The sequence below is a fragment of the Rhizobium moroccans genome (assembly GCF_057559155.1).
In genome coordinates, this window is record NZ_JBHFJG010000036.1 from 5,673 (window position 1) to 63,343 (window position 57,671).

Genomic DNA, 57,671 nt, shown 5'->3' on the forward strand with positions numbered 1-57,671 from the left:
CCCCCCCCCCCACACCACGCCATGACGGGGTGGTTTCGTGGTCGGTTTGCGCCAGCCGACCTGTTGCAGAATGAATTCGATGAAGGGGTGCAACCGTGTCGTCGAACAGTCTGACTTTCCCCAGCGCCACGGCGCTGTCGCCGGCCATCGTTGCAATGAAGCCAGGAGCGCTTGCGCTCGATGTGCTCTCGGGCATACATCATGGAGTGCGTGCCCCGATCGACGCTGAAGCCTGCACGATCGGCTCTTCGCCGAACTGCGATCTCGTCCTGTCGGATCGGGATATCGCTCAAGAACACCTCCAATTGCGTTTCTACGGCCGCCAGGTGGCGATCAATGCCATCGGCGGCGCCGTCATCGTCGAGGGGCGTCCGGCGCTGCAGCGCGGCTTCGGCTGCCGGGTCAAGCTGCCGGTGACGCTGGTGATTGGCGACGCGAAGCTGCGGATCGCCCGTGATGCCTCCAGCGGTCCGGCGATCAAGCGGTGGCCCTATGCGGCTGTGGTGGTCGTCGCGCTTGCCATGATGCCGATCGTTGCGGTCCAAGCCGGAATTTCCGGTCTCCTCCCGCAAAAACCGGCCCTCCCGAGCGACCGACTGACGGTCGGCTCCGTCCCGGCCGCAACTGCGCCATCGGACGGCGAGATCGTCGGCACGCTTCAGCAGAAAATCGCGGAAGCCGGCCTTAGCAATCTGACGCTTTCGGCCGATGGCCGCCGCATCGACGTGTCGGGACAGGTCCCGCCGGACCGCATGGAGGCGTGGCGCGACGTCCAGCGCTGGTTCGACCGCTCCCATGGCGGGCGCTATGTGCTGACCAGCCTCGTCTCGGCCGCCGCAGTCACCGATGCGCCGAAATTCGTCTTCCAGGCGGTGTTCTTCGGCGACACCCCTTACGTCGTCGATGCCCGCGGCGAGCGCCGCTATCCCGGCGCGGCACTTCAAGACGGCTGGATGCTGAAGTCGATCGAAGATGGCCAGATCCTCGTCGTGCGCGGCGGGCAGGAGTTCAAGCTTACCCTATGACGTGCAGCAGACGTTCAGGAGGTTCGCAATGAACGACACGCTGCGACCTGTCACCATCGACCGGCAGCGCCTCGACCGGGCTCTGGCCGAAGCGGCAAAGCGCTCAGATCCGGTCAGCCGCGCACAGATCGAGGCGTTCGAGAGCGCGCTTCGCGTGCGCCGGCGTGGAAGCCTTGCGCACGGCGCCTCGCTACGCGGCGAGATCGACCACCTGACCATGCCGGAGATCACCGATTCCGGCATTTTCGGCAATGAACGCACGATGAGCCTGCTCGACCACGTCATCACTGCGGTCCTGCCCCGTCTCGATACCAACGAGGACGTCACATCCATCGCCAAGGCCATGCTGGAGGAAGAGATCGACCGCCGGCGTGACCTGCAGGCGCGGATGGACGAGGAAGGCGGTCTCGAATGACCAAGACAGATAAGATCGATGCCGACTCCGCCGAGCTCATGCACGCGCTCGGCTATATCTACATGCGCAGCGGCCAGAAGGGACGCGGCCTCGTCTTCCTGCTGATCGCCAACCGGATCGATCCAGACGATCCTGGTATTTTGCGCACGCTGGCGGCCGCCCTCATCGAAAACGGCGCCGGAGAGCGAGCGCTCGGGGCGCTGGAAAGGCTCGTGGAAATCGACAGCGATCCGTCGGCGCACCTCCTGCGGGCGCGCGCCTTCTGGGTGCTCGACGACAAGCCGCAGGCCTACCGCTCGTTTCGAGACTATCTGCAATTGCGGGGTCCGCAATGACCAGGGTTCTCGGCACGCTCAATGGTCTGGCGCGCGCAGCGTCCTACCGCTCCGACGTGATCGTCGCGAGCTTCATGATGCTCGCCGTCATCATGATGGTCATCCCGCTGCCGACGCTGCTGGTTGACGCGCTGATCGCCGTCAACATGGCCTTCAGCCTGCTGATCCTCGTGGTCGCCTTCTATATCGGCCGGCCGGGCGATTTCTCCTCGCTGCCGCCGATCATCCTCATCGCGACACTGTTCCGGCTGGCGCTGTCGATCACCACGACGCGCCTGATCCTCTTGCATGCGGATGCCGGCGATATCGTCGCGACCTTCGGACGTTTCGTTATCGGCGGTGAGGTCGTGGTCGGCCTCGTGGTCTTCCTCATCATCACCGCCGCGCAGTTCATCGTGATCACCAAGGGCGCCGAACGCGTCGCGGAAGTCGCGGCCCGCTTCACGCTCGATGCGATGCCCGGCAAGCAGATGTCGATCGACAACGATCTGCGCAACGGCGACATCGACCAGGCGGAGGCCCGCGGCCGCCGCTCCCGGCTCGAACGCGAAAGCCAGCTCTACGGCGCCATGGACGGCGCGATGAAGTTCGTGAAGGGCGACGCGATCACCGGCCTGATCATCGTCTTCGTCAACCTCATCGGCGGACTTCTGGTCGGAATGTTCAATCGCGGCATGAGCTTTGGCGACGCGTCGCATACCTATTCGCTTCTCACCGTCGGCGACGGCCTCATCGCCCAAATCCCCGCCCTGTTGATCTCGATCGCCGCCGGCACGGTCGTCACCCGCGTCGCCTCCGATACCGAAACCGATCTCGGCACCGAGATCTTTCGCCAGCTCGGATCGAGCGACAAGGCGCTGGCGCTAGCCGCCGTCATCCTTTTCGGCGCCGGCTTCGTGCCGGGCTTCCCAACGCTGATCTTCCTGGGTCTCGCGGCGCTCTTCGGCGCGCTTGCCTTCATGATCTATCGCCGCCGTCCCAAGCCCGCCGCGGCGCCGGCCACGAGGCCGGAGATCGAAACGATCGAGGCCGACCAAGGTCCGGTCATCGAGCACACGATCATCTCCAGCGGCTCGACTCGCCATCGCGTCGTCGCGCATGTCGGCGTCAACATCGCCGAAGCCGTCTGGCCGGAACGGTTCCGCATCGAGACGGATCTCGTGCGCGATGCGCTGAAGGCGGATCTCGGCCTGGAAATGCCGGCCGTGGAGATGCGTCCCGACCCTACCTTGGTGCCCGACCGCTTCCGCGTCGACCTCGAAGGCGTGCCGATCATCGAGGGCGAAATCCCGAAGGACAGCCTTCTTCTCAACGATGACCCGATGCATCTCGACCTTCTGCAGGTGCCGCGCCGCGATGGTCCAGCCCTCATCAGCGGTCAGCGCACGATCTGGATTGGTAAGGATCACGCCGATGCGCTGGCGGAGGCGGGAATAGGCTTCTACGACCCCGCCGCTACGCTTGCAAAATGCCTGTCGCAGTCGCTGCGCCGCTATGCGGCACATTTCATTGGCATCCAGGAGACGCGGGAACTACTAACCGGGATGGAGGGCGAGTATTCCGAACTCGTCAAGGAAGTCTCGCGTGTCGTGCCGCTGAACAAGCTTTCCGACATTCTGCGCCGCCTGGTGGAAGAGGACGTGCCGGTCGGCAATCTGCGCGCCATCCTCGAAGCCCTGGTCGAATGGGGCGGTCGGGAGGCCGATACGCTGTTGTTGACCGAACGCGTGCGCATCGCCCTTGCTCGCCAGATCTGCCATCGTCACGCGCAGCTCAACCGCGTTCTGGCGGCCTATGTGCTGTCGCGCGCGGCCGAAGAGGGCGTACGAAACGCTATCAAGGTCACCGGCGTTGGCAAGATGCTCGCATTGCCGGAAGAGGCCTCGCGGGCAATGCTTTCCCAGCTGCGACAGGAGCTCGATGACAACGACGAGCGGCAGGCGGCAGTCCTTCTCACCTCACTCGATATCCGCAGGGTGATGCGAAACTATCTCCTGCGCAACGACATCGAGATCCCCGTTCTGTCCTATCAGGAGATTGCACCCGAATATTCCGTGCAATCCCTGATGTCTGTCACAATAAATTCACAAACGCGAAATCGCGCAATTAGATCAACAACAACTGACGAAATAACGGGGAAGGACGCGCCCACTCTCGCAGTCACTTCATCTTGATGCACGCGTCCTTTTCGACAAAGCCATGGGATGAAGGACGAATCATTACTGAACTTCATCCGACCGTCGCGGTATGCATGGGGAGAATACTGACAGAATGATGAGATCGACCATCCTGGCGAAAGGGCCGACCCTCTTTCTGCTTCTCCTTGCCTTTAGCCTTCTTGCACCGCTTGCAAGGGCTCAGTCGTTCAGCGTCGATGCGAAATCCGGTCAGGCGATCATGCTTCCGCTGGGACAGGGGCGTATCCTGCGCTTCGACCAGCCGGTGGAATCGGTCTTCATGGCCGATGCAAAGGTTGCCGACGTGCGTGTCGTCTCACCCGGCGTGGTCTATGTTTTCGCGCTCAAGACCGGCCGCACGAACCTCATCGCGCTCAGTCCCGACGAGACGGCGCGCGGCACGATCGATTTCTGGGTCGTGCCGGATTCGCGGCCGGTGAAGGATGCGCAGCGCGCCGTGCAGCCGAACAGCACGATCGACGTCTCGCTGTTCGGCGAACAGCCCTTCGCCCGCGGCCATGCCACTACGATGCAGGAGGCGATGGACACGTCGAGCGCCATCGAGGCCTACGCCCCGGAAAATCAACCCGCCATCAACGACACCACCGTCTCCGGCGCCAATCAGGTCAATATCCGCGTCCGTTTCGCAGAGGTCTCGCGCAATCAGCTTCTGCGCTACGGCGTCACCTGGGATGCCTTCGTCAGCGCGGGCAATTTCTCATTCGGCTTCGTCTCCGGTGGCAATCTGGGGGCGGATGCGGCAAGGGGAGCCTCCAACGCGCTGAGCGCCGGCGCCGCCTGGAACGGCAACCGCGTCGACGCCCTGCTGGAAGCCCTGCAGGCCAACGGCATCCTGACGGTTCTCGCCGAACCGAACATTACCGCGGTCACCGGTGAGACGGCGAGTTTCCTGGCCGGCGGCGAGATTCCCGTGCCCGTGCCGGTGACCAACGAACAGATCGGCATCGAATACAAGCAATACGGCGTCTCTCTGCTCTTCACGCCGGCCCTTCTGCCGAACGGCCGCATCTCCATGCGCGTCCGCCCCGAGGTCAGCAGCCTGTCGGCAAGCGGCATGGTCAATATCGCCAATCTCCAGGTTCCCGGCCTGCAGGTGCGGCGCGCCGATACGACCGTCGAGGTCGGCAGCGGCCAAACCTTCGCCATCGCAGGCCTCTTCCAGCGCAATGCCTCGCAGGATATCGAAAAAGTGCCGATGCTGGGCGACGTGCCGATCCTCGGCGATCTCTTCAAGTCGAAACGTTTCCAGCGCAACGAGACGGAACTGGTGATCCTGATAACGCCCTATCTCGTCGAACCGGTCGAGGAGCGCAATCTCAAGACGCCGCTCGACAGCCCCGCCGGTGCTCTCTCCGGCCCGACCGCGGCCAAGCGCACCAAGACCAACAAAGGGTTCGGCTTCTATGTCGATTAAATCGTCCACGATCATCGCACCGCGCGCCCTTGCAGGCATTGCCATCAGCCTCGCCGCGCTTGCTCTCGCCGGGTGCCAGAACAGCGTTCAACGCGATCCCCTGCCCTATTCGCCGAACTATCACATGACCGCGGCCACCGGTACGGTCAGCAAAGGTTATGAAAAGCAGGCGGGCCGTCTCGTGCCCGACGCCTGCGTCACGCCGGATGTGGCCGAAGACCCGCTCTATCTGCCGCCTGGATGCGCCAACAACATGAACCTTCAGCTGATGGCGGAGCGCCAGAGCGATCTCGTGCGCGGCCGCAGGACCGGCCCCGCCATGGCCGCTCCGGTGGTACGGGCCGCACGCCACAGCATCGACGGCACCGCTCCTGATCGAGCGCCGGCAGAGCAGCAGAACGTCAGCACGACAGGTCTCGTGAATTGAGGTGCGGATGGACTCAGCTGGACGCAAGCAAGCCGATAGCACGGGCCCGGGCGGCAGGCCCCTTGATCCCGCGGACCTTTCTCGCTTCGGCAAGGAAGGCTCGCTTTTCAGCCTCCGGATAATCCGGAACGGCAACGGCGGCCGCGTCCTTGTCATGTTGACCGAGCGTCAGCACCAGCATCAGATTGCGGAAATGCCGGGCTTCGGCGCGTGGCGACTGCGTGACGGCGCGCAGCGGCGCGACGGCCGCTTCGTTGCGGCCCGACACAGCCTGGGCAAGCCCGAGATTGGACTGGGTGTCGAGATTGCCCGGATCGAGATTGCGCGCCTGCGTGAACGCCGTTTCCGCCCCCTGCCCGTCGCCGGTCAGGATAAGCGCGGTACCGAGGCGATTGTAAGCGGTCGAGGTCTTCACCAGCGGCGCGGCAACGGCCAGCGTGCGCGCGGCACTTTCGACCTGACTGGACTGAAGCTGCGCCGTGCCGAGCCCAAGAAGGGCCTGCCCGTCATTGGGCGAGGCATCGAGCGCGGTTCGGAAGGATTGCGCCGCCTGCTCGGGCTCGCCGGCGGCGATCTGCGCGTCTCCCAAGCGGGAATAGCCGCGGACCTTGTCACTGGAGGCCTTCGCCGCTCGCTCGTAGAGCGAGGCAGCCGTGCTGTGATCGCCGCGCTGTTCGATATCCTGCGCCAGCTTGATGAGGCGCGCTTCCTCGTCCTTCGGACCGCTCTCGGTCTTCTCGCTGGTGGTGGTACAGCCAGCCAGGACAAGTCCGAGCAGAACCAGGGCGTTCAAAGAGTGATGCCGCATTTCATCCCGTCAGTTAGGTCCGCCGTGGTTCTAGCCGCTCAAGTCCGGGCTGACAACACGCGACAGGCGTCTTTCCGAAGGATTGGACCGCAAGCCGCCTGCGAGATCTCCTCACGCAGGAGCCTCGGATGAGCGCGACAAGCGAGGAAAAAAGCCTTCCGGCGTCAGACAAGAAGATCCGCGACGCCAGAGAGAGAGGGCAGGTTTCCAAGAGCCAGGATCTGGTCGCCGGCACGGTCATGTTCGCCTCGATCGGCTATCTCGCTTACGCCCTGGTGGGCGTGCAGGCGAAGATCGAGGAACTCGTGGGCCTCGTCGCCCGTCGGGTTCACGTCGATGCCTTCGCCGAACTGTGGCCAACCGTGCTCGCTCTTGCCGGCTCCATCCTGACGAACCTGGCCGTACCCCTGCTGGCGGTCACGATCGCCGCCATCGTTCTCACCAATCTCGTCGTCATGAGAGGGTTCGTCTTCTCGACGGAGCCGATCACGCCGAATTTCGAACATATCAATCCGGTCTCGGGCGCCAAGCGCATCTTCTCCATGCGCAGCGTCGTGGAATTCTTCAAGGCGCTCTTCAAGGTCGCGGTGCTGGCGACCGCCTTCGTCGTCATCTTCCGCATGGGACTGCAGGCGCTCATCCTGTCGCCCACCTGCGGTGCGCCCTGTCTCGCCAAAGTCTTCAAGGCATTGCTCCAGCCCTTGATCATCACCGCGGTCATCGCCTTCTTCGTCGTCGGAGTGATCGACGTGCTCGTACAGGATTGGCTGTTCAAGCGCGATATGAAGATGACAAAGAGCGAGCAGAAGCGGGAACGACGCGACGCCGAAGGCGATCCGGCGATCCTGCAACAGCGTCGCAAACAACGACGCGAAATGCAGGCATATGCCACCAAGACCGGACTGATGAACGCCTCGCTGCTCGTCGGCGCACCGGACGGCTGGACCGTCGGCATCCGTTATGTCCGCGGCGAGACGCCAGTACCGATGATCGCCTGCCGCGCCAGCCCCACCCAGTCGCGCACGATGATAACCGAGGCGCTGCTGACGGATATTCCGGTGATCCGCGATACCGGCCTCGCCGATGCGATCGCCCGTTCGGCGCGCACCGGAGAGCCAGTGCCGGAGAAAATGTTCCAGCGGGTAGCCGACCTGTTGGTCGCGGCCAAGCTGATATGACCGCAAGAATGCTGGACAGGATGAAGACGATGCCCCGACAGTTTGCCCTATGGCTCCTCCCCTTCACAGCGCTCCTCACCTTTGCAAGCGCTCCGGCCCAAGCCCAGTCATCGAGGGCACGTCCTGCCTTTGACGAGGGCTATATCGACTTTCTGTTTTCGCCGACGCACCCCGGCGTCACCCCTTCGGGGCCGGCCAATCGGGCCGCAGGCGCCGATCGCAGCACGCGGCAACGCGTCGCCTATCAGACGAATGAAAGCGCCGGCACGATCCTGGTCGATACCGCCGCGCGCCGTCTCTATCTCATCGAGCCGGGCGGCTTTGCGCAAAGCTACCAAGTCGGCGTCGGCAAGGAGGGCTATGGCTGGTACGGCAGCGAGCGCATCAGCGCCAAACGCCAATGGCCGGACTGGCGCCCTCCCGCCGACATGCTTGCGCGCCGGCCGGACCTGCCCCGCCACATGGCGGGAGGTCCCGACAATCCGCTTGGTGCACGGGCTCTCTATCTCGGCGAAACCCTTTACCGCATCCATGGCTCCAACGAGCCCGAGACGGTTGGCACCGCGGCATCATCGGGCTGCTTTCGCATGACCAATACCGACGTGATCGATCTCTATGATCGCGTCGGCCTCGGCGCCAAGGTCCGCGTATTTTAGGGACAGCATAAAAAATTCATAAAACTGTAACCCGAGCGCCGGCCCGTTTGCCTATAGTTCCCGCCGTCCAAAGCAGTGTCGACGACTTTTCCTTCAAACAGATCGAGAGAGCGCCATGGCCTACAGGATCGACGTGAATGCCCGGTATCGTTTCGATGAAAGCAATGATACCGCAACGCCAATCCCGCCGGCCCAGGGTGAAGCATTCCGGCGAGACATCGATCTGATAACACGGGAACGGGAAGGCGGCGGTCAGAATGGCCGGAACGACCAACCCGAGCTTGGCGACCGCGTCTTTGTCGTCGAAGCAGGCGACACGCTCGAAAACATCGCGCGGGAAAACTTCGTCGATCCGGCCGAAGCGCTTGCGATCAATGCCGACGAAGCCAACCATAACGGCGATCTCCTTCATCCCGGCGATATCATCATCCTGCCGGCGCCTGAGCCGGAAATCGTCGCCGATACGCCGTCCGATCCCACGGGAGAGCCGGCGGGCGAAGATGAGTTCATCGACTCGCTCTTCGATCGCGGCAATCAGATCGAATATAGCGAACCAGCCGATGGGATTGACGCCACAGCGGAAACGGAGGCGATGAAACAGGACGTCGCCGAATATCTGGCCGCCCTGCCTTCCGAAGCCCGACAGGCCGCGGCGTTGCGCCTGTCGCAGGCCGATTGGGTCGATGCGGGCCCGGCCGGCATGGCCGTTGCCCAGGCGGTGGAAGACGCAGGACTGGAGAGCGATCCGGTCGAAGCCTTCGCATCCGAACTCTATGATCGCGGCAATGCTCTGGAATATGCCGACCCCTCCGCCGCCGTCGATCACAGCCGCGAAACCACCGCGCTTGCTGGCGATATCGAAACCTTCCTTCAGACGCTGCCGGAAAACGAACGCGCCGACGCGCTTCAGAACCTCTATGACCGCGACTGGAGGGATGCCGGGCCGGCCGAGCTTGCGATCGAGCAAGCGGCCACGTCCTCGGGCATCGAACTGAAGAAGACCGGGCACAACGGTCCGGCGGTGGAAGCTCAGACCCGTTCGATCGTCGATCATGCCAAGGCGTCGAGCAGCGATGAGCAAGCGCAGTTCCACGCCTTCGCCGAAAGCTACGGGAATGCCAGCCCCGAGGTGCAGCAGGCGCTGCTTGACACAGGCTATGCCAGCGACTTCATCGGTTCGATGGCCGATTATGCGACCGAACCGCTCGGCGATTTCGATCCCGCCCAGGACCTGCAGGCCAAGCCCTATGAAAGCTTCCTGCGTCTTGACGGCATGACCGAGGGGGTAGCGCCCGAGCTGGCTGCGGAATTGGTCTCGGCGGCCATGCCTGAGATTGAGCGCGCCAACACCCTCTATCAGGAGCAAACCGGCTATCCCATGCTCGGTGTCGGCGGCGTGGAAGCCATGCTGAAGATAGCCGACCGGATAGAGGGCACGCCGCTCGGCGACAGCGTCATCGAACGCTGGGCCGAGATCGGCTTTTATGCGCAGAACGAACTGACGCGCTCCATCGGCGCGGGCGGCAGCCTTCAATATCCGCTGGAACTGTCCGAGAGAAACGGGTCGGACACGACCCTTCTGACCCAGGATATCCTCCCCGGCGTCCAGCAGACCCAGTACGGCGCCAACAGCGCGGTGGATGAATATTCCGCCCATATGGAGGAACTGCGCTGGCTGATCGACAACCACGGCGACACGATGACGCCGGAGCAGCTCAACCAGGCCATCGAGGACTACAAGGCCGAGAAGGGCACTGCGTGGGTCGAGACCGAGGAGCGGCTCGAAGCAGAGGTCGCCAAGCACGGAGAAACGCTGCTCGATCAGCTCACCCAGCTCGGAAACTTCCCGGACCAGCCGGCCGAGCAGAAGGCGCTGATCAACGAGCAGGTCGAAAACATCCTCAACGACGATCGCTCCTATCTGGCGATCCAGACGGCGCTGCGCACGAATCCGGAGCTTCTCGATAGCCCGCAGATGCTGAACTTCCTCGGCAGCCAGGGACGCCTCACCGATCGCGGCCGCAAGCTGGCCGAGGAGGTGTTCACCCAATACGTGCAGCGTGACATCCTGCCGAAATTCACCGATTTCAAACCCGGCGATGCCGCAAGCATGCAGGAAGTCCGCGACAGCCTGGCACAGTTCCGCGATAGCAAGTTCGCCAAGCTCCTCGGCGTGACCGAAGGGGACATGAACAAGGCGATCACCGCGATCGAAGCCTCGCTGCCGACCGCAACCGATACGCCGGAGATGATCCAGAGGAAAATGGAGACGCTGAACAGCGATCTCAACGCACTCGATGGCAATAGGCAAAGCGGAATCCGGACATTCTCGACCTCGACGGTTCCCGGCCAGTTGCTGCGGATGATCGGTGCGGCCGGAAGTGCCGCCAGCCTCTACAATTCCGCTCGTATGGCCGGCACGGAGCCCAACGTCGAAAACATCCTGAAGGCGACTTTTGACGCCGCAGGTCTCTGGCAGCGCTCCGTGGAGATCCGCAGCGGCCTCAACATGATCAATCCGGATTCCTTCGCGGTCCGGCATTTCGACGGCAGCCTGCGCGGCGGCACCAAACTCCTTGGAGCGATCGGCGCCGTCTTCGACGGCGTGAACTCAGTCCAGGCTTTCGCGCAAGGCGATCCGCTGATGGGAGGCATCCATGCCGCAACCGCGGCAGGCGGCGTGACCGCCGCCTTCGGGGCCGGAACGATCGCCGGACCGATCGGCCTCGGCGTGGTCATCCTCGGCGTCGGCGCTTCCATGATCGTTTCCGAGGTTCGCGAAAGCAATAAATACGATAACGAAACCTCGGCGCGTTTCCTCGATCATTCCGATCTCGACACCGATGTCGCCAAAGCACTGGTCGACCAGAGCGGCGACGGCCACAGCCCAGTCCCGCTTCTCGTCGAATATGCCAAGGACAAGGGCTTCGATCTCGACAATCCGGCCCACCAGTCAGCGTTCGCCGACTGGCTGAACAACATGTCCCCGGAACAGTTGGCGACGCTGCGCGATAACCTGCATCATACGATCGACGAGTTCGGCGGCGACGCCACCAAGCTGGAAGCGACCGCTGAGGATGACTACGAATACACGAGCGACATGCTCTATAATCAGGAAGTCGTGACGCCGTACAAGACTATTTTCGGCGAACGGTTCTATGTCGAGGACGGCGATGCCTCGCCGAGTTCCGTAACCCAGATCGATATCGCACTCACCACGCTCGGCATTCCGGAACTGGCGCTGCCCACGGCTTGAATGGGTTTGCCGGTGGCAAAATCCCAGTCCCTACGGCGCTCCTCTTTTGTAATCCGGAAGGTTCCGGGCCTTGACGCCGGCCACCACCTCACTCGCGATCTGCTTCAGGTCTTCGCGGGAGGCGCCGTCGCGTGCCTGGACTGAAAGGCCCTGCAGAATGGTGACGAGGTAGCGTGACAGGGATGCGGCGTGATTCCGATCCAGCCAGGGCTCGAGCTTCAGGGCGATGGTGTCACGCATCATACTTCGGCGCTCCGCCAATTCCCGGGCCAGGGCGGCATGGGCCTCGCCGCACTGGATCATGCCACTCGAAATCATGCAGCCACGTTCTTCGTCGGGATCGGTGACGGCATCGATTGCGCGATCGAGGAGGGTTTCGACCGCTTCGTAAAGATTGGCGGTCTCGCCAAGATTGCTCAGCGCCCTCGGCAGGCCGGAATATCGATCGAGCGCCTCGCGGTAGAGGCCTGCCTTACTGCCGAACGCCGCATAGAGACTCGGCGGCGCGATCCCGATCGCAGCCGTCAGATCGTTCAGTGAGACGCCCTCATATCCATGCCGCCAGAACAGGCGCATGGCGATATCGATCGCATGATCCCTGTCAAAGGTGCGCGGCCCGCCTCGACGTTTCTTCACGAGCTTATCCATAGCGGTCACTAAAGACAACTTGACACCATCAGGCAAGCATTTAGTTTGTAGTGATCACTAAATATAAGGATGAAGGACGTGAACAAACTGATCCTGACGGTGCCGCGGAACGAGCAACATACGGGGCCAGACGCCGGCGGTCCGAGGCGAGGCAGATTCGTCTCGATGATGCGCGCGCTATGGCTGGCCGTTCTGATGATGATGGTGGTGTCCTCGGCCGCGATGGCGGCGCAGAAGGACTATACCGTGAAGTCGCCGGATGGTGTCGATATCGCGGTTCAAGAAGGAGGTAATCCTGCCGGACCACCCATCGTCTTCATCCATGGATTGCTCGGGAGCCATCTCAACTGGGAGAGCCAGTTGAACAGCCCCGATCTTTCGCGTTATCGGCTGATCACCTTTGATCTTCGCGGCCATGGACTTTCTGGAAAGCCACAGGATGCCGAGGCCTATGGCGACGGACGCCGCTGGGCTGACGATCTGCGCGCCGTACTTGAGGCGACGAAGGCCAAACATCCGGTTCTTGTCGGCTGGTCACTGGGCGGAGCAGTCATTTCCAACTATATTGCAGCCTATGACGACGATGAGATCGGCGGCGTGATCTATGTGGGCGGCGTCATCGAACTGAAAGCTGAGCTTATAACGCCGCATCCCGAAGTCTATGCGGGCCTTGCTTCGGACGACCTGAAGGTTCACCTCGATGCAATGCGCGACTTTCTGGCACTGTGCTTTGCGACGCAGCCTGATCAGGCGACGTTCGAGCGGCTGTTGTCCAATGCGGCGATGGCATCATGGATCATGACGCGGACGGTGCCTTCCATGACGGTCTTTGCGGCGGAAGGGCTGCCCAAGATCAAGGCTCCCGTGCTTATGGTCTATGGTGAAAAGGATGCGCTGGTCATGGCGCGCCCGAGCCTTGAGCGTGCGAGGGCACTCAACCCGGCAGTCCGCTCGCGAATCTATACCGATTCCGGACACGCACCATTCCTAGAGGAAACGCAGCGGTTCAACCGCGATCTGGCCGATTTTCGGGAATCGGTTCCGACGCGCTGAAGATGAGGGTGGGAGCGGGCTGGCGGATCGGCAACTCGCCGCCTGCTTCTGTCCTTTGTCCGTGCACCTGAGCCTCAAAGGCGCTGGCTCGTCCTGCAGACCGGATTTCCGGCCGGACTTGAATCAAGCCCGGCCGGAAGGGACACATTACGACAAGCCGTCGCTCGTCTCGGGCCAGGCGTCGTCTGGCACATCCCAAAGGTCGCCGTGCGGCACGCCGTCGATCTCGTATTTCGTCAGATAGTCGCCGAGGAGACTGCCGAAATTGTCCGCCCTGGTCTGTTGCTTGCCTTCCGCGATCAGCCCCGGAAGGAACATGGCAATCGCGCCGACACCTGCGGCCAGCATTCCAAGCCCCCCGGCCAACGGAGCCATGATCGCTCTGAGAGCATTCGAACCAAGAAGGCCTGCACCGCCTTCGACGGCTGAAGCCAAACCGGCCAGCGCCCCGAGAGACCCTGCGGTAATATTGATGCCGCCGGTCACGTCATCGCCCTTGCGGATGGCCTGAACGCCGTCGAAGATGCTGTAGGCTCCCGCCACGACGCCGGCCAAACCGCCGACACCCTTGGCGATATTTTCGACCTTGGCCCAGTTTTTCATCTTGTCATCGATAAAGGCGGACTTTTGCTCATCGGTCATCTTGCCGATCTTCTTGCCCAGATCGCTGCTGGGATGCTTCTCCGCCACGTTATTCAGATAGTCTTTGTAGGCTTTGACGCCGCCTTCGGTGAGCAGCGTTACCGTCATGACCGAACCCGTGGCGATATCGACCTTATTCTTCTCGGTCAGGTTTCCGCCGCTCTGCGCACCCTTGGCGATGGTGACGCCGGCCATGAAGATACCGCTGATGCCATGCAGAACGCCCTTGTCGGCCAGATGTTTGACGTCAGGGTTCAGCCATTCCGACTTGAGTTCGGCCAGCGACTTGGTGCCCTGCCGCAGAACGTCCCAGCTGCCCCTGATGCCGGCCATGATCTGGTCGGCTGTGGCGGTGCTGCCGTTCGGATTGGTCACGAGCTCCGGATTGGACTTGATGATCTCATCGACCATCGACCGGACCTTTTCCTCGTCCAGCTCATCGCCGCCATTGATGCCGAAGGCCGACTTCAGATCGTCGAAGGATCCGTCCTTCATGAGGTTGTCTTGGGCGATCCTGTTGAAGTTGTTGTTCAGTTCCTTGTCGAACTTGCCGGTAAAATCCGGATCCAAAGCCGCGTTGTAGAGGGCGACCTCGGCGCTGTAGGCGCTCACCGCCTCCTCGAAGGTGTTGTCCTTCATAAGTTCCTCGAGCCGTGTTCCGGAAACGAGAGACTTTTCGTAGAAATCCTTGAATTCCTGAGCGTGCTCGGAAGACCCGATCACGTCCCGAATTGCCGCGGGATCCTTGATGCCGAGCACCTCCTGGTAGAGGCTCGCGGACGTGAAGAATTCGGCGAGAGCGGCCTGCTGGTCCGTCTTGCCGTCCTTCGTATTCGTTTCCCAGAGCTTGTTGAGCGACTCACCAGACTTGATCTCGTCATCATAGGTCTTCTGCAGAGCGTCCTTCAGGCCCGGATTGTCTTCGAGCAGTTCGGACATCTGCTTGGCGCTATTCTCGTTGAGATATTTGACCACCTCCGGATCGCTCTCGAGAATGCTGATATGATTGTTGAGATCATTGAGGATTTCGTTCGGATCGGGATGCGTGCGTGCACGGTTGGAAATGGCGACCTTGCCGTAATCATCGCCCCACATGCCCGCCTCGGCGCCCTTGATGACCAATTGCTGGGCCGCCAGCAGTTCCTGTAGCGCGCCCGCCTTCTCTTCAGCGGAATACTTGTCCGGGTTTTCGAAGATATCCTTGTTCAGCTTACTGAGGTCAACATCGCCAACCGCATTCCCATTGGTCACCCCTGACAGGAACGTGATGGCGGACCCGGCATCCTTGGGCGCCTGCGACTTGATCCAGTTCGAGATGTCGTCCTTGCTGACATTGCCGTCCGGCTTGAATTTCAGCGGATCGGCGGCCGTCTCGAGCTTGTCGAACGCGCCTGGTTTCGACCAGAAATTCAGCGCCTCCTTGAAGTCGTCGCTGATCTGCGGGTTCTCATCCATGTATTTCTTCAGGTCGTCAGCCGTCAGCTTGCCGTCGGCACCGACCTTGCCTTTGATCGCGTCGTAGTTCTCACCGATGATGGCGGCGTATTTGGCCAAGGTCTTCGAGGTTTCGTCGGCATCCTTGTTGGTGCTGAGGAAGTCCTTGTAGCTGCCGATGTCTTCCGTCTTCTGCACATCGGGGAGCGATTCGAAGCCGTACTTGCCGAAGTCCTGCAGGCGACCCGCCTCGGTGCCGTGCCGTGCCTCGGCGCTGCTGGTGAAACCGTCGATGCTGGTATTGGAGACATTGTCTCCGGACTGCACCTTGCCCTCCGAGTCGTACATGGTAATGCGATCGAGAACCTGGATGGCGCGATAGGCGGCATCGGCGTCCTTCTCGAAATCGCCGACGCGCTCCTTGAGCATATCCTTGACGCCGCTCTGGTTGCCGAGGTTCTTCAGCAACGGATTGTCGTCTATGATGTCCTGCGCCGAGCGCTTGTCGTCCTCCGGCAGTTCCCACTTGATGCCGGCCTTTTCCGCGGCCTCGCGAGCCTCCTTGTCGTTGCCGACCGTGTCCGGGTTCTCCATCTTGCCCTTGAGATGCGAAAAGCCGTACTTGCCGAAGTCCTGCAGGCGGCCGGCTTCGGTGTTGGGCTTCGCCTCGCCGCTATTGGTGAACCCGTCGACGCTGCCATTGCCGACATCGCCGCCGACGATCTCCTTGCCGTCACCGTCAAACCTCTCGATGTGCTCCAGAACCTGTACCGCCCGGTAGGCGGCATCGGCATCGTTCTCGAAATCGCCGACCCGCTCCCTCAGCATGTCCTTGACATCGCTCTGGTTGCCGAGATTCTTGAGCAGATTGCTGCCGTTGATGATGTCCTCAGCGGAGCGGTCGTCACCCTCCGGACGCTCCCACTGAATGCCGAGTTCCTCGGCCTGCTTGCGCGCCTCCGGGTCCTCGACCGCGGAGGTGATGTCGTTGAGCTCGCCCTTGAGATTGGAAAAGCCGTATTTGCCGAAATCCTGCAGGCGGCCGGCCTCGGTATCATGCCGGGCTTCGTCGCTGCTGGTGAAACCGTCGATGCGGTCATTGCCGATGTCGTTGCTTGCAAGGCGCTCGCCGTCACCGTCGAATGTCTCGATGTGCTCGAGAACCTGCGCGGCGCGATAGGCGGCATCGGCGTCGGTTTCGATATCGCCCCCGACCCTGAGCTCCAGCGATTCCTTCACCCCCGCCTGATTGCCGAGGTTCTTCAGCAGGGGATTGTCGTTGATGATCTCCTCGGCCGATCGATTGTCGCCTGCCGGCCGCTCCCAGCGTATGCCCGCGTCCTGTGCCTGCTTTTTGGCATCCTCCCATGCGCCCACATTATTCGGATCGACGGAATCCGGATCGACTGGGCTCGAAGGCTTGCTCATGACTTTGGACATAGGGGCACCTCTCCTGTCGTGTGACATTCGGTCAGTTTCGATTAAGGATTGCGCTCAGGTTAAACGCCCGTGTGTGTAGTGCATGTGACACGGCGTCATCTTATTGGAAGCGAAGACAGTGAAACGCCGTCCCCATGCTCGGAGCACGAATCCTGCGAGACTAGACAGGCTGACCGCTGGCGGCTAACAGGGATGCTCGGGATCGAGACCCCGGTCCGACCCGCAGACCTGTGCCGAGCTTGCCATCGCCCGCAGATATGGTGGGTGAAGCGCTCAGGGCGCGGAGCGGGTGGACAAAGGCCCACAGCAAACGGATCGTCCATGGCGAAACCCCAGCCTCGCGCAGCTCAAAAGGCAGGCGAAAATGCCCGCGACATAATCTTGGCCGCAGCGCGCGCCGAATTTGCCGAACAGGGCTTCAATGGAGCCCGCGTCGACCGCATCGCGGCACGCTCGGGGCTGAACAAGCAGCTCGTCTATTACTATTTCGGCAGCAAGGACGACCTGTATCGTATCGCACTCGAGGCCGCCTACTCCGAGATCCGCCGGCGTGAGCATGATCTCGATCTGCGATCCCTACCCCCGCAGGATGCCGTTGTCCGCCTGATCGACTTTTCCCTCAACTATCTGGCACAGCACCGCGAGTTCATTCGCATGCTGGCTGACGAGAACGCACTCGGCGGACGCCATGTCAGGGATTCCGAGGCTTTCCGCCGCACCAACTCGCCCTTGATCGAAATGATCGGCGCGACACTGCGTGAGGGTGAGGCGCAGGGCGTCTTCCGCAAGGGCGTCGATCCGCTGGATCTCTATGTCTCGATTGCCGGCATGACCTTTTTCTATTTCGCCAATGGATTGACCATGTCGGCGATCTTCGGACGCGACCTCTCAACCCCCGAGGCGCTTGCCGCCTATCGCAATCATATCGTCACGCTCACCCTCGCAGGGCTGCGCCCCTGAGAAATTCAACCAAATAGTTGAATACCTTCCTGCCTCGGCCTAACCTTGCGCGCAAACTGCCGAAGCGAGGTTGTCATGATCCCTGCCATCGTCACCGACGAATTGTCGGATTCGCCTGAAACAGCTTTCGAGCTGGGTCTCGAATGGGGGGTACGGCATTTCGAGCTGCGCGGCATGCATGACGCTCGCGTGCCGCGACTAATGCCAACGCAGCGCCGGCGCCTCTTACGAGCGATCGATGCCTTCAACGTGCATATCAGCGCCATTTCCCCCGGCCTCTTCAAGATCCCCTTTCCCCTTGAAGGGCCCAAGACCTCGAACCTTGCCTGGATGGACCAGGAATTCCACGACGCTTGGTCAAACGCCGAAGCACTCTTGAACGAACATGTCGAAAGGCTCCTGCCTGAATCGCTGGACTTTGCCGTGGCAGTCGGCGCACAGCATCTGATCGCCTTCAGCTTTCATCGTGGCGGCCAGCCCTCGGGACCGGCCCCTGCACAGGTGGTCGAGGTCCTCGCGCGCGCCGCTGAAATGGCGCGTTCGGCCGGCATGTCGCTCATCATCGAAAACGAGGAAGGCCACTGGGCCAATACCGGCGCGCACTCGGCCGCGCTTATCGCCGCCACGGGCGCTCCCCTGGGGCTCAACTGGGACCCGGCCAATGCCCTGATCGACGGCGACCTACCCTGGCCCGAAGGCTATGGCGCCTGCCGCCATCTGGTGCGCAACGTCCATTTCAAGGATGCTCGCGTCCATCGCGATGGCACATGGGAGTTGCTGGCCCGAGGAGATGTTGACTGGGCGGGGCAGATCCGCGCGCTAAAGGTCGATGACTATCGCGGCTGCGTGGCAATGGAACCGCATCTCTGGCCCTCAGTTACTTCGGTGAGATCCTCTTTGGCGCGCTTCAACGCATTGAAAAAAATGTAATTTTTCGCAAAAATCAAAACGCGCGCCCCGAATTCAACCAAATAGTTGAATTTTGATTGCAGTACGGCTACTGTCATCGCAAGGGAAAAGGAGGGGTCGATCTTGCGCCACACAGTTGCAAACGATGCAGGCTTTGCGGAAGCCAGTCTGCCGGTCCGCTTCGGCACGGTGGCCGATCTCGAAGAGTTCATGACCCGTCCGACGCCGGCGCTCGTGCGGGATTTGGCTTCGATCGACGGCGACATCATCATCCTTGGCGTGGCGGGCAAAATGGGTCCGACGCTGGCGCGCATGGCCAAGCGCGCCGCGCCGGAAAAGAGGGTGATCGGCGTGGCGCGCTTCAGCGAGGCCGGGCTGCAGGAACAGCTCGAATCCTGGGGGATCGAGACCGTCAAGGCCGATCTTTTGAACGAGGCCGAAGTGAACGCGCTGCCCCAGGCGCGCAACGTGATCTTCATGGCCGGGATGAAATTCGGAGCGTCCGGCAATCAGGCGCTGACCTGGGCAATGAACACCCATTGTCCGGCCCTGGTGGCAAATGCCTATCGCAATTCGCGCATCGTCGCCTTCTCCACCGGCAACGTCTATCCGCTGGTGGATGTGCTGCAGCAGGGCGCGCTGGAGACCACACCGGCAGAGCCACGTGGCGAATATGCCATGTCCTGCCTTGGTCGCGAGCGGATATTCGAACATTTCTCCCGCGTTCATGGCACGCCGGGGCGGCTTTTTAGGCTGAACTACGCGATCGATCTGCGCTACGGCGTGCTCTACGATCTCGCCAGCAGGATCAAGGCGGGAACGCAGATCGATCTGTCGCTCATGGGCCATGTCAATGTGATCTGGCAAGGCGACGCCAACGCGCAGGCCCTGCGCTGCCTTGCCCACTGCACCGATGTGACCACCCCCATCAATATCTCCGGGCCCGAGACGCTTTCGGTGCGTTGGCTGGCGCAGGAATTGGCCGCACGCCTTGAGGTCGAGCCGCGACTTGTCGGATCCGAGGCTACCACCGCCTGGCTCACCAATACCGCGCAGGCGAATGCATTGTTCGGCTATCCGATCGTACCCCTCGGTGCGATGCTCGACTGGACGGCCGACTGGGTGGCCCGCGGCGAAATCGCCTATAACAAGCCCACGAAATTCGAGGCCCGCAGCGGCGCGTTCTGAGCCGGCTGTCGTCATGAATGCGCCCACGTTCCTTCTGCCCCGACCGGAGTTCGGATCATGATCGGAAAAGCCCCTCCCGCCATTCAGCAAGCCGCAATCGATCTTCTGAGCGCAGGCACGGTAATTCCAGCACATCCGCTGGCGCTGACCGCAGAGCGGCAGCTTGACGAGCGCCGCCAGCGTGCACTGACGCGCTATTATATCGATGCAGGCGCCGGCGGTCTGGCGGTTGGCGTGCACACAACCCAATTCGCAATCCGCGAGGTCGGGCTCTACGACCGGGTGCTGTCGCTCGCGGCCGAAACTGCCGCTCAATGGACCGACCGCCAGCTTGCCATGGTCGCGGGCCTTGCCGGACCTACGGCACAGGCGGTGAATGAAGCAAAGTCCGCGGTTTCCATGGGCTATAATGCGGGGCTTCTCAGCCTTGCCGCACTCAAGGGCCAATCCGAGGACGCGCTCATCGCGCATTGCGAGGCGGTCGCCGAGCAAATCCCGCTGGTGGGCTTCTACCTGCAGCCAGCCGTGGGCGGCCTGCATCTGGATGCGGGTTTCTGGGCACGTTTCGCCGCCATCCCGAGTGTCGTCGCGATCAAAGTCGCACCGTTCAACCGCTACCGCACCATAGACGTGGTGCGCGGCATCGTGGCAGCCGGAGCGGAGGATCGCATCACTCTTTATACCGGTAACGACGACCATATCGTGCTCGATCTGGTCACCCCCTTCACCGTTATGCGCGACGGACGGCCGGTGACGCTGCGCTTCAGGGGCGGCCTTCTTGGCCACTGGTCGGTCTGGACGAGGAACGCGGTGAAGATTTTCGAGCGCTGCCGGTCCGAGGCTGCGAACGGCGCCGTTTCCGCCGAGCTTCTGGGCCTGGATGCCCGGGTGACGGATTGCAACAGCGCCTTCTTTGACGTGGCGAACGACTTCCACGGCTGCATCGCCGGCTGTCACGAGATCCTGCGCCGCCAAGGCCTGCTCGAAGGCATCTGGTGTCTCGACCCCGCGGAAGGCCTCTCGCCCGGTCAGGCCGAAGAACTCACCCGCGTGAGCCGCCTGCACGCCGATCTGGCCGACGACGATTTCGTGCGTGCAAATCTCTCCCGCTGGCTGGACTGATCCGATGGCGAACCTGCGCGACAAGCTCCTTAACCTGATGCCCGCCATCTTCCTTTTCGTGGCGATCCTCGCGCTGTGGCAGGCGGCCGTCAGTTGGGGTGGGCTCAAGCCCTATCTGCTTCCTAGCCCTAAATCGGTCACGCAGGCCATGTTCGATCCTTCGATCAATTGGTGGGTACATATCTGGGCGACCGGTCTTGCCATCCTGGGCGCGTTCGTGCTGGCGGCCGGAAGCGGCATTGTGCTGGGCACGATGATCGCCTGGTCGCCGGTGATCTCTCGCGCACTGATGCCGTTTCTCGTCTTCCTCAACACGTTGCCCAAGGTCGCCATCGCGCCGCTGTTCCTGATCTGGGTCGGCTACGGCATCTTTCCCAACATCCTAATGGGAGCGCTGATCGGCTTCTTCCCGGTCGTCATCAACACCGCGGTCGGCCTTTCCCAAATCGATCACGACATGGTGGATCTGGGCCGCGTTTTCAGTGCACCGAAGTGGAAGGTCTTCGCCAAGATCCGTATTCCGAATGCCTACCCCTATATCCTCTCGGCGCTCAAGGTCACCGCGACCTCGGCTGTCGTCGGCGCCATCGTGGGCGAGTTCGTGGCCTCTCAGACTGGCCTCGGCTACGTCATCGTCACCAGCCAGAGCAGCATGAACACCGCGTTGGCCTTTGCCTCACTCATCTACATCTCCATCATCGGCCTTCTGCTGTTTGCAGCGGTTGGCCTGATGTCGCGCTACCTCGCGCCCTGGGCGGAGGGAACCGAAGCCTGATCACGTCACCATCCAATAACAGTCAACTGGGAGACACAAGGGATGAAGACAGCATTGATGACTACGGCAGCCATGGTTGCGGCGCTTGCGGCAGCCCCGGCATCCGCGAACGAGAAATTCACCTTCGCGCTGAACTGGTTCCCCGTTGGCGACCACGCCGCCTATTGGGTCGCCAAGGAAAAGGGCTATTTCGCCGAAAAGGGCCTCGACGTCGTTCTCGAAAACTCCAAGGGTTCGGGCGACTCGATCGCCAAGGTCGACACCGGTCGGGCAGATGCCGGGTTGGCCGACGCGGCGGTCGTCATCGGTTCACGGGCGCGGGGCACGACGGTCAAGGTCGTGGGGATTATCTTCGACCGCACGCCGATGAACTTCTTCTCCAAGACGTCGGCGCCGATAACCGAGCCTTCGCAGCTTTCCGGCAAGACCGTCGGCGCCCCTCCCGGCGACAGCCAGCGCTTGATGTGGCCGGCGTTCGCCCGCGCCAACAAGCTCGATCCGAATATCATTACTTGGGTCAATATCGAGCCCTCGGCCAAATACGCCGCTCTCGCCGAAGGCCGCGCCGATGCCGTTTCGGACTACACCACCGGCCGGCCGCTCGCGGAAAAGGCCGTGGGCAAAGGCAATGCCGTTTCGCTGAACTGGGCTGATTACGGCTTTCAGCTTTACGCCATGTCGATCATGACCAGCGAAGCCACCATCAAAGAACGGCCGGAGGTCCTGCGCAATTTTCTCGCGGCCGCCTACAAGGGCTGGCAGGATGCAATGAAGGATCCCGACGGGGCGATGGAGATCTACAAGAAGGCCGTCCCCGAAATCGATGTCGCCGCCCTGCGCGAGAACATGGGCCTCGGGTTCGAGCTGATGAGAACGCAGACCTTCAAGGATCACGGCATCGGCGCCATCGACAAGGGCAAGATGTGCGCATCGGTCGATCTGGTGAACACCTATATGGAGCTTCCGACCAAGGTGGAATGCGCTGACGTCTACGACGCCACCTTCCTGAGCAAGATCGAGCTTCCGCTCGACGTGAAATGATCCTCTGACGACAGGCGGAACGCGTGGAAAACCTTTCCATCCATCTCGATCGGGTCTCGATGATCTATGGCACCGCCTCGGGTCCGGTCGAGGCGCTGCGCGACATCAATCTTTCGGTCCGGCAGGGAGAGTTCATCTCCCTCGTCGGGCCGTCGGGCTGCGGAAAATCCACCCTTCTGCGGGTTGTGGCGGGCTTGCGTGAACGCAGCGGAGGTACCGTCACCGTCGATGGGCAAAGGGTGATCCGCCCCATCTCCAATGTAGGGATGGTGTTTCAGGCGGCGGTTCTGTTGAAATGGCGCACGATCCTCGACAATGTGTTGCTTCCGGCGGAACTTGCCGGTCTCAACCCCCGCAAATACCGTGATCGTGCGATGGATCTTCTCGAGCTCACCGGTCTTAAGGATTTCGCGAACAAGCTCCCACGCGAGCTTTCAGGCGGCATGCAGCAGCGTGCGGCGATCTGCCGGGGCCTGCTGCTCGATCCCGAGCTTCTCCTGATGGACGAACCTTTCGGCGCGCTCGATGCGATGACCCGTGACGAGATGAACCTCGAGCTCCTGCGGATCTGGGGAGAATCCTCCGACACCCGCAAGACCGTCCTTTTCGTGACCCACTCGATCCCAGAAGCCGTGTTCCTTTCCGACCGCGTGGTGATCATGTCACCGCGTCCGGGGCGCATCGACACGATCCTTGATATCGATCTGCCACGCCCCCGTACGGTCGAAAGCCGCGCCACAACCGCATTCGGGACACTGTCGCTGAACATTTATGACATTCTAACCGGTCGCCAGGGTAGCGATACGAGGTTCGTGCCCGCATGACAGCGCCGCGGCTGAAGGTCGTCGACGTTGCCTGTTTCGAGCGTCCCTACCGGCTGCGGATTCCCTTTCGCTTCGGCGTCAAGACCACGACAAGCGGTCGTCAGGCCATTGTACGGATCCGCATCCGGCTGGATGACGGGCGCGAGGCGACCGGCTGGTCGGCCGAGGCTTTGAGCGCCAAGTGGTTCGACAAGAACCTTGCGCTTACCGACGATCAGAACCACCATCAGCTGCGCCGCTCCCTCGAGCTTGCGATAGAGGCCTATCGCGCATCAGGCCGGCAGACGGCATATGGACTGTTCGAAGAAAATTATGGGCCGCTGACCGCCGCCTGCGCGGAGCAAGCGCTCAATCCGCTGATCGCGAGCTTCGGCATGGCGATGATCGACTGCGCCGTACTCGACGCCCTGTGCCGAGCCGAGGCGGTCGGTTTCTGTCGCGCGATGTCGGCCAATCTTGCCGGCCTGCGGTCAGGCCCCCTGGTGCCCGAACTTTCCGGGTTCGACCTCGATGCTTTTCTCGCCTCGCTGCGGCCTGCCTCGACCATCGCGATCCGCCACACGGTGGGCCTTGTCGACCCGCTGATTGCGGCCGATCAGGACAGCCGTGTGAACGACGGCCTGCCCGAAACGCTCTCGGAGGTCATCGCCACCTATGGCTGCCGTTATTACAAGATCAAGATTGGCGGCGATCCGGAAGCTGATCTCGACCGCCTGTGCCGGATCGCAGCACTTCTGGATGCGAGCGACAGCGACTATCGCGTCACCCTCGATGGCAACGAGCAATTCGCCGACGGTGACGGTATCGCAGCCTTTTTGACCCGTCTCCGTGCGAACCCCATTCTCAGCCGCTTTGCCCAGACAATCCTGTGCCTTGAGCAGCCGATTCGCCGTGACCGCGCCCTGGAGGAGCCGGTTAGCAACCTTGCTGCCCACGTGCCGGTCATCATCGACGAATCCGACGGTGCACTCGACGCTTTCCCGCGCGCCCGGTCGCTCGGCTACACAGGCGTTTCATCGAAGGTCTGCAAGGGTCTTTACAAATCCATCCTGAACGCGGCGCGTGTTGAGGTGTGGAACAGCCAGGAGCTTCGACGCTATTTTCTTTCGGCCGAAGACCTGACCTGCGAGCCAGGCATTGCCCTGCAGCAGGACCTCACCCTGGTCAGCTGGCTGGGGCTTTCGCATGTCGAGAAAAACGCGCATCACTTCATCGACGGGTTCGGCGACCGTCCAAAGACCGAGACCGAGGCGTTCCTTGCCGCCCATCCCGACCTCTACTACCGGCAGGATGGACGCGTGCGCCTGCGTCTGACCCGGGGCGAAGTCCATATCGGCTCGCTTTCCGCTCCGGGCTTTGGAACAGCGCTGTCTCCCGATGTGACGGCACTCGAACCCATGCCCCGCGCCATCTGGCGTGAACCTTCGTCGCCACTACGTCGGCGAAAGCAGCGGTAGGACAATGGCAAACGCGATGACAACGCCGGCCATGATGAAGTCCGGTATGGTGCGATAATCCCCGTGAGCTGCGGCCGAGTCGATGGAGACACCCTGTCCTGCCGGACCTTCTTATTCTTCCTGGCCCATCTTCAACAAGGCCCACCCTTTGCGCGGCTCCCAGCGCCAATTGCCTTCGGCGAACTCAGTCAATGGAAGGAGGAACTGAGCAAGGTCAGCGATAACCACGGCCAATTCGAGAGGAGCGGCCGCCATACGTTCGCGACCGAGAAACGCCCGCCACTGCCGATCCCAAACTTCGGCATAGGCTTTGCTGAGACCTGTTGGCCTCTCTTTCGGAAGATTCGTCCGTCGCCTCGTGAAAGTCTGCTGCACCGCATCTGTGAGCGCCGACCGCTCAAGCTCGAAAGTTTCCGCGATCAGCCAGAGATCGTAGAAATCCTTCAAGCGACTATTCGCCATGCCGAGCGTCACCATAGCTTCGAATTTCTCCGCAACCACGGTCGCAACCGGATAAGCCCGCAGGTGCGGCGCAGGCGCGTCGAGTAACGATGGGTATTCTATGTCGACTGACCCAGGCGTGGTCGCATCACCGAAGCCTATGTCCACCTGAATGGGAATGCGGGCCCCTGCAATGGTGGCAGTCGTGCGCACGCGGACACCGCCATATTCGATTTCCTCGCGGATCGGCGCGGCTTCGAGGGCGTCCACGTCGAAAACGACGCCGTCATCGGCGACCGGCTGCGTGCAAATGGCATGGAAAGCCTCGGCGATGGCCTTTGGGTTGTTCTCGCCATAGCCCAGCAGATCGAGGTCCCGCGTCGGCCGAAACGGGTCGGCGACCCAACTGACGCACCTACGACCTTCGATATGGCCAACAAATACGGAAAAGTCTCCCCGAAAATTCGCTCAGCTTCCTTGCTTCTCCGGCCCTATGAAAAATTGCTAAAGCTAAATGGAAATCACCGTGATCGACGCTTTCGACGCCAAGCAGGACGATGCTCTTGGACACAGCGCGTTCGCCGAAAATGCAGACATTCTAAAGGCGCTGGGTAACACCTTCCTGGCCAAACCCGAACCCGGTCGTGGAGGATTGCTATCGGTCGGCGTCTTGAACAATCTCGCCGTTGCGAAGGTCGAGCAATGATAAAAAGCGAGCGCAGTGGAAGGATAGGCTGTTGTCCAAAAAAGCAGTCAGAAAAAAATCGGTGGTCGTCGATCGGAGAGATTAGCGCCTATGTCCAGTCGCATCGGCGTTCTATCGAGTGGGATCGCTGCCGGAACTGGGGCATATCTCGCTTTAGCTGGTCGATCTCGTAGCCGTGTGCTCGGGCTTCCTCGACAAGGGATCCAGGGTGGGCTGCTCGGCAATCAACAGGACTTGGATGGTGATCGATCTGTGATCGTACTAATAGTTTTTTCAAGAACCCGTGAGATATTTTGAGAATAGGGCAATGCCGCGCAGATATCCTGGAATGTCGATGAAGGCGTGCTTTGATACTGCTGGAGAGAGAAACCGGAAGAGCGATGATCAAAAAAGAGCATCCCACGCTTTTACTCAAAACGGATACGCGCGCGATCTCTCTAAAGAAAGCTCTTGAATTCTGGGAAGAATCAGCTGGTTCACTCTACGATTTCAACATTTTCCAGGCAAATGAATTTCACACCACACATTGTACATTTCGCTTCGGAGAAGTGTTGCTCACACACTGTGTCAGCGTGGCCCAAAAACTTAGTCGTTCCAACTATCGCATTGGCGCGGACGGTTACGATCACTTCGAAATACAGTTTTTTATCGATGGTCATTGGAGACGCCATGACGGCCGAGAAGAAGCTTACGCCGGCCCGGGAGACATGATCGTTCATGACGCGGCACAGGCCCATGCGGGATCAGCCAGCGATTTCTGCAATCTTACTCTCTTCGTCCCCCGCCCGCTCCTCGCGCGATTGTTGATCAACCCCGATGAGCACAATATGCGGGTCCTCCCGGCTCACGAGCCGATGGTGAGCTTGCTCCGCAACCACGTCGAGGGCCTTTTCCGGATACTGCCGCAATTGGACGAGAAACAGGCCGCGACGCTGGTAGCGCCAACGCTCGAACTTGTCGCCGCCACACTCAATGGTGTCCCGAGAGAAGATTCGATGCAAGGGATAGCCGGGGCGCAACTTGCAAGTATCCGCCGTTATATCGATGCTCATGCACTGGAACCGGATTTGTCTCCCTTTCGAATTGCAGCAGCCTTCACAATGTCATTGCGCAAGCTCGGCTATCTCTTTTCGAACGATGGCGGAGTTGCTTCCTATATCCAGGGGCGGCGCTTAGATATGGCGCGCCGGGCACTTCGCGATCCCGCACAAGCCCACAAATCCATTGGAGAAATCGGTCTCGAGCACGGTTTTACCTATCCTCACAATTTTACGCGCGCATTTCAGCGCCTTTACGGCATCACACCGCGCGAGACGCGGGCCGTAGCGCAAAGACATCGGATAGTCGGGACGAGCGAATCGCAAAACTGGTTCGACCGAGCTTCCCAATGGGGTCGTTGATGGCTGCTATCTGCGCTCGCAAGCCTCAACCTGAGTTTGCGTAGCTGGATTATTCTGAACGGTTCAATTTGCGCGCTGGGATAGATTTATCCGGTCGCTCTTATTCACACTTACCATCAGCTCCGAAGTGTTGATTGTCTGGGCGCATTGGCGCGCGCTGGAGGCTTTCACGCGCGCCATCACCACAGGACGTCTCTGCTCGGGACGTTAGATCGCTCGATGGCTGCCTGCGAGGCTGGCGGGTCATCAATTCAACGGCAACTTTCGCACGGAATCGGAGCCGACCACATGAGAACATGCCTTCTATCTGCACTTGTTTTGCTCACCGCATCTACGGCGATTGCGGCCGATCTCACTCCCGAAAATCCAGCACCGTCCGGTTCTGTCGATGCACCGACCTTTATGTGGTCGGGAGCATATCTCGGTATTCAGGGCGGCGGCGGTTGGGCAAATGGCGAATTCTCCGGTTTCGGCATCGCCGGATCCGAGGACGCCAATGGTGGGCTCTTTGGTGGTTTCGCCGGCTACAACTACCAATTCGACAACAGACTCGTCGTCGGCATTGAAGGCGATCTCGAATACAACTGGAATGAACAGCAAATCTTTGGCGCAGATTTTGGCACCGATTGGGCAGGCTCGGTACGCGGACGCGTTGGCTATGCGTTCGATCGCGCGCTCATCTACGCCACAGCCGGTTGGGCAGCGACGCGTGGTTATGTCGACGTGCCGGGATTGGGCAAAGAGGAAGCAACATTCAACGGCTACACGGTCGGCGCCGGTCTGGATTACGCCTTCAACAGCAACATATTCGGCCGCGTCGAATACAGGTACAGCGACTACGGGGATAAGGATCTTCAGGGCATCAACGTCGATGTTGACCAGCAGGCCGTCAAAATTGGTCTGGGCGTAAAGTTCTAGTGGCCACTGACGGAGAGAACGAAGTCAACCGAGGTGGAAAATCGCTCCCTCGGTGGCTTCCTCGTACCGTCAGGCTTTCCCGACTGAGATTTGTGTTCGTATGATCCCGACTGAGACCATTTTCTTTAGAAATTTGCGCCTCCATGCAACGCATAGGGATTCGTCACCGACGTGGAAGAACCTGAGACGCGGCTGGTCAGCATTTCTGCTGGTGGCGCTCGTGTTATTGTGCGGTTCGCCGGCGCAAGCTGCCCCTCCTGCTATCACGCAGCATCCCCAGGACCTGACGGTGGCAGCCGGGCAATTCGTCACGTTTTCCGTCACGACCAGTGCCAGCGATGCGACTTATGAATGGCAGGTCAGCACGAACGGCTTTGATTTCTCGACAATTTCGGGCGCCACCGAGAGTACATACACTTTTAAACCAGTTCGCGTGAGCGAATCCGGCACGCGATATCGCGCTGTGGTCAGCAAGGACGGTGAGAGCGTCTACTCAAGTCCGGCAACGTTGACCGTCACCAAGGCGGCTTCGACCGTCCTGGTGGACGAACTGCCGCAAGGCAGAGTCTACGGCCAGACGGTTGAAATCAAGGCGATCGTCATAGGAACGAGCGCGAAGCCGAATGGTGAAATTACCTTCATGGATGGAAACACAAGGATTGGCGACCCAGTCTCATTCGACACTACCAATGGGGCCAGCCTCACGATAACAACCAATGAGCTTGGCGCTGGCCAGCATATCATCACGGCTGTTTATTCAGGCGACGAAAGCCATGAACCTGGCGTCAGCAGTGGCGTCGTCATAGATATAGCCAAGGCGGATCAAAGCATCTATTTCGACACAATTCCGCCGAGCCAGGCAGGTGTCGGTCAGACCTATGCAGTGACCGCTCGCGCCCTGCGCGTAAGCCAGAGCGTGGTTGTCGAGGTCAAGACGGAAAGCGGTGACATATGCACTGTTTCCGACGGTGTCGTGACTTTTCTGAATGCTGGCAATTGCGTGCTGAGCGCCCAGAGTATAGGCGACGCCAACTTCAACGACTCGCAAAAGGCCACACAGACGATCCCGGTGATTGCGGCACCCGCCCGGGACCACACGGTTACCTGGTCATCCAACGGCCCGGGCCGGGTTACCAACGTGACCCTCAGTGACGATCCCCAGACGACGATCAGCAGCCCTGCGGAAGTTTCCGAAGAACGCATTATAGCGTTCTCCACAGTCTCACCGGATGCGGGCGCGACATATCGTGAGCCCAGCGGATGCGGTATTCACGCTGTCGGCACCGGGTGGCATACCAGCCCCATCACGGCGGACTGCTCGATCGTTTTCACTTTTGAGGAAATTTCCATCTCGCCGGCCACGTTGGTCAAGGCAACCGCTGGCGTCCCCTTTAGCCAGACGATTACAGCCACAGGCGGCTATCTGGATTTTTCCTACACCCTGACCGGTGGCAAGCTGCCAGCAGGTCTGGCACTGGCCGATACCGGCGAACTGTCGGGAACGCCGACGGAAACGGGGAGCTTCACCTTCACCGTACAGGCGGCGAATACCCGAGCCCACGTGAAGGAAACAACCTATACGCTGGCGGTCGAGGCAGCCACTCCACCACCGACAGTGGTATCCGTTTCCGTGCCAGCCAATGGCTATTACGGAACCGGAGACAGGTTGGATTTTACCGTCAGCTGGGACGGAAATGTCGACGTTAACACGGGGGGAGGAGCGCCTTATATTCCTTTGGCGATTGGCGCCACAACACGTCATGCCAGTCTGTCAGGCAATGGAAGCAGCTCTTCTGTCTTTACTTACACTGTCCAGCAGGGGGATGTAGCGCTTCGCGGCATATCGCTTGGTACGGCGATCGTGGCAAACGGCGGTACCATCCGGGACATTCAGGGCACCAATGCGGATCTCACGCTCAACAACATTGGCTCGACCAGCTTAGTACTCATATACGCTGTAAATCCCGAGGTTGTTTCAACCAGGGTGATCGGTAGTCCCGACCCCGACGCCGACAGCGTGACGTTCGAAGTCACGTTTTCCGAGCCGGTCACGGGGTTTACCGGATCCGACCTGGTGCTAACGTCAAGCGGTACCGCCTCCGGGAGGCTGGGGGTATTGCAGACCTCGGACAACATAACCTATACCGTTCAGGTCGATGATATATCCGGGTCAGGCACCCTTCGTCTTGATATCCTGGCAAACGCGGTCGACAACGTCGGGGGCAACAGCAATGCGGCTTTTACCGACGGAACACCCTTGGCCGTGGGGCGCTCGATCGCTCTCACGCCGTCCGACGGCTCGACCTTGTCGAATGGCCTGGTCGGCACTGCCTATAACGATGGTTCGATTTCCGCGACCGGCGGTGGCGGCACCATCACCTTCAGTGCCACCGGCTTGCCACCCGGCCTGTCGATTGATGCAGCGACCGGCGCGATCACGGGTACGCCGACGGCCGGTGGCACCTTCACCGTTGCCGTTACCGCAACCGGAGCAACCTCCGGCACGGCCACCGCGAGTTTTACCATCGTCATCGCGGCCGCCCCGCTGCCCGTCTCCCTGGCACCGGCCAACGGCTCTGCCTTGACCGCGGGCGTGGTCGGTGCCGCCTATAACGATGGTTCAATTACCGCGACGGGCGGCGTCGGAACCATTACGTTCAGCGCCACCGGCTTGCCGCCCGGCCTGTCGATTGATCCTGCGACCGGCGCGATTAAGGGAACGCCGACGGCCGACGGCACATTCACCGTTGAGGTCACCGCAACCGGAGCAACCTCGGGCGCGGCCACCGCGAGTTATACTATCGTCGTCGCGGCGGCCTCGCTGCCCGTATCCCTGTCGCCGGCTAACGGCTCTGCCTTGAGCGCGGGCGTGGTCGGGGCCGTCTACAACGATGGTTCTATTTCCGCATCTGGTGGTGCCGGAACCATTGCGTTCAGCGCCACCGGCCTGCCATCCGGCCTCATCATCGACGGGGCTACCGGTAACATCACAGGAACCCCAGACGTAGATGGTACCTTCACCATCAACGTTACCGCGACCGCTGCAATCTCAGGCTCGGCTTCGGCAAGCTACACCATTGTTGTCGCTCCTGCTCCGCCAAGCCTGACGGGGATTTCTCCTGCAGCCGGCTCCACGTTGGGCGGAACCGCCCTCACGATCACCGGCAACCATCTGACCGGCACGACCAGTGTGACGCTCGGCAGCGCGGCGGCAACCGGCATCGCGGTTATCAGCAATACGCAGATCACCGCCATCGCACCGGCCAATGCCGCGGGTTCAACTGATGTTTCAGTGACGACGCCAGGCGGTACGACCACTTTGACCGCCGCTTTTACCTATATCGCACCCGCCCTCACCTTCTCGCCGGCGTCAGGCTTAATTCCAGGAGGGACAGCCGGCGTCGAATACACCCAGGCTGTTTCCGTATCAGGCGGCACTGCACCCTACAGCTTCTCGGCGACCGGGCTGCCGGAAGGGATGAGCGTCGAACCGCGCACAGGCACAATCCACGGCTTGCCGACTACACCGGGGAACTACACCGTCGTCGTCACGGTGCGCGACCAGAACGGGCTGACCGGCAAGGCGGCCTACAGTCTGACGCTTGGCGGCATTTATCGCCCCGATCCGTCGCAGGATACGGAGGTAATCGGCCTCATCAACGCTCAGGCACAGACGGCTCAGCGTTTTGCTACCACTCAGATCAGCAATTTCAACGATCGCCTGGAGCGGCTGCACAGCGACCAGAGCCGACATGCGCAATCGCTCAATATTCGCATGGGCGTCACGCAAGACGCCGACCGTACCGAACCTAAGAAAGCTGAGGAGGAAAGACCGGGCAACGATCCCGCCGGTCGCACCATGGGACGGTCGCATAAAGAACTAGGCGTGGAAACTGGAAATGCAACGCAGCCGATAAACGCCCCGTTTGGCGACACGGCCTTCTGGACTGGCGGGTTCGTCAATTTCGGGACCAGTGAACGTGGCAGCATCGATCTTGGGCACACCCTCGTCGGCGTCAGCGGCGGCGTCGATCATCGTTTTGCGCTGGACGTCGTCGCCGGCATCGGTTTCGGTTATGGCCGAGACAGGACAGACATCGGTTCAAGTGGGACAACAAGCACAGGACAGGCATTCAGCGCTGCGCTCTATGGCAGCTATCATCCCGCACCGTTCTATCTCGACGGTCTTCTGGGGGTGAGCCGTCTCGACTTCGACAGCACGCGCTATGTGACCACGACTGGCGACTTCGCCACCGGAAGCCGGGGCGGTACACAATTCTTCGGATCATTGTCCGCTGGCTATGAACACAGAAACAATGGCCTGATGTTCTCACCCTACGGTCGGATTGAGGTCGCCCGTACCCGGCTCGATGGCTTTACCGAGACGGGGGCAGGACCCTATAGCCTGTCTTTTGGCGATCAGACATTCGATATGCTGGCGGGGGTTATCGGCATGCGCGCCGAACACGCAATTCCGATGGAGTGGGGTGTGCTCAACACGCGCGGACGGCTGGAATACACCCACGACTTCTCTGGATCGAGCCAGGCCAGCATTGGATATTCTGATCTCGGAACCGCGCCCTACGCACTCGATCTTGATCGCTACATGCGCGATTACCTGACGGTCGGGGTTGGCATCGACGCCAAGCTCGACAATGACATAACGCTCAGTTTCGACTACCGCACAGCTTTCGGCTTCGATGGCAATGCGCAGAACCACACATTCGGCATTCGTATCGGCGGTAACTTCTAGGGCAACGACCTGACCATCGTGAACCAACAGCGAGCCTGCGATTTTTTCAGAAATGGAAGGGAGGCTGGCTGGCCGCGCTGTTCTACGGCGTTAGAGCCGGGAGCCACTGGGCCGGGGCCGGCGAAAGGCGAAAACCGTGGGTACTTTGATGCGAAAAGCTCGCAAATACCTATCCCCCAGCTACGTCCTGTCTCAGCAATGCCTCGAGCCAATCCGCGAACACCAGCAATCGCCGTGAGAGATGCTGGCGATGAGGATAAAGCAGGGTCATCGGCATGGCCTCGGCCCTGTGGTCCGGCATCACTTCGACGAGCTCTCCCGCCTCGATATGGTGCCGCACATCATAAGCCGGAATCTGGATCAGCCCGAGGCCCGCGAGGCAGCAGGCGATGTAGGCCTCGGCGCTGTTGACGGTGACGCGGCCACGCAATGGCAGTGTGCGAAGCGCACCGTGTTCGATCCACTCCCAAGCCTCGACCCGCCCGCTGGAGGGCGACGCATAATTGACCGCCCAATGGTGCCCGAGATCGCTAGGTGCGTGGGGTGTTCCGTGGAGTTCCAGATAGGCTGGGCTGGCGACATTGATGAGCGGCAGCCTGCCGATCGGGCGCGCTATCAAGCCTGAATCGTTCAAGGGGCCAACCCGCACGACACAATCAACGCTATCCTCCACCAGATTCACAGCGCGATCCGTGACGCCAAGGTCGATATCGATGCGAGGATAGAGATCGAGAAATTCAGGAAGCGCCGGCGCGATGACGAGCCGTCCAATGCGGCCCGGGACATCGATCCGCAGCCTGCCCGACGGCTGCGCCGCCGTCTGCCGGAAGAGGTTTTCCGTATCCTCGACATCGGCGATGACCCGCAGGCAGCGCTCGTAGAAGGCAGTGCCGTCCTGGGTCGGCGACACCTTGCGCGTGGTGCGATGGAGCAGCCGCGCGCCGACGCGGCCCTCCAGCTCCTGCACGGCAGCCGACACCGATGAGCGCGGGACGCCGAGCGTATCGGCGGCGCGGGTGAAGCTCGAACATTCGACGACGCGGGTGAAGATACGGAACAGGTCGATACGATCCAATGGGAGGGCGGCCCTTCATTGTGCCGATATTCTGACAAGTGATGTTAGAGTGATCGTCTTTATCAGCCAATCCTAGACGATATGCTTTCATAACGAAAGCGGCCGTCGATGTGGTCGCCGTATTGGCAAAGGAGGCCACCCCATGACCGAGCACAGCATCAAGGGCAAAACCGTCATCATCGCCGGCGGGGCCAAGAATCTCGGCGGGCTGATCGCACGCGATCTCGCCGCCCATGGCGCCAAGGCGATCGCCATTCATTACAACAGCGCGTCCACCAAGGCCGATGCCGACGCGACCGTCGCCGCCGCCAAGGCCGCCGGGGCCCAGGCTGTCGCGTTCCAGGCCGACCTCACCACGGCAGGTGCGATGGAGAAGCTGTTTGCCGATACTGTCGCCGCCATCGGCAACCCCGACATCGCCATCAACACCGTCGGCAAGGTCTTGAAGAAGCCCATCGTCGAGATCTCGGAAGCCGAATACGACGAGATGACGGCGGTGAATTCCAAGACCGCTTTTTTCTTCCTCAAGGAAGCCGGCAAGCACCTCAACGACAACGGCAAGATCTGCACGCTCGTCACCTCGCTGCTCGGCGCCTTTACGCCCTTCTATGCGGCCTACGCCGGCACCAAGGCGCCGGTCGAGCATTTCACGCGGGCGGCCTCCAAAGAATTTGGCGATCGCGGCATATCGGTGACGGCGATCGGCCCTGGCCCGATGGACACGCCCTTCTTTTATCCGGCCGAGGGCGAAGACGCCGTCGCCTATCACAAGACGGCGGCTGCGCTGTCCAGCTTCTCCAAGACCGGGCTGACCGACATCGAGGACATCGTTCCCTATATCCGCTTCATGGTTTCGGAGGGCTGGTGGATGACCGGCCAGACCATTCTTGTCAACGGCGGTTACACGACCAAGTAGGATCTCGGACAGTTCGGCGCGGCCTGTTCACAGAGTGAGGCCGCCCTTTTGCCATCACGAGGGGAAGGACCGTTCATGCATATGTTGCTTGTCATCACCGGAGGCGTCCTCCTGCTCGGCGTGTTCGCCCTGTTCGGGAAGCTCTGGGGCGGCGATGTCGCCGGGATCACGACGGCAGCGAAGGTCTTCGTGCCTGTCTGGCTGGCCGTGGCGCTGGTCAACATGTGGATCGGCGTGGCGAAGGCCGGATACACCGTGGCGCAGGAACTGCCGATCCTCCTCGTCGTCTTCGCCGTGCCGGCTGTCATCGCCGGGCTGGTCGCTTGGCAACTAACGAGAGGTTGACCGATGTCCACCGAAGCCGCCACTCACGCCGCCGAAGCGTCGCACCATGCGGCGTTCGATCCCATTCCCGTCGTCGTGCTTCTCGCGGCGGCGGTCGTCGCCGTTCCCCTGTTCCGGCGCGCGGGACTCGGGTCGGTGCTCGGCTATCTCGCCGCGGGCCTTGCCATAGGACCGTTCGGACTAGGCTTTTTCGACGACGCGCAGGCGATCATCCATGTCGCCGAGCTCGGCGTGGTGCTGTTTCTTTTCATCATCGGGCTGGAGATGCAGCCTTCGCGGCTTTGGAGCATGCGCGGCGAGATCTTCGGGCTGGGCGCGCTGCAGGTCTGCCTCGCCATCTTCACGCTGATCTCGGTGGGCCTTGCGCTCGGTTATCCGGTCGGGGCGAGCTTCGTGGCGGGAGCCGGCTTCGTGCTGACCTCCACCGCCATCGTCATGCAGATGATGCAGGAACGCGGCGCGACCGCCCAGCCGAAGGGGCGGAAAATTATCGCCATCCTGTTATTCGAGGACCTGGCCATCGTGCCGCTTCTCGCGCTGGTGGCCTTCCTCGCGCCGGGCGGGGAGAACGTGACTCTGGGCGACCGGCTGACGGGGGTGGGCATCGGGCTTACGACCATCGCGGTGCTGGTGGTTGCCGGGCGTTACCTGCTCGACCCGATGTTCCGCCTGCTGGCGAGGTTCGGCGTCCGGGAGATCATGACGGCGGCGGCCCTGCTCGTCGTGCTCGGTGCTGCGGTGTTGATGCAGGCGGGCGGGCTTTCGATGGCGATGGGCGCCTTCCTCGCCGGCGTGCTTCTGTCGGAATCGTCCTTCCGCCACCAGCTCGAGGCGGACATCGAGCCCTTCCGCGGGCTGCTGCTCGGCCTGTTCTTCCTCGGCGTTGGCATGGCGCTCGACCTCGACATCATCGCGGCGAACTGGGTGGTGATCGCCATTTCCGTACCAGCGTACATGATCCTGAAGATGACGATGATCTACGGTGTCGCCCGCCTCCTCAGATCCGACAATGCCGAGGCTGTGGAACGAGCCGTCATGATGGCGCAGGGCGGCGAGTTCGCCTTCGTTCTCTACGCCGCCGCAACCCAGTTCGGCATCCTCACGCCCGAATGGAACGCGACCCTGACCGCGATCATCATCGTCTCGATGGTGCTGACACCGTTGATGATCATCCTGCACGACCGCCTGTTGCCCAAAACGGCGCAATCAATGGACGGCGTGGAGGTGGCTGGGAACCTGTCGGCCGGCGTGCTTCTCATCGGCTTCGGACGCTTCGGCCAGATCGTCAGCCAGCCGCTTTTGGCGCGCGGCCACTCGATCTCGATCATCGAGACGGACACGCAGGCGATCCGCGATCAGATGTGTATAAGAGACAGGGTCTATTATGGCGACGGCGCGCGGCTGGACATTCTTCATGCCGCCGGCGCGGAACACGCGAAGGCGATCGTCATCGCCGTCGATGATGCGAATGCCGCGAGCACCATCGCCGAACTCGCGAAACACGAGTTTCCCCTTGTTCCGGTGCTCGCCCGCTCGATGGATCGCGAGCATGCCATTGAGCTGGTTCACGCCGGCGTGGAGTTCCAGATCCGCGAGACCTTCGAATCCGCACTCAAGCTCGGCGAGCGCGCATTGGTAGTGCTTGGCGATGAGCCCGACGCTGCGTCCGAACTGATGGCCGACATCCGCAAGCGTGACGCTGAGCGCCTGGAGATCGAGACGGTCGGCGGCATCTATGCCGGCCGCGACCTGATCCGTGGCAATGCTTTAGGCAAGAGCCAGCCCACGAGCGGGAGGGTTCATCATGATCGCAACGCCTGGGATGCGGCCGCGAGGAGATGAGGTGCTGATTTCCGACGTTGTCGGCTTCTGGAAGGAGGTCGGTGCGCAAGGTCGGTGGTTCGACACGGATGAGGAATTCGATCACCTCTTCCGTGACCGCTTCCTCGATCTTTACATGGCCATCACGGCGCCACGTTATGATGGCTGGATCGAAGGCCCGAAAGGCGCGCTCGCCCTGCTACGGCCGCGACCAATGGAATCGGATGTTGGATGAGCACGGTACCCGGTTGAGCCGCAAAGCAGAGCTTCAGGAAGCGTGGAAGGCTGATCCAGAGCGCGAGCACTTCCCGGAACGGTATAAGGATTGGGGCTGTCGGAGGATATTGTCTCACAGAGAGAGGTCGAAACCTCCGCAACGTAGAAAATGGATGTGCCGCATTGATCTCATGCGGACCGGAGACGGCCAGATCCAGATATCTCAGGCGGGGTGCTGCTGCACGCTCAGTCCGCCATCGATCGTCAGGCATGTCGCGTTCATGAACGGGCATTCGTCGGAGATCATGAACACCGCAGCCATAGCGATCTCCTCCGGTGAAGCAATGCGCCCGCCCGGATGCAACCTCATCGTATTCGCCTTGGCGGCTTCTGGATCGGGGAAGCTGTTCCAATAGTCGATGACCTTCTGGGTCGAGACGTAGCCGGGCGCCAGCGCATTCACACGGATATTCTTCGGTGCAAATTCCAACCCGAGTGACTTCGTCATGCCGAGCAGCGCGTGTTTGGCCAGCGGATAGGGGAAGGTATGCGGAATGATGGTGAAGGCATGAGTCGAGGCGATATTGAGAATGACGCCGCCGCCCGCTTCGATCATGCCGGGAAGCACTGCCTTGCAGCAATTCCAGGCACCCTTGAGATTGATGTCGAAGCAGCGGTTCCATTCCTCGTCGCTGGTTTCCAGTGGTTCTGCGAAGACGTTGACGCCGGCATTGTTGACGAGCGCGTTGATCGGACCGATCTTTCCGGCGGCTTGACGGACGGCTTCGGTAATCGCCGCCGCATCGGCAATGTCGGCGGCAAGCCAGCCGACTTTCTCGCCGCTTTCGCCGAGCGCCTTCGCCTCCCGTTCAAGAAGGCCGGCGTCGCGATCGGCCAGAAACAGCGCCGCTCCCTCGCGCAGGAACGCCTTCGCGATCGCAAGGCCGATGCCCTGGGCCGCGCCCGTCACGAATATCCGCTTTTCCGAAAGCCGTCCCATCATCACGCGTCTCCCTACCACTCGGCGAAGCTGCCGTCGGCATGGCGCCAGATGGGATTGCGCCAGCGATGCCCTTCCTTCGCCCGCTCAATCACATAGGCCTCGTCCACCTCGACGCCCAGGCCCGGTCCCTGCGGAATGCCAACGAAGCCGTCCGCATATTGGAAGACGTCCTTGTTGACGATGTAATCCAGAATGTCGTTGGACTGATTGTAATGGATGCCGAGGCTCTGTTCCTGGATGAAGGCATTGTAGGAAACGGCATCCACCTGCAGGCACGCGGCAAGCGCGATCGGACCGAGCGGGCAATGGGGCGCCAGCGCCACGTCATAGGCCTCGGCCATGGCCGCGATCTTGCGGCACTCGGTAATGCCGCCGGCATGTGACAGGTCGGGCTGGATGATATCGACGTAACCACCCTCGAAGATCGACTTGAAATCCCAGCGCGAATAGAGCCGTTCGCCCAGCGCGATCGGTGTCGAGGAGTGGTTGGCGATCTCCCTCAGCGCCTCCTTGTTTTCCGAAAGCACGGGCTCTTCGATGAACATCAGCTTGTAGGGCTCGAGTTCCTTCGCCAGCACCTTGGCCATGGGCCTGTGGACGCGGCCATGGAAATCGACGCCGATGCCGATATGTGGTCCCACCGCCTCGCGGATGAGGGCGATCGTCTCGATCGCCTTTTCCACCTTTTCGTTGGTGTCGACGATCTGCATCTCTTCGCAGCCGTTGAGCTTGATCGCCTGGAACCCTTGGGCCACTATCTCCTTCGCATTGCGGGCCACATCGGAGGGCCGGTCACCGCCGATCCAGGAATAGACCTTGATCCGGTCCCGGAGCTTTCCGCCGAGCAGTGAATGGACCGGCTGGCCGAGCGCCTTGCCCTTGATGTCCCACAGCGCCTGGTCGATGCCGGCAAGCGCCGACATGTGGATGGCGCCGCCTCGGTAAAAGCCGCCGCGGTAAAGAACCGTCCAGTGATCCTCGATCAGGAAGGGGTCCTTGCCGATCAGATAGTCCGCCATTTCCCGGACGGCCGCTTCCACGGTCAGCGCCCGGCCTTCGACCACAGGCTCGCCCCAGCCGACGACGCCTTCGTCGGTCTCGATCTTCAGGAACAGCCAGCGCGGCGGCACGATATAGGTGGTCAGCTTGGTGATCTTCATCAGGGATTCCGTCAGGCGAGGATAAGGTCTGCCGCCTTTCCGGCGGCGGCAAGAACGGCGGCATTGGTGTTGCCGCTGACGATGGTCGGCATGAGAGACGCGTCGATAACCCGAAGGCCGCGCGTTCCCCTGACCTTCAATGCGGAATCCAGCACCGCTTCGGGATCGCCGTCATGGCCCATCCTGCAGGTGCCGACGGGGTGATAACCGGTCTTGACCGTGCGCTTGCAATGGGCGGCGATCGCCTCGTCGCTCACCACGTCCGCGCCCGGGAAAATCTCCTTGTCGATCAGATCGCGCATCGGGGAAGCCGCCAGCACGGTACGGGCGAACCGGAAGCCTGCCATGGTAAGGCGCAAATCGTCGGGATGGCCGAATATCTGCGTATCGACGATAGGATCGGCAAAGGGATCGCTGGAGGCGAGCGTCACCGATCCGCGCGCCTTCGGCCGCAGAAGCAGCGAGTTGATCGTCACCCCGTCACCCGGCTCGGTGCCCATCACGTCGCGGTCCAGATAGACGGTCGGCACGCAGAACATCTGGATCGTCGGCCGTTCGTTATGGCCGTCCGGATCATAGAAGGCACAAGTCTCGACGCCCGTCGTCGAAACAGGGCCGGACTTGAACATCAGATATTGCAGCCCGGCCTTGATCATCGGCCAGCCGCGATCCTGCTTGTAATAGCCGAAGGAGCCCTTGGTTGTGGCGACGACCGGGCATTCGTAGTGATCCTGCAGGTTCCTGCCGACGCCGGGCAGCGCCACCTTTGTCTTGATGCCGTGCCGCGCCAGCTCCTCCTCCGAACCAATGCCGGAAAGCATCATCAGCTTCGGCGTCTGGTAGGCGCCGGCCGCCACGATCACCTCAGCCCCGGCCAGGGCCGACTTGGGCGTGCCATTCTGCACGTAATCGACGCCGACGGCGCGGTCGCCCTCAATACGGATACCCGTTACCGTCGCGCCGGTCTCAATCGTCAGCTTCAGATTGTTCATTACCGGCGCGAGAAAAGCGTCGACGGCGCTTGAGCGCTTGCGGGTCCGCCAGTCAATCGTGTGCTGCATGAAGCCGACGCCGAATTGTTCGGCACCGTTGAAATCCGGATTGTAGGGAATGCCCATCCCCTGCAGCGTCTTCACATAGGTTCGGGTCATCGGGCTCGTATGGCCGAGATGGGAGATCTTCAGCGGACCGCCCACACCATGATATTCGCCGGCCAGATGGTCGTTGTCTTCCTGCGCCTTGAAGTAGGGGAGGAGGTCGCGATAGGACCACGCGCCGTCATTATTGGCGCCCGGCGCGGTGATGTGTTCGTTCCACAAATCGAAATCGGCGGCCTGCCCGCGCATATAGACCATGGCATTGACCGTGCTGCCACCGCCCAGAACCTTGCCCTGGGGTACGATCGGTCCGCGCCCGTCAAGCTGCGGCTGCGGCTTGGTCTGGTGCATGGCGAGATAGGTGTCCTTCGCCAGGAATTTCATGTAGCCGGCCGGAAAATGCATGATCGGATTGGCCTTGGCCCGACCGCGCTCCAGAAGCAGCACGCGCGCGCCGCCATCGGCGACAAGCCGGGCCGCGACCACGCAGGCCGAGCTGCCGCCCCCGACTATGATGTAGTCGAACCGACCGTCGTCAGACATTTCTGCTCCTAGGGAATATGCGCATGCTCACAGGTCCTGCGGCCGAAGCCGTATGCTGCCCGATAATTGCTGGCCTGGTTCAAGAATCCGGAGCCCGCCTAGATCCGGCAGGTTATGGCCGTTCGCCAGATGCGACATCGGCTCGAAACAGAAATAATCGCGTTTGAACTGCGGATCGAAAACCGTGTCCGAGACAAAGACGAAGGCGTGCGCAAACAGCGGATCGGCCGTCAGGTGAAGCTGCATCTGGTGCTCCGGCCAGGCGATGACCGCCTCGCCGGACCAGTCCTCGAAGCCATTATTGACCCACCGATGCGGCAGCGGCGCCGGCTCGCTAAAGTCGAGATCCTCGGGAATCGCCGTCACCTCACCGGGCAGCCAGCCTTCGACCTCGGTCCAGAATTTGCGGGCCGGAGCGAACAGCGTCGTTTGCGGTGTCATCGGAAAATACGGGTGCCAGCCGAGGCCGAAGGGAAGGAGCTTCTCACCCATGTTCTCAACTGACAGGGTGAGCAGCAGTTCATCGCCCGTCAGCAAAAAACTTTGCCTCGCGAAATAGGCATAGGGCGTGTGACCGCCGCGATGGGCAAAACTCATCGTCACCCGATAATCGTCGCGCTCTTCGACGATCCACTCCGATTGCCAGCCCTCGCCGTGAAGATAGTGCGGGTCCCAGTCCGTGTTCGGGCTGAAACGGTATTCCTCCCCGTCGAACGTGAAACGATTTTCCTTCAGGCGGTTTCCGAACGGCACGAGCGGATAGCAGGAAGACGAAAGCGCATCGGCATTGTCAGGGGCATCCCGCAGCAACGGCACGCTCTTGCCCCCCTCGCCTTCCTTCCGGAAGCCGAGGATCAGCCCGCCGGCGGTCGAAAGGCGAGCCGAAAGCGCGCCGGATTTCAATTCCAAGACCGGCATCGCCCCATCACCCCTTGTTGCGCGACAGGCTGCGCTTGATCGCCTGGATATTGGCGAGCACGGCGATGACGATGATCAGGCCGCGCACGACCTGCTGGAAGAACGGATTGATGCCGAGGAGCACGAGGCCGTTGCCGATGAGCGTGATGACGAGAACGCCAAGCAGCGTGCCGAGCATGGAGCCGCGTCCGCCCGAAAGCGCCGTGCCGCCGACCACCACCGCGGCGATGACGTCGAATTCCAGGCCATTGGCGGCCGTTGCGTTGCCGGAGCCGAGGCGCGAGACCAACAGGATACCGGAGATCGCCGCCATGGCGCCACCGATAGCAAACAGCGCGACGCGGATACGCGATACCCTGATCCCGCTGAGAAACGCCGCATGCGCATTGCCGCCGATGGCGAAGACAGAGCGCCCGAACGCGGTCTTGCGGCTGACGAAGGCAAAGACCGCAAACAGCACGAGCATGATGATCGCCGCCGGTGGAATGCCGAGCACCGACCGGTCCAGCGCGTCCAGCATGTCGTTGCGGCCTATCGAGACCGGCAGCGCGTCCGTCACGAACAGCGCTGTGCCGCGCAGCGCGCTCCACATGCCGAGCGTCGCCACGAATGAAGGCACATCGAAATAGGCCCGCAACACGCCGGAAACGGCGCCGAGCAAGGCACCCAGCGCAATCGCCAGCACAAAGGCCGCAGGCGTGGGAACGCCCCATTGCAGAAGGAAGGCGAGCTCGACGGAGATGAAGGCGACCATCGGCCCGACGCTAACATCGATCTCGCCAGCGATGATGATCAGCGTCACCGCCCAGGCGGCAATGCCGATCGTGGCCGCATCGCGCAGGATGTTTACCTGATTGTTGAACGACATGAAGCCCGGCGCCGTCGACGCGAAGATCACGTAAAGCACGGCGATCGCGAAGAACAGGCTGAGTTCGTTCATGTGCTGGGAAAAGGTGAAGCCCGATTTCTTGGCCTTCGCAGAAGCCGCCTGTTTGGCAGCATGATCGAGTGACATCGTCTGTCTCCCTCAATGTCCGGTAATGCAGGCCGCCATCAGGCTGTCCTGATCGATATTGGGTGATTTGAATTCTTCCTGCAGCGCGCCGTCCCTCAAGACGAGCACCCGGTCGCAGACAAGCGGAAGTTCCTCGATCTCGCTGGAGACGAAGATGACGCTGCGCCCTTCGGCGGCGAGCTGGCGAATGATCGCGTAGATCTGCGCCTTCGCCTCGATATCGACGCCGCGGGTCGGCTCGTCGAGCAGCATGACGCGGCTTCCGGCATAGACCCAGCGGCCGATCACGACCTTCTGCTGGTTGCCGCCCGAAAGCGTGCCGATCGGCGTATCGGTTCGCGCCGTCTTGATGTGAAGCCGCTCGATGATCTTGCGCGTCGCTTCCGCCATGCGGCTGGCGGAAAGAACGCCGTTCGTGCTGACGCCGGCAAAGTTCGTCGAGAGCGTGTTTTCGTCGACGCCGAGCAATGGCACGATACCCTCTTCCTTGCGGCTTTCCGGTGTGTAGCCGAAGCCGCGGCGCACCATCTCCTTGTAGCCGGCGGATTTGACCGACTTTCCATCAGCCAGGATGTCGCCGGCATCGAAGCGGCGCACGCCCATGATCGTTTGCAGGAGTTCCGTGCGGCCAGAACCGAGCAGGCCGGCGATGCCGAGCACCTCTCCCTTTTTCAGCGAAAACGAAATCGAGGCGAGTTTCGGCCAAACCGCCAGATCCTTCACTTCGAGCACGGTTTCTGAAAGGCTCCTGTCTTCCAGCACGGGGGCCTGAGAGGCCTCCGAGCCCAGCATCAGCCGGACGATCTCGCGCGTATCGGCGCCCTTCACGTCGACCGTGTCGATGATCCGGCCATCCCGCATGATCGTCGCCGAATGGGCAATCTGGCGGATCTCGTTCATCCGGTGGCTGACATAGATGACCGCAATGCCCTGCGCGGCCACCCGGGTCACGGCAGCCATCACCTTTTCCGCCTCGGCCGCAGCGAGCGAACTCGTCGGCTCGTCGAGAATGACGAGCTTCGGTTTGCCGAGCATGGCGCGGGCGATCTCCAGCAACTGCCGTTCGGCAGGGCTCAGGCCCGCCACCAGCCGGTCGGGCGGCAGGTCGAGACCGAGCCTGGCCATCGCCTCGGAGGCTTCCGCTTCCATGGCCGCATATTGAATGACGCCACCCTTGCGCGGCCAGCGCCCGAGGAAAAGGTTCTCGGCCAATGTCATACCGGGCACCAGGCTGAGCTCCTGATAGACGACGCGCACGCCCTTCTCGAAGGATTCTTGCGCCCGCCCTGAGCCGGTGTGAGTAAGCTCGGCGCCATCGATCAGCACCGTTCCGCTGTCGGGAATTTCCGCACCCGTCAGCATTCGGATCAGTGTCGATTTTCCGGCGCCGTTCTTGCCGAGCAGCGCCCTCACCTCGCCCGGCGCGACGTCGAAAGTGGCGCTGTCGAGTGCAAGCACACCGGGATAGCGGCGCGTGCATCCTTTTAGCGACGCGACGGCGGGAACGGCAGCCTGTCCTATCTCAGAAACAGTAGTCATCGGTCTTTCCGTTGCGAGCGATGCCGCCGGACCTCCGGCGGCCTCTTCCCATGTTGGCTCTCGGGGCGGCGCGTGAGAGGCCCCGGCGATACATGCCGGCAGTCGGAGCCGGCAATCAGGACGAACGATCAGGGGATGCCGTCGGCATGCGCCTCGAGCCAGGCCTTGCCGTCCTCGGAAGACTTGTAGACGTCGATGTCGTAGGGAACCTTGATGCCTTCCGGCGGCTCGCCGTCGATCGACTTGATCGCCTGCGCCAGCGCAAGCTTGCCGAGGCCCTGGCCGGAAATGTCAACGACTGCCTTGATGATCGAGAAATCGGCAAGCTCCTGGGCGATCTCGGTCGTCATGTCGCCGCCGAAGACGACGACCTCGCCGGTCTTGCCCTGGCTTTTCACGGCACGTGCCGCCCCGAGTGTGGCACCGCCCGCCTCACCGAAGAAGGCGTCGATATCCGGATTGGAGGACAGCATGGTGCTCGCGACGGAAACCGCCTTGTCGAGAACCGCGCCTTCCTGGTTGGCGACGATCTGCGCACCCGGCACCTTGGCCTTCAGCGCCTCCTCGAAGCCCTTGCGTCTTGTCACGCAAACCTCGACGAATTCGCAGTTCAAGACAGCGATCTTCGGCGCTTCGTTCTTTTCGGCAATGAAATAGTCCGCCGCGGCATCGCCGAGCTTATGGCCGAACTCGAAGGGGCCGCCGACCGCATAGGCCGAGATGTATTCCTTCATGTCCTCGTCATTGAGGCAGGTATTGTAGCAGACCACCGGAATCCCGGCGTCATGTGCGCGGCGGATGGCGCGATAGGAGCCATCAGCGGAAACCGGCGAGACGATGATTGCCTGCACGCCGGCGGAGATCAGTGAATCGATGAAGGACGATTCCTTGCTGACATCGCCCTGAGCATTGGTCTCGACGATGTCGAGCTTGCGGCCGGCCTCGGCAGCGCCGGTCTGAATGCCCTTGCGCACGCCGGCATAAAAGCCCTGCGCATCCATGTAGATGGCGCCGACCTTCAGGTCCTCCTGCGCCGCGACGGTCGTGGCGCCGGTCAGTACGGCCGCCACCAGCAATGCGGCGTGTTTCGAAAGTTTCATCCCTTCCTCCCTCGTTTATCGGTCTCGATGCGGGCCAGATTAGAAGCCGTCCGACAAATGTCAATATAAATACGATTTATTTTAAGATTTGATCGCAAATGCCGGATCATTCATATTACCGATTGCAATTCAGCGCAGAAGGCCGATCCCGGGTCGAGGACTTTCCCGGATCACGCGTGCTGGCTGCGGGAACAAGCAAGGGGATCAGAGCAGACCATGACGCGGATATTGACGGAGCACGGTGCACCGATCGCCCAGCGCGGCAAACGCAGCGTGAGGGAGGCGCTTCTCCAGCAGCTTGTCGAGATGATCGTCTCCGGCACTTTCCCGGAAAGCTCCACGCTTCCGAACGAGGCGGAGCTGACGGAGAGGTTTGGCGTCAGCCGCACCAGCCTGCGCGAGGCCATGCAGTATCTTTCGGCACTCGGCATGGTGCGGTCCCGCACCCGGGCGGGAACGATCGTGCTGCCGCGCGAGAACTGGAATTATCTCGATCCGATCGTCCTCGACGTGATGCTGGCGGTCGGGGCCGATGACGCCTTCTATTCCTCGCTGATCGATGCAAGGCAGTTGCTGGAGCCCGCCGCCGCTGCGCAGGCGGCCGCAAACGCCAATGCAAGGCAACTCTACCAGATCTCAAAGGCTTTCGAGGACATGGTGGAGGCAAACTCGCGCGACAACGAAGCCTGGAGCCGCGCCGACCTCGAGTTCCATACGGCAATCATCAACGCCAGCGGCAACTGGGTCTATCGCCAGTTCGCCAGCGCCATCCGCGCGGCCCTGCTCGCAAGCTTCCGGCTGACCAACCGCGCCAGCCAATCGCACGAGCAGGCGATCCTCACGCATCAGGACGTGCTCGAAGCCATTCGGATGCGGCGGCCCGAAGCTGCCCGCCACGCGATGGAGCAGCTCATCGGCGTTGCCCGGAGCGAGATGACGGATGCCCTGCGGCGGGCGCGAAGGGCCTCCGAACTCGCTGAAAGGTCAAGATGAGCCGATAAAAATCATACATATATGTGATCCCGCGCGCTAAGCCATCCGATCGGCTATCCGGGCGACGACACCGTGGGTTTCGAGAAGAAGCTGATAAGCGAGCGGTTCCTGACCGGTCTTTGCGTCACCTGTCGAAGGACGAGCGAACAACCATTGACGCCTCATGAATGTCGCCCTCCCACCCCGAGCTTGGTTATAGAGGCGGTCCAGAGAGAACTCTTTCTCGCTCCATCTGGCGGGGAAGGCGGGTGGCGGCGATCACAGCTCCGATTATGGCGATTGCCACCACAGTTCCGATCCACGCCCCATAGAAGCCCCAACCAAGAATCAAACCAGCGAATGCCGGCGAGACGATATCTGTTACTGCTACCAGCGCTTGCCCCGTACCCATGACAACTCCTTGCCGTTCAGAAGGGACGTGGACAGACAGAGCCCCGAGGTAGGTAGGCTTTGCAAGAGCATCGCCTATGCTGACGCACATCACGGCAAAGGCCAGAAGGAAAATCGTGTTCGCCAGCCCAGCGGTCACGACGCCGGTAGCGATGAGACCAAAAATCAGGATGATCAATTGGCGCTCGGATACAGACCGACCGAGCCACCCGAGGAGAAAAAGCTGGACGAGAATGTTAATCGCACCGTCAGCGGCTATGAGATAGCTGAACTCCCGTGGACCAAGAGGGTGCCCATCCCAAACGAACCTATCGGCAAGAAAATTCGGAAGCTGCGAGACATACATTCCGTAAGCGAAGAAGTGGCACAGCATAATAACGAAAAGGACACGCATCACAGGTGAGCTTGTGACAGCGCGCAACGAGATTTTCTCTCTACCGACCTTTGCGGCGTTCCGTCCAATGGCCTTGCCTTCTCTCAGGCAGACGATTGTCACGAGGAGTCCCGAAGCAGCCAGAGTCAAAGCCATATAAATCGGGGCGGTTAACGAGGTTTCAGACAAAACGCTCGAGATGCCTGCACCGACAATTGCCCCGAGACCGAGACTGGCGCTTACGACGCCGATCGCCTGTCGTCGCGTCGCCACCGTACTATTGTCTGCTGCGTAAGCGGCCGCTGCCGAGAAGTTTCCAGCTGTCAGACCGAACAGGAAGCGAGCCAGAACGACAATGAAGATGCTTTGCGCAAGAGCAAGCAGCAAAAGGCTGACCATCGCCACCGCCTGGCTCGCCATTAGGACCCGCTTGCGACCAAATCGGTCGGAGAGCTGGCCCAGCAAAGGCGATGCCGCGGACTGGCTGAGCGCCTCGGTGGAAAGGACAAGCCCGAAGACGAAGGGGCTCGCCCCCATCTCACGTAGGTAGAATGGCAGGACTGGCAGAACTGCCCCCACGCCAGCAGCATAGAGTGCCACAATAGCAGACAACGGCAACATCAACCGCAAGTCCAGCCTGTCCCGCGTCGTGATGCTCCCAGAGCTCCTTTCGACGCTCATCAGACTGCTTCCTCGATACTGCTCAGACCGACGCGATCCAGATAGATCTCCAGCTTCGCAGCATGGTTGGCACAAAAGGTTGCGCCGACATAACCGTCCGGACGGATCAGCACGCATTCCCCTGGTTCCATCTCATAGGCGCCGCGTATGTGTCCCCACTGGTCGACGATGTCGCCTCGAGGACCGACGCTGTGAATGCGAAGCCCCGGACGTGGCGTGAGGCCCTCAGGTCGTGGTCCGTGGACGAGCAGTGTCCAATGAGGCCCCTGAAAAAGCTGAAACAGCCGCGCCGGCTGGCCCGCCGCCCCCTTGAACGAGGCGTCCGGCGCGCGATCTCCCGCACGGAGGCTCCCGCTGCGTGCACTGATCTCGCCCGAGAGAAGGGATCTTGTATAGCCAATATCGAGCTGGTGCACCTCGCGGCCACGCCGCATCTCACCTTGCTTCTGCGCATCGAGCAGACGGCTGGATAGACCAAGTACCGCTTCTGCGACGGGGCGCCGCTCATCTTCGTAGCTGTCGAGCAGGCGATCCGGCGCGCCATCGAGCACCGCGGCCAGCTTCCACCCTAGATTATAAGCATCCTGAACGCTGGTATTCAGTCCCTGGCCACCCGTCGGCGGATGGATATGCGCGGCATCGCCAACAAGGAACACCCGGCCAACCCGGTACCGGTCTGCAAGCCGGGCGTTCATCATATAGGCAGATACCCACGTCACCGAATGCACCTGAACGTCGTCGCGGCCTGTCCGCTCGCTGATCATCCTTCCGAGCCCGTCTGCCGAGAGGTCGAATTCTCCCTCCAGCGGAATGGGTGCCTGAATCTGGAAAAGATCGGTTCCGGCAAGCGGGCAAACATGAACCATTCGTTCCATGTCCCCATGATTGAACTGATGCCAGGCGTCGCGACTAAGTCCGGTCAGCGCAACATCTGCCACCACCGCACGCGCGCCTAACGTCTTGCCCGGAAAATTGATGTCCAGCGCGCCACGCACGAAGCTTCGGCCTCCGTCCGCTCCGATAAGATAGCGAGTACGAATTGCCTTCTCGCCGTCCGGTCCAGTGATCCGCGCAACGACCCCATCCTGGTTTTGTTCAAAACTGCACAGCTGAAAACCGAACTCGACCTGACGCCCGAACTCCCTCAACCGTTCTCGCATGATCCTTTCCGTGAGAAACTGCGGGATCATCAGCGGAATGTGGTAGGGCTCAGCGGGTGCCGGGTCCACATTCTCAATCGGGTTCTTTTCCACATAGGTGCCATCGTCCTGATACTCGTGCAAAGGCGGATAGATGCCCCCAGCGGCAACCACCTTGTCCAGGATTCCAATGTCCTCGAAAATTTCCTGCGTCCTAGGCTGTATCCCCTTCCCACGCGAACCAGGAAAGGGTTGGATCATCTTCTCGATCAGCCGGAAAGATATCCCTCGCCGTGCAAGCTCGATCCCTAGCGTCAGGCCAGCCGCTCCCGCGCCGCAGATGAGCACATCTGCCGCAAAATCATTTGTCATGTCGATCTCCTTATGTGTAATATGCACATAATGTACAAACCGGAAACCGTCAATGAAGAATGTGAAAAATACACATATCGAGCGCCATCAGATACGCCAACTCCATGATGCGTTGATCGATATCGTTACTCTGATGAACCGTCCCCAGCGCGATGAGCAGATGGTAAGGGAGGCCGGAATCGCGCTTGACCGGGCGCTATTTCCACTGCTGGTGGGAATCGAGCGACGGGGCCCAATTGGTATAGTGGAACTTGCCGACGGAACTGGCCGCGATTACAGCACGGTCAGCCGGCAGGTGACGAAACTGGAAAGTCTCGATTTAGTCGAGCGCAGGCAGAGCGCCACCGACAAGCGGGTCAATGAGGTTGTCGTCACGATGAAGGGCAAGGCGATGACGGACAAGATCGATGCAGCGCGAGAGAAGCTTGCTCGCTCGGTCTTCAAATCTTGGAACCAGCACGACGTCGACGAACTTGTACGCCTCATGCGCAAGTTTGCCGATGCTGTAAACGAAGAGCCGGAAGCCACCTAGGATGTCGAGATCATCCAATCAATTGGCGGCCTCCTTGAGGATTTCACTCTCCATTGTCTTCTTGCCCAGCAGGCGCTGCAAATCCATCGCCTAGCACCCGGTATTCCGAAGGGGGGACAGCTTCCTCAGCGGCCGTCACGATCAGCGCCCATGGAACGACGGCCGCGCTCGGGCCGGACAGGGCGCCTATCTTAAAACTGCTACTAGAGCCATTTTGCCAACATTACTCCTCACACCTAGCAAAGCAGGGAGCATGTCCGGAGCTTCCGGGTATTATTTCATATGCGACGCCGCTATGCGGAGGCGGGGCCAGCAGGTCGCCCAAAGACTTCCTCGTCGGTCTGCGGCAACTGACCGTTGGGGGTCATCTTGTCGACGGCGTCCGGAATAGAGGTCGAAAGACGCTCCAGCAGCTCATGGTAGTCCAGGCCGGTCTTTGCGGCCAATTCCTGGAGGGTATCTCTGCCGATTGACGATTCGACCTGCTCTGGGGAAATGCCTTTAGACGGCTTTTGGGCGCTGACCCAGGAGTCTGCCTCCTCATGGTTTCCGCCGCTTTTGAATGCATCCACAAGTTCCCCCAGGCCTTTGCTGAGCGAACCTTCTTCGGAGCCGCCGAACATTTTGCCGATTTCGCCGAATATGCCGCCACCGTTCTGGGCACCGGCTTTCGAGCCCTGAAAGATCTGGCCCAGCTTATCGCGATTCTGATAACCGGCGACTGCCAATAGACCCAATAGCGCCGCAAGCGAGGGCATGGTGTTGCGAGATGAAGCCATTGTCGGTTCCTTTCTGCTTGTTGAACTCTCAAGCGCGCCGGGCGACGGCACCCCATACGAGCAAAACGATCACGGCGCCGACGATGGCGCCGATGAACCCGGCGCCCTGGTTGGCGTTATACCACCCCAATGCCTGCCCCAGATAGGAGGCCACGAAAGCCCCAACAATGCCAAGGATTGTCGTCAGGACAAAACCCTTCGGCTCGTTTTCACCAGGCACGATGAGCTTAGCCACGATACCGGCGGCAAAGCCAATGATGATGGTCCAGATTATCCCCATTGCAGAAGTTCCTCGTCTGATTGGGCAGCGTGAATGCAGGTCAGCTAAATTGCATTGGCGGGTCCCGAGGCTCCCTCCTTTGGAAATAACCAAAGGAGGCATTGGAAAAATCATACCTAGCGCGACACGGACAAGAAGCAACCTTATGTCTCTTGCCGGCCCGCCAGTCTTTAAGAGCCGCCGCGGCCACTATTCCGTCGGTGAAACCACGGGTCCATTATCTGCCCCCGGGACGTATCCCACCATGCTGTTGGAATATCGATTCTGCCGCGCATCGCCGATCACACGATTTTCCTGATCGCTGCAGCATCGTTAGGCCGCTTTTGTGCCTTTGACGTTTGCGGAAGCTTTCGCAAGTTGCGTCAACTTCTTGTCGGTCGCTTCCTCTTCGGCAAGGTTCGCCTGCAGCAGCGGCACAGCCTCTTTTAGGCCAAGCTGCTTTGCCCATTCAATCAAGGTGCCGTACCGCGCAATCTCATAGTGCTCGACGGCCTGGGCCGATGAGATCAGCCCCGCATCGAGAGCTGGAGAGCCTTTGAATTCTTCCATGATTTCTTCGCCCTCGGCAATGAGGCCCTGGATCGCTTCGCAAGTTTTCCCGCGTGCGGCCTTCCCGACAAGCTCGAACACCTGTTCGAGACGCTCGATCTGACCTTGCGTTTCATCACGATGCTGCAGGAAGCCGGCTTTGCCTTCCTCGGACTGCGCCGCTCGTGCCATCTTTGGGAGCGCCTTCAAGATCTGCTTTTCCGCAAAGTAGATGTCCTTGAGAGTATCAACGAACAGGTCATCGAGAGTTTTGGTCGCTGCCACAGTTGGGTCCTCCTGATTGTAAGTAGCGCAGTTCAACTTAAATTTGGCTGAAAAGTTCCAGCGCTAATGGCCAGCGAGTGATGACCGTCACCACCGAGTGCCTCCGGAATGGTCTTGAGAGCGTCTCTCTTTCTCTCTTGTGCAACACGGCGCCGAGAACTGGTCTTGGAAATCGACTCTAGCCAAATTCGGGACCTACATTCCGGGGAAATCAGCGAAGCCGGACTACGATCTTTTACAGAGCAATCCTTTTCACGGGGCCGTTATCCTCCCTTATCTTAGTCCTGGATCTCTCCTACCTGAACGCGCGATCCGGCGCACAGTCTGCGTCGGGTGACCGCAAAAAGGAGTTTTCATGCCCTCACGACAGCTATTTTCCCTAGCCGTAGCGGTGCCGTTCTTTATGAGCGGCGCTGTCTTTCCGGCGACTGCACAAGAAGACACCGGTAAGTCGCAGGTAGAGCACCCAACCTACGGCTCCCGCCTCGAGGGCTTTGATTATCCATTCAGGACCGAGATCTTTCATGTGACCAGTCAGGGCCAGCCACTCGAAATGTCGTTCATGGACATCGCAGCGGAAAATCCGAATGGTCGGACTGTCGTGCTGCTGCACGGGAAGAATTTCTGCGGGGCCACCTGGGAAGATACCATAAATCGCCTGACGCGAGCCGGTTATCGTGTGATCGCCCCGGATCAGGTTGGCTTTTGCAAGTCGAGCAAGCCGCAGGTATATCAGTTCAGTTTTCATCAGCTGGCGGAAAATACCAAGGCGCTCCTCGATCAGCGCGGTATCAAGAAGGCGACGATCGTCGGCCACTCCATGGGCGGCATGCTCGCGTCTCGCTTTGCCTTAATGTACCCGGATGCGACCGAACAGCTTATAATGGTCAATCCGCTTGGCCTGGAGGATTGGAAGACTAAGGGCGTGCCCTATCAGACGATTGATGCAGCATTTGAGGGCGAGAAGAAGACGACCTTCGCCAGCATCAAGGCTTACCAGCAGAAGATCTACTATTCGGGCAATTGGGAACCGGAATACGACAGATGGGTGGCGATGAGTGCGGGCATGTATGAAGGCGATGGCGGAGAACAAGTCGCATGGAACCAAGCCTTGACCTCCGACATGGTGTTTACCCAGCCTGTGGTTTATGAGTTTCCACAAATAAAGGTGCCGACGCTGCTTTTGATTGGCATGACCGACAAGACCGCACCAGGAGCCAACCGCGCGTCGCAAGAGCTCGCATCCAAGCTTGGCGACTACACGCAACTCGGCAAGCAGGCAGCCGAAGCGATCCCAGACGCCAAGCTCGTCGAGTTCGATGATCTTGGCCACTCACCGCAAATCCAGGATCCGGAAAGGTTCCATCAGGCGCTGCTTGATGGCTTGAAGACATTGTAAGGAAGCAAGGGCCCGCGCAAGCGGGCCTTCTCTCCTGAGTGAATGGCCAAGCACCTTTCCGGATGCATCTACACCTATGTCTCTGCGTCGGCGGACGCAATTGGCGGCCGTGTTGCAGACCGGCGAGTCCGGATCTGGAGCTTTCGAGGAGTTGTCACGGGGATCAATGGAGCCTCTGAGAGCGCCTCACGGGCAGCATCAGTCAACCTGGAGGCTGTAAAGTCAGCGTCCTTTTGCGCCGACAATGGTCGCGCGTCCTCGCTGTCGGACCACAGCACCGCCCCCACACGTGAGGTGGGGTAGATGCGCTTGAAACGGCGCATAAGAATGCCCGCATGCTTGGCAGAGTCCTCGTTCAGGAAACAAACAACAACGGCGTTGGCTTCTTTTGGAATGAGATCGCGGCTTCGGCGGTTGGTGATATCGGAGTGCCTTGCCGTCACGACTTCGGCTCCTTGCACCTGAAGCACCTGAGCCAGCATCGCCGCGGAGGCGTCATCAAGAGGGCCTCTGCCGCCAATGCAGATGACGGTCTTCCCAGTCCCGTCCGGCAGTTCCTCTTCTTCACTGCTATTTTGCTCCTCAGAAGGAGCCTTGGGGATCTCGCCCGTCGCCTTGCTTTTCTCCTCCTCTTCCGCCTCCTGCTCTTCCTCCTGCGCGATGTCTTCAAGGTTCGAGACCAGCGTTGTCGCCGTTTCGTATACCTGCTCCATCTGCCCTGCTGTCAGGACGCCTCGACGACGGTCCCGCTCCGCGAGCAGAAGAGCGGGAATGGCGACCTTGCCGTAGTAGTCTTCGAGGTAATCTTCTTCGAGCATCTCCTCAGCCTGGTCAGTAGCCTCGTCGGGATCACCTGCCAACAGCCTCTGGTAAAGGCGTTCCTTGGGATCAAGCACCGGCTCGCTGCCAAACAGGACCTCGAGGAACTCGAACTGGGGCACGTAACGACCGAGGACGGCCAGGCACACGGTCAGCGGCGTCGACAGGATGAGGCCTACCGGCCCCCACAGCCATGCCCAAAAGATCGCCGCGACGATGATGGCCAGCGGAGAAAGCCCGGTGCGGGAACCATAGAGCCATGGTTCGACGATGTTGTTGCTGGTCAATTCCAGCACCAGGAATATCGCCGCGACCCAAAGAACTAGGCTCCAGCCCGGATCGACGGCGAAGGCCAAGAAGAGCGGCAGCACCGTCGCTATGACAGGGCCGATGTAAGGAACGAACCGAAGCACGATGGCCAGCATCCCCCACAGCACGGCGTTGGGGATGCCGACCGCCCACAGGCCGAGCGCCAGCGGGATTCCATAGGCGCAGTTCACGACCAACTGCATCAGAAGATAGAGCGCAACGCGGCTGCCGGCCTCCTGGAGCGCCTCCGTCGTGCGATGCAGGTCTCCATAGCCAACAAGCCGGATAAAGCGATCACGGAGTTCCTCTCGCTCCAGAAGCATGAAGATGACGACGACGATGATGAGACCTAACGAGGCAATCGGTCCAAGCAGCGGGCTGATAAGACTTGTGAGCGTTTCGATCGGCCGGCTGGGCGCGAATATCTCGACGAGCATCGGTTCTCTCGAGGGGGAAGCTGAACCTGGAGTAGCCTGGTTCTGCCCGGCATTGTTGATTTCGCGCCCGACGCTTTCGATGACCGAGGTCAGACGTCGCACGATGCCGTTGTCAGTTCCGCTCTCCTGGAGAGAACGTATCTTTCCGATGATGTTGCCCTGATAGGCAGGTAGGTTTTGTGCCACCTCGGCGACCTGTCCGGCCACCACAAGAGCGAATAGGGTGAGGCCAAGGAAGGCAAGCACGACGGTGGTGATTACCGCCAGGATCCGCGGAAGTCCGAGTTTGCGAAGACGGGATGAGATGGGTGCCAGGGCGAACGTCAAGAGGACCGCGATCGCCAGCGGAAGGAGCACCTCCTTCGCAAAATAGAGGATGGCCACGACCGCGAGCACCGACGCAAAGGCAGGCATGCGCGAGGGTCCCGACGGCGAAATGGAATAGAGGCGGCGAGGGCCGCCGAGCTCATTTTGCAAAATCACCTCCTGACCCCAGGCTCGAAGCCGCCAAACTGGAGCTCGTCAACTGATCTCATCGAGGTAGGGCGAAGACAGGACTTGGCAATCATGATGCTTCGCCTGGTTGCGCAGGACGTGTCCACGTAGCGGGAAATCAGACCTCACGCCGAAGGTCTCGAACTTTGGCCTTTTTGAAGAGCAGGGAAAAGCAAGATAGAACGGATTGCTTTGCCGGACTAAATCGGCCGGCGATATGCCTATACCGGAAAGGAGAGCATCTGCATTGCGCGAAGGCATGTACAGAAGAGGCAAGCCGCAAACGGCCGCAGCCGCCTTTGGTTTTGAAAAGCCTATCCTTCCCCAATTGAGATGCATCATAGAACGCGTGCCTTGGGGACGCGGAAATTGAGCAGCCGTGCGAAAATCATAATCCATTGATGTCATTGGTGAGCACGAAGCATTCGAAACCTAGTGAGACGTTTTGTTTCGTTACCGGATGGCAGCCATTTTCGGCAGCGATTGCCGGTTGATACCGGGTGATGCTGATGATGACCTCTTCTGTGAAGTCTGCGTGCGCAGCAATGCCATCAGCATCGGCCCCACTGCGAATTCTCCCTTGGCTGCGCGGCGTGTGAGGTGTCTCAGATATCCCCCGGCCGAACCAATGCGTTCTCCTCTTTCGAGAATGCAGGCCATCACCATTGCGGTTGCCTGCGGTCCCATGACGGAACTCGCTTCCTCGTAAGCCGAGGTGCTCACCGCCAGCGTCGAGCGAACGACCGCTGCTGCCGTGATCAGATCCCGCCAGTTGCGGATTTCTCCGCCCGGACCATAGGCCTGTATTTCCGGGCAGGCCCGATGGACGGTCTCGAGGGAGAATTTGAAGGCTGGGGCGCTCTCCGACGAGGACGGGTGGTCATGGGGAGAGTGGCGGTTGATCACTTCCGGTTCTTCATAAGGTGACGCGGTAAGTTCCTTGACGGATGTAGTTCGGTTGCTGATATGGCCGGGTTCAGATTCAGAAGGGAAATAGGATTCTGAATCCTGTTTGTGGCGCTCAATTTGAGACTCATTGCCGCTCATTTTTTCCGTTTTTAGCTGTGCGTTCAAAAGCTTGAACGTTCTCTCGCGCAGTTCCTCCATTCGGGTGAGGATTGGCAACAAGGCGTCTAGCTTCGCAACGCGCGGAAACTGTTCAATGAGGCCGTGGAGTTCGGCCGAAAGGCTCAGCCAGTCGCCGGCAAGGCCTTCGTTGAGGGCGCCGGTGATCACCTTGGTCACGTCGCGGCGGCATATCGTCAGGCGTTCCTTGGCAGCTCTCAGCAATTGCCGATCGGCGACGGAACGAGCGGCCAGGCTTTCTATCTCGCTGGCGCGGGAAAGAAGCGGTGCAAGCGAGAAACCGTAAGCTTCGTCGATCTCCCCTGCCCTGTCGCGCCGTGCGTAGCGCTTTCCGTTAGGGCTGTCCTTGCGGATGATCAGTCCGGAATCGACGAGAATGGCCAGATGGCGCCTGAGCGTGGCCGCGGCCATACCGCGTGCACGAAGCGAAAGCTGCGCATTCGAGGGAAAGACGACCAGCCCCCGCTCGGCGGAAAGCTCCTCTTCTGGATAGAAGCTCAAGAGCGCATCGAGAACGGTAAGCGCTCGATCAGTCACGCCGAGAGAGGGCCGCGCCTCGCAGATAGCCCTGAAAAGCTTCCATTTGTTGCGCCGGAAATCGGG

At 60.8% G+C, this 57,671-nt stretch carries 49 protein-coding genes and 1 pseudogene (1 of these 50 only partly in view); 29 read left to right on the forward strand and 21 right to left on the reverse strand.

Annotation, left to right across the window (positions count from 1 at the left end; genetic code table 11):
* Positions 1–95 precede the first annotated feature (95 nt).
* From ACE04I_RS16910 to ACE04I_RS16935, 6 genes are all read left to right on the forward strand, one after another.
* A complete protein-coding gene (locus ACE04I_RS16910; protein ID WP_487207329.1) occupies positions 96–1,025 on the forward strand; it encodes a SctD/MshK family protein in 930 nt (309 codons plus the stop codon).
* Between the two features lie 28 nt (positions 1,026–1,053).
* Positions 1,054–1,440, forward strand: coding sequence for a hypothetical protein (locus tag ACE04I_RS16915; protein ID WP_487207330.1), 387 nt, complete (start codon positions 1,054–1,056; stop codon positions 1,438–1,440).
* Positions 1,437–1,775, forward strand: coding sequence for a type III secretion apparatus assembly chaperone SctY (gene sctY / locus ACE04I_RS16920; RefSeq protein WP_046797292.1), 339 nt, complete (start codon positions 1,437–1,439; stop codon positions 1,773–1,775). Before ACE04I_RS16915 ends, sctY begins: the two co-directional genes overlap by 4 nt.
* Entirely contained in the window at positions 1,772–3,949 is a 2,178-nt protein-coding gene (gene sctV, locus ACE04I_RS16925) for a type III secretion system export apparatus subunit SctV (RefSeq protein WP_487207331.1), read from the forward strand. The genes sctY and sctV overlap by 4 nt, the downstream gene beginning before the upstream one ends.
* A gap of 97 nt (positions 3,950–4,046) precedes the next feature.
* Positions 4,047–5,387 carry a type II and III secretion system protein family protein gene (locus ACE04I_RS16930; RefSeq protein WP_245282204.1) on the forward strand — a complete coding sequence of 447 codons (1,341 nt, stop codon included), beginning with the start codon at positions 4,047–4,049 and terminating at the stop codon, positions 5,385–5,387.
* Entirely contained in the window at positions 5,377–5,814 is a 438-nt protein-coding gene (locus ACE04I_RS16935; RefSeq protein ID WP_487207332.1) for a hypothetical protein, read from the forward strand. The genes ACE04I_RS16930 and ACE04I_RS16935 overlap by 11 nt, the downstream gene beginning before the upstream one ends.
* Before the next feature lie 13 nt (positions 5,815–5,827).
* Here ACE04I_RS16935 and ACE04I_RS16940 read toward each other — a convergent pair whose 3' ends face one another.
* Positions 5,828–6,607 carry a tetratricopeptide repeat protein gene (locus ACE04I_RS16940; protein WP_487207333.1) on the reverse strand — a complete coding sequence of 260 codons (780 nt, stop codon included), beginning with the start codon at positions 6,605–6,607 and terminating at the stop codon, positions 5,828–5,830.
* A gap of 143 nt (positions 6,608–6,750) precedes the next feature.
* Between ACE04I_RS16940 and ACE04I_RS16945 the strand changes: the two genes are divergently transcribed.
* From ACE04I_RS16945 to ACE04I_RS16955, 3 genes are all read left to right on the forward strand, one after another.
* A complete protein-coding gene (locus ACE04I_RS16945) occupies positions 6,751–7,800 on the forward strand; it encodes an EscU/YscU/HrcU family type III secretion system export apparatus switch protein (RefSeq protein WP_487207334.1) in 1,050 nt (349 codons plus the stop codon).
* A 29-nt stretch (positions 7,801–7,829) separates the two neighbouring features.
* On the forward strand, positions 7,830–8,456 hold the full coding sequence (locus tag ACE04I_RS16950; protein WP_487207335.1) for a L,D-transpeptidase: 627 nt from the start codon (positions 7,830–7,832) through the stop codon (positions 8,454–8,456).
* A gap of 115 nt (positions 8,457–8,571) precedes the next feature.
* Positions 8,572–11,712, forward strand: a complete 3,141-nt coding sequence (locus ACE04I_RS16955; protein WP_487207336.1) for a LysM peptidoglycan-binding domain-containing protein — start codon at positions 8,572–8,574, stop codon at positions 11,710–11,712.
* A gap of 30 nt (positions 11,713–11,742) precedes the next feature.
* Here the strand turns inward: ACE04I_RS16955 and ACE04I_RS16960 are convergent, their stop codons facing one another.
* Positions 11,743–12,360 (reverse strand): TetR/AcrR family transcriptional regulator, encoded by a 618-nt coding sequence (locus tag ACE04I_RS16960; RefSeq protein ID WP_487207337.1) that lies wholly within the window; start codon positions 12,358–12,360, stop codon positions 11,743–11,745.
* Positions 12,361–12,438: 78 nt separating this feature from the next.
* On the opposite strand from ACE04I_RS16960, the gene ACE04I_RS16965 reads away from it, so the two are divergent.
* Positions 12,439–13,413 (forward strand): alpha/beta fold hydrolase, encoded by a 975-nt coding sequence (locus tag ACE04I_RS16965; protein WP_487207338.1) that lies wholly within the window; start codon positions 12,439–12,441, stop codon positions 13,411–13,413.
* Positions 13,414–13,560: 147 nt separating this feature from the next.
* Here ACE04I_RS16965 and ACE04I_RS16970 read toward each other — a convergent pair whose 3' ends face one another.
* The gene (locus ACE04I_RS16970) at positions 13,561–16,929 is read right to left on the reverse strand and encodes a type III effector HrpK domain-containing protein (RefSeq protein ID WP_487207339.1); all 3,369 of its coding nucleotides are present in this window, start codon (positions 16,927–16,929) and stop codon (positions 13,561–13,563) included.
* Positions 16,930–17,250: 321 nt separating this feature from the next.
* Between ACE04I_RS16970 and ACE04I_RS16975 the strand changes: the two genes are divergently transcribed.
* The 8 genes from ACE04I_RS16975 (at position 17,251) to ACE04I_RS17010 (ending at position 25,205) form a co-directional block, all read left to right on the forward strand.
* On the forward strand, positions 17,251–17,889 hold the full coding sequence (locus ACE04I_RS16975; RefSeq protein ID WP_046797285.1) for a TetR/AcrR family transcriptional regulator: 639 nt from the start codon (positions 17,251–17,253) through the stop codon (positions 17,887–17,889).
* Between the two features lie 75 nt (positions 17,890–17,964).
* Complete coding sequence (locus ACE04I_RS16980) at positions 17,965–18,819, forward strand: sugar phosphate isomerase/epimerase family protein (protein WP_487207340.1); 855 nt, start codon at positions 17,965–17,967, stop codon at positions 18,817–18,819.
* 102 nt (positions 18,820–18,921) lie between these two features.
* Entirely contained in the window at positions 18,922–19,986 is a 1,065-nt protein-coding gene (locus ACE04I_RS16985; RefSeq protein ID WP_487207341.1) for an NAD-dependent epimerase/dehydratase family protein, read from the forward strand.
* A gap of 57 nt (positions 19,987–20,043) precedes the next feature.
* The gene (locus ACE04I_RS16990; protein WP_487207342.1) at positions 20,044–21,108 is read left to right on the forward strand and encodes a dihydrodipicolinate synthase family protein; all 1,065 of its coding nucleotides are present in this window, start codon (positions 20,044–20,046) and stop codon (positions 21,106–21,108) included.
* 4 nt (positions 21,109–21,112) lie between these two features.
* Positions 21,113–21,883 (forward strand): ABC transporter permease, encoded by a 771-nt coding sequence (locus tag ACE04I_RS16995; RefSeq protein ID WP_046797283.1) that lies wholly within the window; start codon positions 21,113–21,115, stop codon positions 21,881–21,883.
* A 42-nt stretch (positions 21,884–21,925) separates the two neighbouring features.
* A complete protein-coding gene (locus tag ACE04I_RS17000) occupies positions 21,926–22,924 on the forward strand; it encodes an ABC transporter substrate-binding protein (RefSeq protein ID WP_245282199.1) in 999 nt (332 codons plus the stop codon).
* A 23-nt stretch (positions 22,925–22,947) separates the two neighbouring features.
* Positions 22,948–23,748, forward strand: a complete 801-nt coding sequence (locus tag ACE04I_RS17005) for an ABC transporter ATP-binding protein (RefSeq protein WP_487207343.1) — start codon at positions 22,948–22,950, stop codon at positions 23,746–23,748.
* Positions 23,745–25,205 carry an enolase C-terminal domain-like protein gene (locus ACE04I_RS17010; protein WP_487207344.1) on the forward strand — a complete coding sequence of 487 codons (1,461 nt, stop codon included), beginning with the start codon at positions 23,745–23,747 and terminating at the stop codon, positions 25,203–25,205. Before ACE04I_RS17005 ends, ACE04I_RS17010 begins: the two co-directional genes overlap by 4 nt.
* 111 nt (positions 25,206–25,316) lie before the next feature.
* Here ACE04I_RS17010 and ACE04I_RS17015 read toward each other — a convergent pair whose 3' ends face one another.
* The gene (locus ACE04I_RS17015) at positions 25,317–26,075 is read right to left on the reverse strand and encodes a nucleotidyl transferase AbiEii/AbiGii toxin family protein (RefSeq protein ID WP_487207407.1); all 759 of its coding nucleotides are present in this window, start codon (positions 26,073–26,075) and stop codon (positions 25,317–25,319) included.
* Between the two features lie 97 nt (positions 26,076–26,172).
* Here ACE04I_RS17015 and ACE04I_RS17020 point away from each other — a divergent pair, with 97 nt between their 5' ends.
* The 4 genes from ACE04I_RS17020 (at position 26,173) to ACE04I_RS17035 (ending at position 33,423) form a co-directional block, all read left to right on the forward strand.
* The gene (locus ACE04I_RS17020) at positions 26,173–26,352 is read left to right on the forward strand and encodes a hypothetical protein (protein ID WP_137326773.1); all 180 of its coding nucleotides are present in this window, start codon (positions 26,173–26,175) and stop codon (positions 26,350–26,352) included.
* Positions 26,353–26,732: 380 nt separating this feature from the next.
* Positions 26,733–27,752 carry a helix-turn-helix domain-containing protein gene (locus tag ACE04I_RS17025; RefSeq protein ID WP_245282198.1) on the forward strand — a complete coding sequence of 340 codons (1,020 nt, stop codon included), beginning with the start codon at positions 26,733–26,735 and terminating at the stop codon, positions 27,750–27,752.
* 288 nt (positions 27,753–28,040) lie between these two features.
* A complete protein-coding gene (locus tag ACE04I_RS17030) occupies positions 28,041–28,670 on the forward strand; it encodes an outer membrane protein (RefSeq protein ID WP_046797279.1) in 630 nt (209 codons plus the stop codon).
* A 100-nt stretch (positions 28,671–28,770) separates the two neighbouring features.
* Complete coding sequence (locus tag ACE04I_RS17035; protein WP_487207345.1) at positions 28,771–33,423, forward strand: putative Ig domain-containing protein; 4,653 nt, start codon at positions 28,771–28,773, stop codon at positions 33,421–33,423.
* A gap of 169 nt (positions 33,424–33,592) precedes the next feature.
* Here the strand turns inward: ACE04I_RS17035 and ACE04I_RS17040 are convergent, their stop codons facing one another.
* Entirely contained in the window at positions 33,593–34,498 is a 906-nt protein-coding gene (locus ACE04I_RS17040) for a LysR family transcriptional regulator (RefSeq protein ID WP_487207346.1), read from the reverse strand.
* A 142-nt stretch (positions 34,499–34,640) separates the two neighbouring features.
* On the opposite strand from ACE04I_RS17040, the gene ACE04I_RS17045 reads away from it, so the two are divergent.
* The 4 genes from ACE04I_RS17045 to ACE04I_RS17060 all read left to right on the forward strand — a co-directional run bounded on the left by ACE04I_RS17045 (position 34,641) and on the right by ACE04I_RS17060 (position 37,815).
* Complete coding sequence (locus ACE04I_RS17045; RefSeq protein WP_487207347.1) at positions 34,641–35,414, forward strand: SDR family oxidoreductase; 774 nt, start codon at positions 34,641–34,643, stop codon at positions 35,412–35,414.
* Between the two features lie 75 nt (positions 35,415–35,489).
* Positions 35,490–35,759 carry a hypothetical protein gene (locus ACE04I_RS17050; protein WP_046797275.1) on the forward strand — a complete coding sequence of 90 codons (270 nt, stop codon included), beginning with the start codon at positions 35,490–35,492 and terminating at the stop codon, positions 35,757–35,759.
* 3 nt (positions 35,760–35,762) lie between these two features.
* Positions 35,763–37,601 carry a monovalent cation:proton antiporter-2 (CPA2) family protein gene (locus ACE04I_RS17055; RefSeq protein WP_487207348.1) on the forward strand — a complete coding sequence of 613 codons (1,839 nt, stop codon included), beginning with the start codon at positions 35,763–35,765 and terminating at the stop codon, positions 37,599–37,601.
* 1 nt (position 37,602) lies between these two features.
* Positions 37,603–37,815, forward strand: coding sequence for a hypothetical protein (locus tag ACE04I_RS17060; RefSeq protein WP_487207349.1), 213 nt, complete (start codon positions 37,603–37,605; stop codon positions 37,813–37,815).
* 204 nt (positions 37,816–38,019) lie between these two features.
* On the opposite strand, the gene ACE04I_RS17065 is transcribed toward ACE04I_RS17060, so the two are convergent.
* The 7 genes from ACE04I_RS17065 to ACE04I_RS17095 all read right to left on the reverse strand — a co-directional run bounded on the left by ACE04I_RS17065 (position 38,020) and on the right by ACE04I_RS17095 (position 46,171).
* Complete coding sequence (locus ACE04I_RS17065; RefSeq protein ID WP_487207350.1) at positions 38,020–38,799, reverse strand: SDR family oxidoreductase; 780 nt, start codon at positions 38,797–38,799, stop codon at positions 38,020–38,022.
* Positions 38,800–38,810: 11 nt separating this feature from the next.
* Positions 38,811–39,959 carry a galactonate dehydratase gene (dgoD, locus tag ACE04I_RS17070; protein WP_487207351.1) on the reverse strand — a complete coding sequence of 383 codons (1,149 nt, stop codon included), beginning with the start codon at positions 39,957–39,959 and terminating at the stop codon, positions 38,811–38,813.
* 11 nt (positions 39,960–39,970) lie between these two features.
* Positions 39,971–41,599 (reverse strand): GMC family oxidoreductase, encoded by a 1,629-nt coding sequence (locus ACE04I_RS17075; protein WP_487207352.1) that lies wholly within the window; start codon positions 41,597–41,599, stop codon positions 39,971–39,973.
* A gap of 27 nt (positions 41,600–41,626) precedes the next feature.
* Complete coding sequence (locus ACE04I_RS17080) at positions 41,627–42,517, reverse strand: aldose 1-epimerase (RefSeq protein WP_487207353.1); 891 nt, start codon at positions 42,515–42,517, stop codon at positions 41,627–41,629.
* A 7-nt stretch (positions 42,518–42,524) separates the two neighbouring features.
* On the reverse strand, positions 42,525–43,532 hold the full coding sequence (locus ACE04I_RS17085; RefSeq protein ID WP_487207354.1) for an ABC transporter permease: 1,008 nt from the start codon (positions 43,530–43,532) through the stop codon (positions 42,525–42,527).
* 12 nt (positions 43,533–43,544) lie between these two features.
* On the reverse strand, positions 43,545–45,071 hold the full coding sequence (locus tag ACE04I_RS17090) for a sugar ABC transporter ATP-binding protein (protein WP_487207355.1): 1,527 nt from the start codon (positions 45,069–45,071) through the stop codon (positions 43,545–43,547).
* A gap of 128 nt (positions 45,072–45,199) precedes the next feature.
* Positions 45,200–46,171, reverse strand: a complete 972-nt coding sequence (locus ACE04I_RS17095; protein WP_487207356.1) for a substrate-binding domain-containing protein — start codon at positions 46,169–46,171, stop codon at positions 45,200–45,202.
* Positions 46,172–46,387: 216 nt separating this feature from the next.
* Here ACE04I_RS17095 and ACE04I_RS17100 point away from each other — a divergent pair, with 216 nt between their 5' ends.
* Entirely contained in the window at positions 46,388–47,164 is a 777-nt protein-coding gene (locus ACE04I_RS17100; RefSeq protein ID WP_046796942.1) for a FadR/GntR family transcriptional regulator, read from the forward strand.
* A gap of 193 nt (positions 47,165–47,357) precedes the next feature.
* On the opposite strand, the gene ACE04I_RS17105 is transcribed toward ACE04I_RS17100, so the two are convergent.
* Together ACE04I_RS17105 and ACE04I_RS17110 are read right to left on the reverse strand one after the other, a co-directional pair.
* Positions 47,358–48,608, reverse strand: a complete 1,251-nt coding sequence (locus tag ACE04I_RS17105; protein ID WP_487207357.1) for an MFS transporter — start codon at positions 48,606–48,608, stop codon at positions 47,358–47,360.
* Positions 48,608–50,119 carry an FAD-dependent oxidoreductase gene (locus ACE04I_RS17110; protein ID WP_487207358.1) on the reverse strand — a complete coding sequence of 504 codons (1,512 nt, stop codon included), beginning with the start codon at positions 50,117–50,119 and terminating at the stop codon, positions 48,608–48,610. The genes ACE04I_RS17105 and ACE04I_RS17110 overlap by 1 nt, the downstream gene beginning before the upstream one ends.
* Before the next feature lie 52 nt (positions 50,120–50,171).
* Between ACE04I_RS17110 and ACE04I_RS17115 the strand changes: the two genes are divergently transcribed.
* Complete coding sequence (locus ACE04I_RS17115; protein WP_046796939.1) at positions 50,172–50,651, forward strand: MarR family winged helix-turn-helix transcriptional regulator; 480 nt, start codon at positions 50,172–50,174, stop codon at positions 50,649–50,651.
* Positions 50,652–50,678: 27 nt separating this feature from the next.
* On the opposite strand, the pseudogene ACE04I_RS17120 reads toward ACE04I_RS17115, so the two are convergent.
* The 4 genes and pseudogenes from ACE04I_RS17120 to ACE04I_RS17135 form a co-directional block, all read right to left on the reverse strand.
* Positions 50,679–50,799 (reverse strand): annotated as a pseudogene (locus ACE04I_RS17120) (IS3 family transposase); the annotation flags it as partial.
* A gap of 145 nt (positions 50,800–50,944) precedes the next feature.
* Positions 50,945–51,430, reverse strand: coding sequence for a YidB family protein (locus tag ACE04I_RS17125; protein WP_046796938.1), 486 nt, complete (start codon positions 51,428–51,430; stop codon positions 50,945–50,947).
* 28 nt (positions 51,431–51,458) lie between these two features.
* Positions 51,459–51,710 carry a GlsB/YeaQ/YmgE family stress response membrane protein gene (locus ACE04I_RS17130; protein ID WP_046796937.1) on the reverse strand — a complete coding sequence of 84 codons (252 nt, stop codon included), beginning with the start codon at positions 51,708–51,710 and terminating at the stop codon, positions 51,459–51,461.
* A 312-nt stretch (positions 51,711–52,022) separates the two neighbouring features.
* Positions 52,023–52,523 (reverse strand): YciE/YciF ferroxidase family protein, encoded by a 501-nt coding sequence (locus ACE04I_RS17135; protein WP_046796936.1) that lies wholly within the window; start codon positions 52,521–52,523, stop codon positions 52,023–52,025.
* 355 nt (positions 52,524–52,878) lie between these two features.
* On the opposite strand from ACE04I_RS17135, the gene ACE04I_RS17140 reads away from it, so the two are divergent.
* A complete protein-coding gene (locus ACE04I_RS17140) occupies positions 52,879–53,922 on the forward strand; it encodes an alpha/beta fold hydrolase (protein ID WP_487207359.1) in 1,044 nt (347 codons plus the stop codon).
* 74 nt (positions 53,923–53,996) lie between these two features.
* Here the strand turns inward: ACE04I_RS17140 and ACE04I_RS17145 are convergent, their stop codons facing one another.
* The 3 genes from ACE04I_RS17145 to repC form a co-directional block, all read right to left on the reverse strand.
* The gene (locus tag ACE04I_RS17145; protein ID WP_245282179.1) at positions 53,997–55,901 is read right to left on the reverse strand and encodes an AI-2E family transporter; all 1,905 of its coding nucleotides are present in this window, start codon (positions 55,899–55,901) and stop codon (positions 53,997–53,999) included.
* A gap of 108 nt (positions 55,902–56,009) precedes the next feature.
* Positions 56,010–56,381 carry a hypothetical protein gene (locus ACE04I_RS17150; RefSeq protein ID WP_487207360.1) on the reverse strand — a complete coding sequence of 124 codons (372 nt, stop codon included), beginning with the start codon at positions 56,379–56,381 and terminating at the stop codon, positions 56,010–56,012.
* A 54-nt stretch (positions 56,382–56,435) separates the two neighbouring features.
* On the reverse strand, positions 56,436–57,671 hold the 3' portion of the coding sequence (gene repC / locus ACE04I_RS17155; protein WP_487207361.1) for a plasmid replication protein RepC. The gene runs 90 nt beyond the window's last position; the window shows 1,236 of its 1,326 coding nt (coding positions 91–1,326); its start codon lies beyond the right edge, outside the window; it ends in the stop codon at positions 56,436–56,438.

Excerpts from the sequence above, each read along its gene's own strand:
- ACE04I_RS16915 (WP_487207330.1), top strand. The coding sequence starts at position 1,054 with ATGAACGACACGCTGCGACCTGTCACCATCGACCGGCAGCGCCTCGAC.
- sctY (WP_046797292.1), top strand. The coding sequence starts at position 1,437 with ATGACCAAGACAGATAAGATCGATGCCGACTCCGCCGAGCTCATGCAC.
- sctV (WP_487207331.1), top strand. The coding sequence starts at position 1,772 with ATGACCAGGGTTCTCGGCACGCTCAATGGTCTGGCGCGCGCAGCGTCC.
- ACE04I_RS16930 (WP_245282204.1), top strand. The coding sequence starts at position 4,047 with ATGATGAGATCGACCATCCTGGCGAAAGGGCCGACCCTCTTTCTGCTT.
- ACE04I_RS16935 (WP_487207332.1), top strand. The coding sequence starts at position 5,377 with ATGTCGATTAAATCGTCCACGATCATCGCACCGCGCGCCCTTGCAGGC.
- ACE04I_RS16945 (WP_487207334.1), top strand. The coding sequence starts at position 6,751 with ATGAGCGCGACAAGCGAGGAAAAAAGCCTTCCGGCGTCAGACAAGAAG.
- ACE04I_RS16950 (WP_487207335.1), top strand. The coding sequence starts at position 7,830 with ATGCCCCGACAGTTTGCCCTATGGCTCCTCCCCTTCACAGCGCTCCTC.
- ACE04I_RS16955 (WP_487207336.1), top strand. The coding sequence starts at position 8,572 with ATGGCCTACAGGATCGACGTGAATGCCCGGTATCGTTTCGATGAAAGC.
- ACE04I_RS16960 (WP_487207337.1), bottom strand. The coding sequence starts at position 12,360 with ATGGATAAGCTCGTGAAGAAACGTCGAGGCGGGCCGCGCACCTTTGAC.
- ACE04I_RS16970 (WP_487207339.1), bottom strand. The coding sequence starts at position 16,929 with ATGTCCAAAGTCATGAGCAAGCCTTCGAGCCCAGTCGATCCGGATTCC.
- ACE04I_RS16975 (WP_046797285.1), top strand. The coding sequence starts at position 17,251 with ATGGCGAAACCCCAGCCTCGCGCAGCTCAAAAGGCAGGCGAAAATGCC.
- ACE04I_RS16980 (WP_487207340.1), top strand. The coding sequence starts at position 17,965 with ATGATCCCTGCCATCGTCACCGACGAATTGTCGGATTCGCCTGAAACA.
- ACE04I_RS16990 (WP_487207342.1), top strand. The coding sequence starts at position 20,044 with ATGATCGGAAAAGCCCCTCCCGCCATTCAGCAAGCCGCAATCGATCTT.
- ACE04I_RS16995 (WP_046797283.1), top strand. The coding sequence starts at position 21,113 with ATGGCGAACCTGCGCGACAAGCTCCTTAACCTGATGCCCGCCATCTTC.
- ACE04I_RS17000 (WP_245282199.1), top strand. The coding sequence starts at position 21,926 with ATGAAGACAGCATTGATGACTACGGCAGCCATGGTTGCGGCGCTTGCG.
- ACE04I_RS17010 (WP_487207344.1), top strand. The coding sequence starts at position 23,745 with ATGACAGCGCCGCGGCTGAAGGTCGTCGACGTTGCCTGTTTCGAGCGT.
- ACE04I_RS17025 (WP_245282198.1), top strand. The coding sequence starts at position 26,733 with ATGATCAAAAAAGAGCATCCCACGCTTTTACTCAAAACGGATACGCGC.
- ACE04I_RS17030 (WP_046797279.1), top strand. The coding sequence starts at position 28,041 with ATGAGAACATGCCTTCTATCTGCACTTGTTTTGCTCACCGCATCTACG.
- ACE04I_RS17035 (WP_487207345.1), top strand. The coding sequence starts at position 28,771 with ATGATCCCGACTGAGACCATTTTCTTTAGAAATTTGCGCCTCCATGCA.
- ACE04I_RS17045 (WP_487207347.1), top strand. The coding sequence starts at position 34,641 with ATGACCGAGCACAGCATCAAGGGCAAAACCGTCATCATCGCCGGCGGG.
- ACE04I_RS17050 (WP_046797275.1), top strand. The coding sequence starts at position 35,490 with ATGCATATGTTGCTTGTCATCACCGGAGGCGTCCTCCTGCTCGGCGTG.
- ACE04I_RS17055 (WP_487207348.1), top strand. The coding sequence starts at position 35,763 with ATGTCCACCGAAGCCGCCACTCACGCCGCCGAAGCGTCGCACCATGCG.
- ACE04I_RS17065 (WP_487207350.1), bottom strand. The coding sequence starts at position 38,799 with ATGATGGGACGGCTTTCGGAAAAGCGGATATTCGTGACGGGCGCGGCC.
- dgoD (WP_487207351.1), bottom strand. The coding sequence starts at position 39,959 with ATGAAGATCACCAAGCTGACCACCTATATCGTGCCGCCGCGCTGGCTG.
- ACE04I_RS17075 (WP_487207352.1), bottom strand. The coding sequence starts at position 41,599 with ATGTCTGACGACGGTCGGTTCGACTACATCATAGTCGGGGGCGGCAGC.
- ACE04I_RS17080 (WP_487207353.1), bottom strand. The coding sequence starts at position 42,517 with ATGCCGGTCTTGGAATTGAAATCCGGCGCGCTTTCGGCTCGCCTTTCG.
- ACE04I_RS17085 (WP_487207354.1), bottom strand. The coding sequence starts at position 43,532 with ATGTCACTCGATCATGCTGCCAAACAGGCGGCTTCTGCGAAGGCCAAG.
- ACE04I_RS17090 (WP_487207355.1), bottom strand. The coding sequence starts at position 45,071 with ATGACTACTGTTTCTGAGATAGGACAGGCTGCCGTTCCCGCCGTCGCG.
- ACE04I_RS17095 (WP_487207356.1), bottom strand. The coding sequence starts at position 46,171 with ATGAAACTTTCGAAACACGCCGCATTGCTGGTGGCGGCCGTACTGACC.
- ACE04I_RS17100 (WP_046796942.1), top strand. The coding sequence starts at position 46,388 with ATGACGCGGATATTGACGGAGCACGGTGCACCGATCGCCCAGCGCGGC.
- ACE04I_RS17105 (WP_487207357.1), bottom strand. The coding sequence starts at position 48,608 with ATGAGCGTCGAAAGGAGCTCTGGGAGCATCACGACGCGGGACAGGCTG.
- ACE04I_RS17110 (WP_487207358.1), bottom strand. The coding sequence starts at position 50,119 with ATGACAAATGATTTTGCGGCAGATGTGCTCATCTGCGGCGCGGGAGCG.
- ACE04I_RS17115 (WP_046796939.1), top strand. The coding sequence starts at position 50,172 with ATGAAGAATGTGAAAAATACACATATCGAGCGCCATCAGATACGCCAA.
- ACE04I_RS17125 (WP_046796938.1), bottom strand. The coding sequence starts at position 51,430 with ATGGCTTCATCTCGCAACACCATGCCCTCGCTTGCGGCGCTATTGGGT.
- ACE04I_RS17130 (WP_046796937.1), bottom strand. The coding sequence starts at position 51,710 with ATGGGGATAATCTGGACCATCATCATTGGCTTTGCCGCCGGTATCGTG.
- ACE04I_RS17140 (WP_487207359.1), top strand. The coding sequence starts at position 52,879 with ATGCCCTCACGACAGCTATTTTCCCTAGCCGTAGCGGTGCCGTTCTTT.
- ACE04I_RS17145 (WP_245282179.1), bottom strand. The coding sequence starts at position 55,901 with ATGCCTGCCTTTGCGTCGGTGCTCGCGGTCGTGGCCATCCTCTATTTT.
- ACE04I_RS17150 (WP_487207360.1), bottom strand. The coding sequence starts at position 56,381 with ATGGATTATGATTTTCGCACGGCTGCTCAATTTCCGCGTCCCCAAGGC.